The organism is Moheibacter lacus, from assembly GCF_014042165.1.
Taxonomy (GTDB): Bacteria; Bacteroidota; Bacteroidia; order Flavobacteriales; family Weeksellaceae; genus Moheibacter; species Moheibacter lacus.
Genome location: NZ_JACDZE010000005.1, coordinates 1 through 57,671 on the forward strand (window position 1 = coordinate 1; position 57,671 = coordinate 57,671).

Here is a 57,671-nt window from a genome sequence, read left to right on the forward strand (position 1 = left end):
CAATTCCTCCCCGATTTTCCTGTAAATATTATCGGCCGGTACCAGTCTTTCCAAACTCAGTTCATAAAACAATTTTGGCCTAAATTCTTTTCGTCCTTGCATGTACTAATTTACATAAAAATTATCACTCAAACAATTGACTTGAAGTGTTTTATATCAATTTTCAATCAATTTATTTGTGGGGTTTAATTCTTTGCCTATTTTTGATCAGGAGTTGTGCAACAGGGACAGCGGATTTGCTAAATCCCTACGGTTTTTTTGTATCTTCGATACACAAAACACCTTCGGGAATTCGCAAAGCCGGCGGGCCGTTAGTGGTAATTTTAATAGACACCTCTCAATGAGAAGAAAAACGATAATTTTAATAGGTTTCATTGGACTTAAATTCTTCCTGCAATACTTTCTATTTAGTAGTGACTATGAACTGCACCGAGACGAATATTTGCATCTTGACCAAGCAAATCACTTGGCTTGGGGTTATCTTTCGGTTCCACCCTTTACTTCTTGGACATCTTATTTTATTCAATTACTTGGCAATTCATTTTTTTGGATTAAGTTCCTTCCTGCGTTGTATGGGGCATTGACAATTTATGTTGTTTGGGAAGCCATAGAAGAATTAAATGGAAATCTGTTTGCATTGATTATAGGTGCAACTTGTGTTTTATTTTCTGCACTTTTGCGACTAAATACTTTGTACCAACCCAATTCTTTTGACGTATTAAGTTGGACTGTTTTATACTTTATATTGCTGAAATATATCAAAACGGATGATACAAAGTGGATGTATTTAGCAGCAATAGCATTTGCAATCGGCTTTTTAAATAAGTATAACATTGCTTTTCTATTAATCGGACTTGTACCTTCATTGTTGATTACTGAGCATAGGAAAATATTTTTAAAACCTACTTTATATTTTGCCATTTTAGTAGGCTTGGTTTTAATCTTGCCTAATCTTGTTTGGCAATACAATAATAATTTCCCAGTCTTTCACCATTTAAAAGAATTGACAGAAACTCAATTAGTAAATGTAAATAGATTTGATTTTTTGAAGAATCAGTTGCTCTTTTTTATGGGTTCACTAATAGTAATTTTTGCATCATTTTATGCTTTGCTTTTTTACAAGCCTTTCAACAAGTATAGACTATTCTTTTTCTCTATCCTCTTTACTTTAATAGCTTTTATTTATTTTAAGGCAAAAGACTATTATGCCATTGGTATTTACCCAATTTATATTGCTTTTGGTTCTGTTTATATTGCAGACATTTTAAAAGACGGTTGGAGAAAATATTTACAACCAGTTGCAATTGCTGTACCCATACTATTATTTATTCCAATTTATAATGTTGCGTTTCCGAATAAAAGCCCAGAATACATTGTTCAGCATTCAGAAAAATATAAAAAGTTGGGTTTGTTACGTTGGGAAGATGGCAAAGACCATTTAATACCACAGGATTTTGCAGATATGCTTGGTTGGAAAGAATTAGCCTTGAAAGTTGATAGCATATACTCAAAAATACCGAATAAAGAAAAGACACTAATTCTTTGCGACAACTATGGACAAGCAGGAGCAATAAATTATTATACACGACAAAAAATAAAGGCAGTTTCATTCAACGCTGACTATATAGAATGGTTTGACCTCACTAAAAGCTATTTGAACTTAATCAGAATTAAAGAAGTAAATCAAACAGATTCTGAACTTAAAGAAACATCTCCTTTTTTTCAAAATTCAATTTTTGCAGACTCAATAACTAACCAATATGCAAGAGAGTTTGGGACAGGAATATTTGTCTTTACAGGTGCAAAAATTGACATTAGACAAAGAATTAAAGATGAAATTGCCGAAAAGAAAAACTACCGCTAACACAAGGGTAGCCGTTGCACAACTCCATTTTTTTGATAAAATTCACAAAAAACCAAGAAAATCTGACCGATTTTAAAGCGCTCTAAGCGCAGCAAAATTCAAATTGATTTAGAATTCCCTCCATTTTTGACTATCTTAAATCCAAGCTTTTTCCCTTCTCAAAACAGCTTCAAGCAATTGCCACAATCTTCCCTTTGGGAAGGTTCAGGATTTGGGCTTGGGTTTTTACTTTTTTCACCTTGAACTTCAGAAGTTTCTTCAGATAAAAAAACGGATATCCAGACAATTACCGCAATATTGGAGCAAAGCCCGATCGCTGTTCAAACTGTTCAAATAACCCACCAATAAAATCTTGTAAAAAACCACCGGATCCAAACTCTGCTGGCCTTCTGTTCCATAATACTTTTTAGTCGAATCGTACAGAAATTGAAAATCCAATTCCTCCCCGATTTTCCTGTAAATATTATCGGCCGGTACCAGTCTTTCCAAACTCAGTTCATAAAACAATTTTGGCCTAAATTCTTTTCGTCCTTGCATGTACAAATTTACATAAAAATTATCACTCAAACAATTGATTTGAAGTGTTTTATATTAATTTTTAATCAATTTATTTGTGGGGTTTAATTCTTTGCCTATTTTTGATCAGGAGTTGTGCAACAGGGACAATGGCTATAAGTAATTGCTTGTTCTCGCCCACTTCTGAACCCCGAAGCTTCGGGGCTCGCGGATTTTCAGTTTGGTGTGTACTTGCAAAGTTAAGTGCTAAACCACGCAACTACTCATAGCCGAGACCGTTGCCCACAATTTGAAGAAACCTCGAAATCAATGAAAATAAGTCTATTAATTGGAATTTTATTTTGCTCAACAATATTCGCGTGCGGAAATAAAAACCAAGAACGATTTATTTTTTTTCTACACAACCGATTTTTAGAAACACACGATTTAAATGAATTACACCCTGAATTTGGACGAACTGAATATCGTAAAATTATAAACGAATTTAGAAGCAACGGATTTACAGTAATAAGCGAAAAAAGAAACGGAAACGTAAATGCGAGAGATTATGCGATTGAAGTAATCAACCAAATTGACAGCTTAATAAAACACGGAGCCGACCCCAATAAAATTACGGTAATCGGAACTTCAAAAGGTGGATATATTGCTCAGTACGTTTCAACTTTGGCGAATAATCCTAATTTAAATTTTATATTTATTGCCAGTTTTAGAAATTCTGATATTCAAAACATACCAGAAATTAATTATTGCGGGAATATCTTGACGATTTACGAAAAAACAGACCCATTTGGAGTTTCAGCTGTGGAACGAAAAGAAAATTCCACTTGCAAAATAGAGCACTTTAAGGAAATAGAACTCAATACGGGAATGGGACACGGATTTATATTCAAAGCCCTAAAGGAATGGATTGAACCGAGTATAAAGTGGGCGAATGGAAATTACAACGCGGAATAAAAAACTGTGGGCAACAACGGTAGCTGTTGCACAACTCCATTTTTTTGATAAAATTTACAAAAAACCAAGAAAATCTGACCGATTTTAAAGCGCTCTAAGCGCAGCAAAATTCAAATTGATTTAGAATTCCCTCCATTTTTGGCTATCTTAAATCCAAGCTTTTTCCCTTCTCAAAACAGCTTCAAGCAATTGACCCAATCTTCCCTTTGGGAAGGTTCAGGATTTAGGCTTGGGTTTTTACTTTTTTCACCTTGAACTTCAGAAGTTTCTTCAGATAAAACAAACGGATATCCAGACAATTACCGCAATATTGGAGCAAAGCCCGATCGCTGTTCAAATTGTTCAAATAACCCACCAGTAAAATCTTGTAAAAAACCACCGGATCCAAACTCTGCTGGCCTTCGCTACCGTAATAATTTTTAGTCGAATCGTACAGAAAGTGAAAATCCAATTCCTCCCCGATTTTCCTGTAAATATTATCGGCCGGTACCAGTCTTTCCAAACTCAGTTCATAAAACAATTTTGGCCTAAATTCTTTTCGTCCTTGCATATACTAATTTACATAAAAATCATCACTCAAACAATTGATTTGAAGTGTTTTATATCAATTTTCAATCAATTTATTTGTGGGTTTTAATTCTTTGGCTATTTTTGATCAGGAGTTGTGCAACAGGGACATTGTATAACCGCAATTATGGCGGATTCGACTACGTCCGAATCCACTCGGAATTGCTAACGTCAGTGCTTAACCGAAAAAAATCGCTAATTTAACCCGTAACTGACGGTTATACGGGACCGTTAGCTGAAACTCTTCCCAATGGCAGTTATAACAGGATACTTATTTAGTTGTAATAAATTAAAAAATGATAATTACTAAAATTGAACCTTTAGAAGAAAAACATAAGAAAGAGATTTTTGAAATCTATAAACTAGGAATAGAAACAAAAAATGCTACTTTCAATACAAAAGTTCCGACTTGGGAAGAATGGAATAATGGACATTTAAAACATTCTAGATTTGTTATCAAACTAAATGATAAAACTGTAGGTTGGATTGCTCTATCTCCTGTTTCAAATCGTTGCAATTATTCTGGTGTAGCTGAAGTTAGTGTATATATTCATCCTGATTTTAATGGAAAAAAATTGGCTTCTCAATTAATGAGAAAAATGATTTCAGAAAGTGAAAAAAATGGAATATGGACCTTACAATCGAGTATTTTTCCTGAAAACAAAGCTAGTTTAAAACTTCACAAAAATTTTGATTTCAGAATTGTTGGAACTCGTGAAAAAATATCGAAAATGGACGATAAATGGAGAGATACAATTTTACTTGAAAGAAGAACTAAAAAAAATATATGAAATGAGCTTCTGCTAACAACGGTAGCCGTTGCACAACTCCATTTTTTTGATAAAATTCTCCATAAACTGATATAACTTAACCTCTTTAATTCTTCGATAAGCTCATAAACCAGATTTAAAGGAGGTTTGTTTCTCTTTGGGTCTATATTTTGAATTTTAATGGGCTTAATTCATTGATATGAGGATCTTATTTTGCAGATTTAAAAGATGCTAGGACCTGGCAATCGCTTAAATTTCACTATTGAGCTAATGCATTTGCGATCGTCCCCGATTTTAGTTCGGTTTCTTCCCATTCCTTTTCAGGATTACTTTCAGCCGTGATGCCACCGCCTACGTAAATTTGGATTTGGTTTTGAAAAAATGCTGCAGAACGAAGATTAACAAAATAGGTTTTTGAATTTTCTCTTTCTATACCGATGTATCCTGAATAAAATCCCCGGTCATGGCCTTCATTTTTGAGGATAAAGTCAAATGCTTCCTTTTTTGGCAAACCACAAACCGCCGGAGTCGGATGCAAATTCTTCAACAATAAATTCAAATCAAAACTTTCTGAAATCTCCGCAGAAATATAAGATTTTAAATGTTGGAATTTACCGGCCTGAACAGTTTCCGGACCGGAAATTTTGAGATTTTTAAAATCCGAAAATTCATGGGCAATAAAATCTGTAACGAACTGCTGTTCCTCGATTTCTTTTTCGGTCCAATCCTTTTCCGGACGTTTCGTACCGGCAAGAGATACGGTTTGGACTTGATTGCCGGATTGTTGCAACAATAATTCTGGCGTTGCACCTATCCAAGTGTCTTCACCTGGTCGATTCCAAAAATACACCAAGGCTCGTGGATGTTGTTCCAATAAATTTTTAAAAGTTTGAAACAAATCAAATCCTTTATTTTCCATCATTTTTTTTCGGCTGATGACGATTTTTTGAATTGCCGAACCCTTAATTTCATCTATTGTTTTTTGAATCAATTGTTCATAATTTTCTTTTGAAATCGAATCTTCCCATTCCTGATGCTTAAGATCTAATTTCGAATCGAATTGAAATTCGCTTTGCAAAATCTGAATGGGATCTGCGTCAGAAATCGATTTTTCTATTGTAGAATCAAAAGCATGCAATAAAAATCGGTTTTTACCGGAATCGTCCTGAACGTTCAATTGGATGGTCGACTCATCCGGAAAACGGAACAAAACAAATGGAACATCATTTTGAATGGCAACTTGAAGTTTGTGGGAAAAACTGGGATTCATGTCTTTTTAAATTGAACTGAGATTTGTTCAATCGAACTAATTTTTGAATTAAACATAATCATTTGAAACGATAGAATTGGTCAAATGACAATAAGAAATCAGCTGTCCAGATTCATCTTTAATTTCGATTTTCACCACGTGAACGGTTCTCCCTTTTTTCACAAATTCAGCTCTGGCTGTGATGATTCCATCTCTTTTTGGGCGCAAATGATTGGACGTCATCTGCATTCCTACCGATTTAAATTTTTTATGATCAATCGAAGTAGCGGAAAGAACACTTCCTACCGTTTCAGCTAATGCGATGCTCGCACCACCATGTAAAATGCCATACGGCTGATGTACTTTTGAAGTCACCGGCATAGTAGCTTCCAGAAAATCTTCTCCTACATCTGAAAAACGAATTTCTAATGTTTCCATCAGCGTATTTTGGTTCATTTCGTTGAGTTTGTTCAATTTGGCTTGTTTGTCCATCAAAAAATTTTTGGATTATAGTTTTCGGGGAATTTCCCTTTAATGTCTTTGTAAAATGCTTCAATTTCGGTCAAAACTTCTTCTTGGGTTTTGTTTTCCAAATAAATGACTTTTCCTATTCCGGCGATTTTCTTTTCATAATCGCAATAAGCCAATAAAATCGGAACTCCTGCTCTATCTGCGATAAAATAAAATCCGGTTTTCCATTTTTCGGCCCAAGCGCGAGAGCCTTCAGGTGTGTTGAGCAAATATAAATTTTCATCGTTTCGAAGTAGATTGACCGCAAAATCAACTTTGTTCGACCTTTCAGATCGGTTGATCCCTATTCCGCCAACTGCTTTTATGAGGAACCCATACCAAGGTTTGGTCCAACTGTCTTTGATGAAAAATTTCATGGGAATGCCCATCGCCCAAAAAGAAAATACGGCATAAAAAAAATCCCAATTGGTCGTATGTGGCGCTGCCACCAAAACCGATTTTGAAATGGAATGAACGGGAACCGAAATGTCAAGTTTCCAGCCCATGATGCGTAAAAAGAATTTACCTAAAAATTGCTTCATGGCACAAAGATAAGGTTTCGACCAATAAAAAAGCCGGAATTAAACATCCGACTTTTCCTTGCACTTTCGTGAGTTCTTTCTTTTATCAATTGATGATTGAAATGATGAATTCAATTACCAGAGATGTTAATGTTAATAGAATCTGTACCATCAGAAATATTGATTTTATTTTTTTCTATAATTACTTTATCCTTACCGTCTATGATTTTCACACCATCTTTGGATACACTTACACCAGCACTATCAGCATCAAAATGCGTTTCTATATTTTCATCGTCTGAAAAATCTTCTACACAATTTTGACAGATGTATTGATTATCAACAAATTTATAAAATTTATTGGTTCCGTCTTTATAATCTCGGTCATTTTCCAATTCATCATGAAAAATCAGGTCGTCGACATTTTTTGAATGAATGGTTTTTCCTTTTGGCACATAAACGATCAAGGTCACCAATTGATCTCTGAATTTGGCATTGTCAGGAAGCGAAAGATAATTGTCAAAAACCAATTCTCCATTTGCATTCATGGTATAATTGTATTGGATCATTTCGGCATTTTCTCTTGCATTGTCCATATTTGATCCTTTTGAATAATTCATGATTTCGACATAAACCAAATCATTTGGAGAGGTTTTGATTTCGACATCGTCATAAATTTTTCTATGTAATTTTCCGTCAAACTGGACAAATCCGCCCATATCGTCATTGATCCCCCATTTGATTTTACGTTTGCCTACGTTTTTGTATTCTTCAAACGAAATCACCAAAGTATCTTGCGTTATGGAAAAGGATTTTTTATCGGCAAATTCTATGTCTCGGGTAAAGTTTTTGGCCAAACTTACGCCTAGAATGGAAGCTGCAATTAAAGCGATGAACCAAAGCGCCATCGAGCTCCAAACAAAGGTTTTGTTGACCTTAATGCGGTTTGAAATCAATCGAGCACCCAAAATAATCAACAATAAAGCCGGGATGATCATCAATATGAGCATCAGAGCTTTTGCACCCCAATCTTGCCAATCATAATCTACGATGTATCCAAATACCTGCATCGGAAGTTCGGCCGATGAAGTAATGAGAAGGGCGATGGCTCCGATGATCAGTCCGATTCCCGTACAAATCAACATAATACCTAAGAAGAACAGGATGATTTTCCCCAGTACATGGAATATTTTCCCAAGTGTGCCGGAGGCATCACGAGCCACTCCCTTCATTTCAGTAGCGGCTTGGCTGGCGTTTTTTTTTATGGTTTCAAAATCGCCGGCTTGACCGTACATCTCATATTTTTGTGTAGCTGTTTCAGCTTTTGGAAGGATGATCCATAGCACGATATAACTGATGATCGTCAAAGAAGCTCCGGAAATAAATACATCTGAAAAGAACAATACGATCCAAAGCACTCGTGTCACCCAGGTTTCGACACCTAAATAATGCGCCAAACCGGAAAGTACACCGGCGATGATTTTATCGTTTGGATCACGGTATAATTTTCTTTTTACTTTTTCACCGGAACCGGACTGTTTATAAGAAGAACCGGATGAAGAATAAGATGTAGGAGTTTCTTCATTGTCTTCATCTATATATTGTTCAGGTTTCCCCATCACACCGATGATATGATCAACATCCATTTCATTTACAACTTCTCTTACGCCCAACTTTTCTTTGAATAGTTCTGCAATTCGGATTTCTACATCCGAAATGATATCTTCAGTTCCTTCCATTCCGTGAAGCGAACGTCTGATGTCGTCCAAATAATTCTTTAATTTGAAGAAAGCACGGTCGTCCACGATAAATGAAAAACCGCCTAAACTGATTGAGATCGTCTTATCCATGTTGATTTGTATCTAAGGTTACTTTGTTTACTGCGTTTTGTAGTTGGTTCCAGGTTTCTGCTAATTCTTGCAAAAAATTCACTCCGTCTTCTGTCAAGGTATAATATTTCCTAGGAGGTCCGGAGGTTGATTCTTCCCAACGGTAATTGAGAAGATTCTCATTTTTTAATCGCGTCAATAAAGGATAAAGTGTGCCTTCCACCACGATCATCTCCGATTTTTTTAATTCATCGATGATATCGGACGCATAGGCATCTCCTCCTCTTTTGATGATGCTGAGAATGCAATACTCCAGTATCCCCTTTCTCATTTGCGTTTTTGTTTTTTCTATATCCATCTCGATATCTTTATATGTATTGCAAATATATAAACAAAATATAGTATTATGCAAAACAAAGTACTGGAAAATTTCAAATTGACGATATATGGATGATTTAACTAATTCTATTTCAGTGATTTAATTAATTATAAATTTTTGAAAAAATTTAATCCAATAAAAAAATCACCCCGAAATGAGGTGATTTATTAATCTATATTAAGCAATTTTTATCTAAAATCAGGATTGAAAGGATTGGCAAAATCATATCCCAAACTGAACAATATTCCGTTTCCGGCTTCTTTTGCAATATCCGAAAGTCCTACGTCATAAGCCATCCCAATGCGCAATCCTCCTATTTTCATTTTCATCACAGGGGAAATGGTCAATCCTTGAGAACCGTTTTTATCGATGTCTTGACGATAAGATACTCCCAGATCCAATCCCTGCTCCTGTTCTCCAAATGCAATATGCCCCATTAAATTCAAATCAAATTGACGTTCCGAATTCGAATTCAAATTCATCACGACTGAAGGTTCCAAACGAAATCCTTCTCCAAAATACACTTGGTATCCCAACATGAAATAATACCAAGTAGGCAAAGGTTCGATTCCATTGGCCACAGCTTGGTTATCCTGTAAAGGAATATCCAAAATGGACACACCTCCAAAAGCACCGGCATATTTAAAGGAAACACCCAGATTAAAATGATTGAGGTTATAGTTCGGGTCGTCTAGAACGGGATCAGAAGGATCTGCAACTACGATTTGATCCAAATCCAATCTTTGTTGGAAAAAGTTATAGGATAAACCAAATGAAAACAAATCTTCGGTTTCTCCATATCGATATTCGCGATCAGAATTAATCGGGATATGATAAGCGGCAGATAAATTTGCACCTCTTAAACTCGACAAACCATTTCGGTCATTGAATACATAGAAACCAAATGCCAAACGATCTACAACTGTGGTATGAACACTCAAAGTTTGGGTGTTTGGGCTTTCCGGTAAATCTGCCCATTGATTCCGGTAACTACCCGTAACGCTTAAAATCTCCGGATTGGCTCCCGCATAAGAAGGATTGATCAAATACCGGTCACTGACCAGGTAGTGCTTATAAAAAGGTAATCCTTCCTGACCCATTGCCTGAAAGGATAAAATGATCAATACTGCCGTAATTAATACTTTTCTCATGTGTGTTTCTATCTTTTCCTAACGCTATTATGCCCTTTATATTTTAAATCAACCCATTTCTCCATTATGGATGATCTTATATTTCTTTGTTTTAAACGTATCAAATATTTAGAATCCCGAATCTACAAAGATTTTCTTAAATCGGTCAAATTATTTAACACTAGTTTTGACCATAAAATCCAATCTCTATCTTCATTCCTTATTCATTTCTATTTTTTTAACCTGTTCTTTAAAAAGGGACTATCCATCTGACAGTCCCTCTATTTCAATTGATTAGTATTTCCTTTATTTATTCCGAACCGAAATATGTCCTACAAATTTTCGCTCCTGGAGAATTCCATCTGAAGGAATCTGAATGATGTACCAATAATCGCCTGAAGGAACATTGTTCCCTAAATATTTTCCATTCCATTCATAATTTCCCTCAAAATTGGTGTCCACAAATATTTTTCCATATCGGTCAAATATTTTCACTGTTGCACCCGGCGTCACTTCAATTCCACGAATGGTCCAGGTATCGTTTTTACCGTCACCGTTTGGTGAAATAAAATTCGGAACACTCAAAAGCGTTATATCGTATTTCTCGATCATACATCCGCTGGATCGCACCCAAATGGTGTAAGTTTCACCCGGAATCAGATTGTTAAACTGTGGACTGTTTTGCCAAAGGATACCATCCAGTGAATATTCCAACGGTCCCTCGCCTCCATTTGTAGCATCAACGATGACATAATTATCACCCATCTCTATTCCGTTGAATACTGGTTGGGTCGGTAAATTTACGGTCAAGGTTCTTTCTTCACTTCTACATCCATCCGCACTATAGGCAATGACGGTATGCGTACCAAATTGATTGATGGTTTGGATCGGACCAGTCAAAATGGTTCCGTCTTCCAATGTCCATTCAAAAGTTGCAGTTGGATCATCACTGGTTGCAGTGGCTTCAAAACTATCGTCTGCACAGAGAATCATGGAAGATTCAGATATTGATAAACTTGGGGTTGGTAATAATGTAAATTGAATTTCGGCCAAAACCGGACATTTTCCTGCCATTTCTAATCGTACATATACCGAATTATTTCCTTGAGGAGAAAATTCGTTTATATTCATAATAGGATTTGTTCCGTTTTCAGCATCGTTCAATGAATTATGATAACTAAAATCGACAGTTTCATTTGTAATTTCAATTTCAGAATCTTGTAAGTTGATTAAATGTTCTGCACAATACTCCAAAGGTCCTATCACAGGATTTATGAGATTAATGGATTCTCCTTGAACAAATCTTACTTCTACCGGTTCGGAACGACACTCATCAGTTGTCTCTGCAACTACCCATAAATCAAAAGGTAAAATATTAATTGGATAGTTATTCCATTGATTTTGAGGAATAGCATTTAAATCAGACTGTGCATCTGAGAGTGATGTAAAATACTGAAAACCTAAATCATTTGGATTTGCAATAAGTTGAGAATCCAATTCAGTCAAATTATATTCAAAAACACCATCAAAGTTAGGATCGCACAATTCAATTTCTAATCCGTTCATTAAAGTTGCTGTTTCTCCCGGATATAAATTCAAAATAGTTGTCTTAAAACAGTTTGTAGCAGAATTTTCAATTCTAACATAAATCGTAGTGGTTGAACCTACTGGGATCTGATAGCTTCCAGGATTTGGAATCGGATCCAAACCTAGATCAGCATCATTTTGGGAGGTATGGTAACTAAAATTGTAATTTGCAGGATCATCATCTACCCATTCAGGTCTATGTTGGGTTAAATCATAAGGAATATTTCCTGAAATTTCTGTCGAACAAAATGCTTGATTGTCTAAATCATTGACTACCGGATTAGAATTAAAAGTGATCATGACACTTCTAAAGTCTGGACAGCCATCTACCTCTACCCGTATAACTATCTCTGTTGGGGTATTTACCGGAATTGGATAATTATTAATATTCGTTATTGTATTTTCAGAATTTTGAGCGTCTGTCAGATTTGTATAATAAGAAAAGATATAATCAGCCGGATTGGAAATCAAAAGCGGATTAAATAAAGTCAAATCATATGGAATCGTTCCATCAACTTGATCCACACAATCGGTAACCTCATCCAAATCATTTAAAATAGGTCGTTCTACGATGACATAAGTAATAGAACGGACTCTATAACAATCATTTGAATCATACTTCACTCGGATATAAATCGTTTCGGTAGTTCCAGCATCAATCGGATGGTTTTCCGGATCTAAAATTGGATTTGTTCCTAATTCTGCTTCGTTTGGATCAGTATGGTAACTTATATCAAAAGGTCCGGGATCTGTTCCTATAAAATAAGCTTCATTATCAGTCAAATTAACTATTACTTCACCATCTCCATCTTCATCACAAATCGGATCTAATGTTAAATCATCACTCAATACAGGATTTGAATGAATGGAAATGTCAACTGTACCTACATTTGGACAACCTTGATTTTCTACTCGTATGTAAACTGTCACAGTGGAATTAATCGAAATAGGATAGGCATCTTCAGGATCAATCGGATCAAGTCCGTCATCTGCATCTTCTTGACTTGTATGATAGGTAATATCATAATCAGCAGGATTATTAACAATTTGACCATCAAAAACGGTTAAATCAAATAGGTGATCTCCAGAAACTTCATCTACACACATATCTACATTACTCATTGCATTTAATTCCGGACGTGTTAAAGTAGAAAAATGAATTTCACTGATTATATAACATCCGTTTGTTGGGTGTTCTAATCTGACATAGATAATATCATTGTTTCCAGCAGTTATTGGAAAATTTTCAGGATCTAGAATATTATTAGTTGGAACTGTGGCATCTAAAGCATTTTCATAATAAGTAATTGTAAAATCTTCGGGATTATTTGGAGGTAGAACCAATTGATTTACATAATCTGTCAAATCAATTATTACTTCACCATCACCATCTTCATCACAAATTGCATCTGGAGTTAAAGAAATGGTATTCAAACCAAAATCAAAAATTTCCAAATTAATTTCTCCTACGACATAACATCCATCTTCATTTCCAATCAAAGCCCCCGTCTCAACTCTTACATATATCGTTTGTGTACCTGATGAATATGAAGCTGGAGTATTGATGAAATTAGCATTTCCCGCATCGGCATCATCAGGATCTTCATAGTAAATAAAATTATAAATACTTGGGTCTGACACCAAAAAAGGCTCTGCCTCTCTCAAATCGAAAACTTCTTCCCCATCTCCTAAAATATCACATTTAGGATCAAGCGCTATTGGTGAAGTAACTTGGGGCAATCGATTAACAAAAAGTGTAACTTGAATCACCCGGAGAAATGTATTATTTTCTTCTACCCTCGCATATAAAATAGTACCGTTATCAAATCCATCTCCATCTGTATCATTAAAAGTAACTAAATAGGGAGAAATTTCAGTATTTGCATTTCCAGCTTGCGCATCTGTTTCATCTTCATAAAAATCAACTGTTTGATTGGGAGCACCATCTATAATATCATCTTCAATTAAATTTAAATCAAACAACTCTTGATTATCATTATCCAAATCACATTGACCATAATTTTCTCCCAAAATCGTACAATCCAACTCAGAGTCTCCACCAAAAGTCAAAGTGTAATCAGAAGATTGGCTAGACCATCTATCAACAGCAATTACCACTATATCACCGGGTTGCACATCCAAATGTCGAACCATTCCGTCAACCAAGCCCCCCCCTCCAGCGCCTTCGCAAAAATCGGTCTCATTTAACATCAACCCTGTATCATATTCGCCAGCTGCTGGTGCATCAAACGATCCTCTATCAGCTACTCCTAAATCATTACAATCCTCAGGATTCAACCAAACGGCAAAATCATAATCAATATTTACATCCGGTTCAATTACAAACGTAAAAGTAGTCCCCGACTGTATCTGAATCACATACCATGCTGTATTATTAGATTGCAGTGTTTGACAAGTTGTAACTATTGTTTCTCCAGGATTAGATGTTGGAGATCCTGCTTCTATATCTTCATTTGAACACAATGGTGTAATAAAATCACAATCTAATTGTCCAAAAGAAGAGCCAATAAATAATAAAAACAATAAAACAGTTGATATCCTTGAAGTAAAAGATAATTCCATAATTGTTCCCTCAATTTGTGTTAATTAATATTTGTAAAATTTAAATCTGCCTCATCAGATTTAGGTTAGTTTTCTTTTACAAACTCTCAAATATATATATTTTTTTAGATTTAATGATTATTTAACAAAGTCGGAAAATAAAAAATCCGATGAAATTCATCGGATTTTTTTGGTTTTTCTTTATCTTCTCGGCGGTCCGCCTGCATTTTCTGTTTCCAAATCGGTGTTGAAAACTTTGACTTTGTCTCCTTTTTTTAGACCCGATTTAATTTCTACAAAAACCCCATCTGAAATCCCGATTTCCAACATTTTTTTCTGGTAAACCGGTTGGTCGTATTTTTCCGTTCCCGGTTTTAAAATCTCCACAAATGCTTTTCCTTTATCGTCATATTGGATATGTGCCGATTCGAGTGCTACTACATTTTTGGCTTCTGAGAGCATTACTTCTGCGTTAGCACTGTAATTGGCACGTAAAAAAATATCTTCTTTCAGATTCACATCGGCCTTGATTTCAAATTGGACGATTCCACTGGTATCCACTCCGGAAGGAGAAATATAGTTTAGCACGCCTTCAAATTGTTCGTCAGGAAGCGCACCGATCGTGATGGTCATTTTCATTCCTTCTTTTAGTTTCCCTACATCGGCTTCGTCCACATTTCCCTCAAAAATCATCTGACTGACATCAGCCATCGTAGCGATAGTCGTTCCCACAGAGAAATTATTGATTTCCTGGACCGTATTTCCGATCTCCACCGGAATAGACAATATCATACCGGAAATCGTAGCCCGTATTTGAATGGTGGCATATTGCTCCAATCCCGGTGCTATGCCAGTTTGTGCAATTTTATAATCGCTTTGCGCTGCTTTTAAATTTTGCTGCGCCATCTGATAACTGGCCAATGCATTGTCGAAATCCTGTTTGGGCAAAACACCTTGATCATAAAGCGATTTGGTACGGTTAAATTGGATTTTTTCGTTGTTCAATGTAATCCTTGCCGAATTGATCTGTTGTTGGGCAGCATTTAAACTGCTTACATTTGGGATCACGCGCAATGTCGCTATTAATGCACCTTTCTCCACTGTCTCCCCTTCTTCTACATGGATTTCAGAAATGACACCGGAAATATTGGGTTTGATTTCGATGACTTCTCTCGGTTTTACGGCACCGGTAGCGACTGCTTTTGTCGAAATATCCTTTACCTGAACTTCCGTTGTTTCAAATTCCACATTTTCAGCTGTACTGGTTTTGTACATGTAGAAAATAGCTGCGACTACCGCAACAACGAACAAAATAATCAATAATATTTTTAAACCTTTTTTCATTTTCTCTTTATTTCGTTTTGCGATCCCGAAGTATCGGGACGAAATTCGCTTTTTTATTCTATACTCTAATTTCTCTCCTAACTCTACAACTCAACCACTCAAAAACCATCACTCGTCACGCAAAGCATCAATCGGTTTTATGGCAATGGCTCGCTGCGCAGGAATAAGTCCGGCTAACATGGCCATAACTATCATAATTAGTAAAGCAAATCCCAAAGTTGTTACATCAACCGATGCATTTATAAATGGAAAATCTCCGGCACCATTGGCGACAATAGAATTGACAATAAACAAAACCAAACTGGCGCCGACGATTCCGGAAAGACCGGCAATTAAAGTCAGGACGATGGATTCCAATAATATTTGGGAACGAATTTGATTGGGAACTGCGCCCAGAGCTCTTCTGATTCCAAATTCTTTGGTTCGTTCTGAAACCGTAATCAACAATATACTCGCAATAGCGATGACTCCTGAAAATAAGGTCAAAGCGCCTACGACTATTGCCAATAATTGCAATCCGTTCATGAACGAAAACATTTTATTTAAGTTTTCTCCCAAATTAAATCCGCCTATAGCTTGCGTATCGTCAGGATGCACCCTCTTTTTTTCTTTTAAATATTCTTTGATTTGTTTTTCAAATTGCACAATGTCCACATTGTCTTTGGCATTGATGATCACATAATTCACAACGCCTTGCCGATTGTAAACCCGCTGAAAAGTGGTAAATGGAATTTGGATTTCGTTATTCCTTCCGATGGCCATTGCACCTTGTTGATACATGCCCACGACTGTGTACATTCCACTTCCGATTTGGATCATTTCGCCCAATGGATTGACGCCATCCGGGAAGATTTCATCGCGAATATCGGTTCCGATTACTGCAACTTTTCGCCCATATTTGACATCATCATCATTCAGAAACCTACCTTGGATAATCGTTTTTTTGAACATTTCATTTTGAACCGGATAATCTCCATAAACGCCATAATTTCCATATTTCGTCCCAAATTTCACGGTTACACTTCCCTCCTGACTTCGCGGAGCGATCATTTTGATTTGAGGGAATTTTCCTTGAATGGCTTCTATATCTTCCATTTTCAATTCAAGTGTACGACCGCGTTGATAGCCTTCAAAAGGAATTGCAGTTTGCTGCATCCAAACAAATAAACTATTGGTCGCAGCGTTGGCAAATATTTTATCGAAACCATTTTGAACACCTCGGGAAGCGCCCAATAAAGCGACAAAAAGGAACATCCCCCAAGCCACACCGATCATGGTCAGCATCGTCCGCATTTTGTTTTTGCGAATTGCGGCATAAACTTCAGCCCAAGCATCTCTATCTAAAATTATCGGTTTCACTTTTATTAATTCAATTTTTTAATTGTTTAAAGGTTCAATCCCTTATCCACTTATCCACTTATCCACTTAACCCCTTATTTCTCGTCTCGTAAAGCATCGATCGGTTTAATTTTGGCCGCATACCTCGCCGGAAGAAATCCTGCCAAAAACCCGGCGACAAACAATATCAAACAAGCCATCACCAAGGATTCCGTACTTACGCCCGGATCATATATAAAATAATCGGCCAGTCCTTCGTTTATATTTTCTACCAAAAAGGTAGCCACCAAAATCCCGATGAGTCCAAACAACAACGTAATCATCACCGCTTCCTGCATAATCAACGTGATAATTTTATAAGGCGTTGCGCCCAAAGCTTTTCGGATCCCGATTTCCTTGGTTCTTTCTTTCACACTGAAAACCATGATGTTACCTATACTCACTACACCAGCAACCAAACTTCCACCACCGATGACAAAAACAATGATGGTCAGCACAAAGAAAAAAGCGTTGGTATCGCTCATTTGTTCTGAAGAATCCCAGATCCTGATTCCGTTTGGATCCGTTGGGCTTATGTCGTGTCGGGATTTTAAATCGCTTCGCAAATCTTCTGAAAATTCACCAATTTCCGCTGTAGAAACACCATCTTTGGGTGTGACGGTAATCGTCGGTAAATCCCGTGTTCCATAAATCGTTTGCAAAGTCGTAATCGGCACAAAAATCATCCGTTCTTCACGATCATCATTGGTTTTACTCGAAACAATTCCCACGATTTCATACATTCCCGACCCGATGTTGATGAATTCGCCGATGGCGTCTCTTCCCTTCATTAAATCCTCGATAACCATTCGCCCCACAACCACCGATTTGGTTTGTTTTTTTAAATCCTCTGATTTTAAAAATCTTCCTTTATCGATTTGGTAGTTGACCATATTGATATAATCCGCATTTACGCCTTTTACCGAATAACTTCCTGATTCTCCACCAAATTTTACGGAAAGTTGTTGGTCATATTCGCCGCTTATGTATTTGATTTTCTCCGAATAATTCTCCAAAATATAATCCAAATCATCATTCTCCAAAACGATGTTTCGCCCTTTTTGATAACCGGCATAGGTTTCGGAAGTTTGGGTACCGAAAATGTACATATTCATCGCTCCGGCTTGGAAAAATTCTTTTTGGAAACCGTTTTGCAATCCATTTCCCATCCCAAATAAAACGATGAATACAAATAATGCCAAGGAAATGGTAAATCCTGAAAGGATTGTCCTTAGTTTATTGCTTGCAATCGAAGCCCATATTTCTCGCCAACGGTCTATATCAAACATATTGATTTACGATTTACGAAGTTTGATTTACGATTTATGAAATTCACTAAATATTTACTTAATCATTCTCCTACTCTATTACGCTCAAACTCTGACTTGCTTCACGCGTTCATCACTCATGATCACACCGTCTTTCAGTCGCACAATTCTTTTGCACATGTGCGCGATATCATCCTCGTGTGTTACCATCAAAATGGTTTTTCCTTCGTCGTTGATTTCCTGAATCAGTCGCATGACTTCCTGTGAAGTTTTGGAATCGAGAGCTCCTGTTGGCTCGTCTGCCAACAACAATTTTGGTTTTGCGGCCAAAGCTCTGGCAATCGCAACTCTTTGTTTCTGCCCACCGGAAAGTTCGTTAGGCAAATGATGCGCCCAAGGCCCTAAACCTACTCGCTCCAAATAATTCATCGCCAATTCCGCTCGTTTACCACGACTAACTCCTTGATAATAAAGCGGTAAGGAAACATTTTCCAAAACGTTTTTGAAATTGATCAAATTATAGGATTGGAAAATGAAACCGAGGAATTTGTTTCGGTAATTGGCTGCTTTTTTTTCGGTCAATTTCTCGATGACGAATTCATCCAGTTCATACAAACCGGTGTCATGCGTATCGAGCATCCCGATGATGTTCAACAAAGTCGACTTTCCGGAACCTGAAGATCCCATGATTGCCACAAATTCGCCTTCTTCCACATCCAAATCGATACCTTTCAGAACATGAAGTGAATTGGCTCCCATTTTATAGGATTTATTTAAATCTCGGATTTTGATCATTTTTCTAAAACTATCATTGCATAAATATAACCGGAATAACCTGTCATCTCAAAATCAACCGTGATGACTTTGCATCCTTCAGCTACTTTTCGGTTCAACAATTCTTCCGTTTCTTTTCTCAAGTCTTCTGTGCTGTTGGAGCTAAAAGACTTCCGGATTCTATGCACTTCATAAGATTTCATTTCGATTGTTTCGTTTATAGGTAGGCGTTTCCTATAAAATGTTACGGATCATTTCAGATTTTTATATGGCTACGCCAAATCTTTATTGGGGATCCACATCGATCTCAATCCGAACAGAACGAAAAGCCTGAACTGTATACAGAGAAGCTATTCCCTTTTCGATCAGGTTTTTCACACTCTGAGGCGATGCGTTTTCCGGAATTTTGATCAAAACATTTTTGATGTACAAATTCCTGATCCGACTGATGGAAGGTTCTTCCGGCCCTAATAGATGTTTTTCGTCAAAATTGGGTTTTAACAAATTGACAAATGCTTCTGAAACCTTATCGACTTTTTCTTTTTTGGCGTGACGGAAAGTGATTTGAATCAAACGCAAAAAAGGCGGATACAAAAAAGATTTCCTCTCGTATAAAATATCTTTGGCAGTTTTCTCAAAATCATATCGGGTTACATTTTGAAGAATTTCATGGTCCGGATTATAGGTTTGGATCAAAACTTTCCCTTGTTCATTTCTTCTTCCGGCTCTACCAGCAACTTGCGTCAACAATTGAAATGCTTTTTCATGCGCCCTGAAATCAGGAAAATTCAACATAGAATCAGCTCGGATAACGCCCACCAAACCCACATTTGAAAAATCCAATCCTTTGGCAATCATCTGCGTTCCAACAATGATATCGATTTCTCGTTCCTCAAAAGCTTCCAACGTTTTTTCATAAGCAAACTTTCTGCGCATCGCATCGACATCCATTCGGGCAATTTTCAATTTCGGGAAGATTGATTCCAATTGCACTTCAATTTGCTCCGTCCCAATTCCTTTGGTATCCAATTCCAAACTCTGACAATTGGAACATTTACTCGGTTTGGCTTGTGAATGACCACAATAATGGCATTTCAACAAATTGGACATTTTATGTAGCGTAAGTGGAACGTCACAGTTAGGACAAAAAGGTGAATGCCCGCAAGACGTACATTCCACAACCGGCGCAAATCCTCTCCTGTTCTGGAAAATTAAAACTTGTTTTCCTTCTTTTATGGTTTCGATGATGGCTTCGCGAAGCAAATTTGAAATATCACCTGTGATTTCTTTTGACCGCATCGCAGCACGTAGATCGATGAGTTCTATCTTTGGCAATGGCACATCTGTAAAGCGTTTGGTCAATTGGACATGGCCATATTTTCCGGTTTGGGCATTTTGATAGGTTTCCAACGAAGGCGTTGCTGAACCAAGAATGACGTTGGCTTGGTAAAAATTCGCCAAAACCAATGCCATATCTCGTGCATGAAAATATGGTCTGGAATCGGTTTGTTTGTATGCCGTTTCTTGCTCTTCATCAACGATGATCAAACCTAAATTTTGAAAAGGCAGAAACAATGCAGAACGTGCTCCGATGATGATTTTGTATTCGTCATTCAGCGTTTTGTTCCATAATTCTACCCGCTCATTTTGATTGAATTTCGAATGGTAAATTCCGACTTTATCACCAAAATATTTGCGGATTCTTTGCACCATTTGAGACGATATCGAAATTTCCGGTAACAGAAACAAAGTCGTTTTATCTTCTTCTAAATTTTGTTCGATGAGTTTGATGTAAACCTCCGTTTTTCCACTTGAAGTCACACCGTGCAACAAAACGGTTTTCTTTTCTTCGAAATAATTTCCGATGGTCTTCAAAGCTTGATTTTGTTCAAAATTTAAAGCTTCTGAATCGATGGTTTTATTATCAATTTCATCAATTCTAGAGATTTCCAAATCATAAATTTCCACCATTCCTTTTTCTTCCATCGATCGAAACATCGCATGATTTCCACCAAATTTTTTGATGAATTTTGAAATTTTGATGGGTTTGGATGATTGAGATTCCTCGACGATGAGTTGCAACAAAGTTTCCCTTTGTTTGGCTGCATTTTTTAATTTCTCCAGTGAAGAATTGAAAAATTTTTCGTCCGATTTTAATTCGGGGTTGACTTTGATGAACAATTCAACTTTGGGCGTATATTTTTCTTTCAGGACTTCGTCGAGTTGGATGATGCCTTTTTCCCAAAGCGATTTGATGATTTTAATCGTCGATTTTTTATCCACCAATTTCGCGATTTCGCTCACTGCCAAAATTCCTTTTTTATCCAAAGCATTGACCACCATCCATTCAGATTCGGAGAGGTTTTCTTCGATTTGGGCAACCGTTCCGATGAATTTCACAAAAGTTTCACTCTCCCATTTCAGTGCGGTCGGAAAAGCATTTCGGTAAACATCGCCGAGCGAGCACATATAGTATTTTGCGATCCATTCCCAGAATTGAATTTGAATTTCCGTGATCAAAGGTTCTGTATCCAAAACCGAATCGATGAATTTGGTTTTGAACAATTCGGGTTTGTTTTGATGAAAAGAATGAACGATTCCGGTGTAAAGTTTATTGGTCCCAAATGGAACCGAAACCCTTTGTCCAACTTTTAGATAAGGTTGATCTTCAGGAGAAATTTCATAAGTGAAGGTTCCCGGCAAAGCTAGAGGTAAAATGATTTCTGCGAAATAATTTGCTGCCATAAACGAATGGGCAATTTAGCACAAATGGTGTAGTTTACAAACTGACTCAATTTAAATTAAGCCAAACTCAAACTTACTTTGCACGTTTTCTTCGCTCGATTTCTTTTTCGATCAAAGAAAGTTCTCTTCCCGTCTGTCCTGCGACTGAAGTATTTTCTTGTGCTCTGCGAATTAAATAGGGCATCACTTCTTTGATCGGTCCATAAGGCAAATATTTGGCGACGTTATATCCCATGCTCGCCAATTTAAAACTGATGTTGTCACTCATCCCAAACAATTGTCCAAACCAAATCTTATGGATCCCATTTTCCAAATTGTTTTTTTGCATCAATTCCGTCAATAATTCACTGCTCTTTTCGTTATGCGTTCCCGCAAAAAGTGAAATTCTATGGTGATGTTGAACGATGAATTCCAGTGCCAAATTATAATCCCGATCTGATGAAGCTTTGTCAGGCTGAATCGGTGATGGATAATTTTCCTCCTCCGCTCTTGCTCTTTCCTTTTCCATATAAGCACCGCGAACGACCTTAAATCCGATGAAATAATTTTCAGCCTCTGCTTTTTGATAGATTTTTTTGAGATAATTCAAACGATCATGACGATACATTTGCAGCGTATTGCAAACCACACAACGTTCTTTGTTGTATTTCTGCATCATTTCATCCACCAAATCATCGGCCGCATCTTGCATCCAACTCTCCTCTGCATCGACCATCATCGTGATGTCATTTTCAAATCCGGCTTTGCAAACTTCGTCAAAACGATTTCGGATGGCTTCCCATTTTTGTTTTTCATCCTCATTCATCGGAAGGTTTTTCCCGACTTTTTCATAAAGATCAATTCGTCCAAATCCCGTTGGTTTAAACACCACAAAAGGAATTTCTTTTGGATTTTCTTTTGCGATTTTAATCAGACGTAAAATTTCATCTTTCACACTGTCAAATTCCTTTTCTGATTCCTGTCCTTCCACCGAATAATCCATGATCGACCCGACGTTGTATTGCGACAGTTCTTTGGCTACTTTCAGACAGTCAGCCGTCGTCTCACCTCCTACAAATTGTTTGTAAATTGTATTTCGGATGATGGGTTTGACGAGTGGTAAATCGGTGATAAACGGAATTTTAAAGGTAAAAGTCCCCAATTTTGTCAACGTAGGATTGGCGATCAATTTAAAAAGAGTCAATCCTTTTTTTAAATCTTTGTCCGATTTAGATTCAAAAGCAGTTTGGGTATCGTCAAATAAAGGCATTTGTTTGCATGTTTTGGATGCGCAAATTTAACCAATGTTTTTTGAATGTTAAATTCTAAATTTTAAAATAATTTTCCGAAAAATTAAAACGGCATATCATCGTCTTCCTCTTCAAAATCTGAACTGAATTCGTCCAGAGAACCAAAAGAATCTTGCGGATTTCCAACAGGTAGATTGATGGAACTTCCGATTTCCATGCTGCCTGAATTCTCTTTGTTCATCGAGCTTTGGAACTCAAAATCCCCAAAATCTTCTTCCAAATCCATGAATTTGGCTTGTTCATTTACAAAACGAAGTCGGATGTTTTCAAGCGCACCGTTTCGGTGTTTGGCGATGATAAATTCGGCTTGACCTGCACAAGGCGTTCCATGTTCGTCATCCCAAGCGTCGAGTTTGTAATATTCGGGACGATAAATAAAGGAAACGATATCCGCATCCTGCTCGATCGCTCCCGATTCACGCAAATCCGAAAGTAAAGGCCTTTTATTTCCACCGCGGGTTTCAACAGATCGCGACAACTGCGACAACGCAATTACTGGAATGTTCAACTCTTTTGCGATGGCTTTTAGGTTTCGGGAAATGGTAGAAATTTCCTGTTCCCGATTTCCGGTAGATTTCCCGCCGCCCAACGTCATCAATTGCAAATAGTCAATGATGATCAATTTCACTTCATGCTGCGAAACCAATCGTCTGGCTTTTGCACGCAAATCAAAAATCGACAAAGCCGGCGTATCATCTATATACAAAGGTGCATCTTCCAGCGCTTTTACTTTGTTGTACAATTGTTTCCATTCGTGGTTTTCAAGCGTAGCTTTTCTCAATTTCTCAGAAGAAATACCCGTTTCACTCGAAATCATACGTGTTATCAACTGCACACTGGACATCTCCAAAGAAAAAATCGCCGTAGGAATTTTCATGTCTACCGACATATTTCGCGCCATGGAAAGGACAAATGCGGTTTTTCCCATCCCGGGACGAGCGGCCAGAATCACCAAATCCGATTCTTGCCAACCTGAAGTGATTTTATCGACTTGCGTAAATCCGGAAGGAACACCACTCATTCCTTCTTTTTCAGACATGGCTTTGATTTTATCGATCGCCTCACGAACCAAAGTATTGGAATCTGTAAAACTTCTTTTGATACCGCCTTCTGTGATTTCAAATAATTTGCTTTCGGAAAAATCGAGCAAATCAAATACATCAGTGGTTTCATCGTAAGATTTATCGATGATATTGGACGAAATCTCGATCAATTGCCTCAAAATGTATTTTTCAATCAACACACGCGAATGGTATTCAATATGCGCTGCGGATGAAACTTTTTGGGTCAATTGGACCAAATAATAATCACCTCCTACCAAATCCAGTTTTCCTTCATTTCGAAGTTCGTTGGCAACGGTCAACAGATCAATGGGTTGTGTATTATTGAATAATTTACGGATGGCAGCATAAATGGTTTGATGCTGAATCCGGTAAAACATTTCAGGTAAAAGCACGTCGATGATTTCATCGATTCCTTTTTTATCGATCATCATCGCACCGAGCACGGCTTCTTCTAAATCAATGGCTTGAGGTGGAAGTTTTCCACGATCTAAGTTAATGATTCTCTGACCTTTAGCTTGAAATGATTTTGTTGTGTCCAAATTTTCCATAGGACTTGCGAAGTTATGAATTTGAATTGCAATAGAACTCAATTTTAAGAAAATAAAGTTTTGAACAATCGAGAATTTGTTAAAGTTTCATCCTTTAACAGTTGTGGGCATAAATTTTGAAACATGACAAATATCATGATGAATTAAGATTGACACATTTGAATTCAAAAGCAATTAAAATGTTTCAAAAATTTCGGAATCGAAGCTTGTGTTTAACTTTTTACCTTTTAAAAATGAAAAAAAATCAACAATTGTCTTGGAATGATTATCTTTTTGAAAATCGCCACAAAGCTTATGGAGCATATGAATTAAGAACCGAAGAAGGAAATAACCTTTTGAAATCGCTACTATTGGTAGGTTTTTTCGTTGGAATTTTGGTTACAGTTTTATCTTTTACTGGTAAAGATACAACTGAAGAAGGAACAACAACCTATTGTCCTATTGATGTAAACGTAGATTTTACGGAAGAAATCGAACCACCAGTTTCCCCTCCTTCTGTTACGCCAAATGTAATTCCGGCGGCAACAGTCGAAAACAAAGACAGTGACATCATCCCGGAACCAAAGGAAAAACCGGAAGTAGAAAAACCATTGACGGAACAAAAAGACATCGGGAAACTCGTGATGCCGGAAGTTGGAAATGCCGGAAATGAAGGAAGCATCAAATCGACAGGAAACATTGGAAGCTCCGGTACGGGAGAGAATACAGGAACGAAAGAACCTGAAGTGATCAAAGAAGTCAAATCCACTTTTAGCCCACGAGAAGTAACTAAAATGGCTGTCTTTCCGGGTTGTGAAAAAGTTGGAAATTCTAAAAAAGCTTTGCAGGATTGTATGGCAGAAAAATTATCGGGAGAATTGGGAATTCAACTGGATGGTTTTGGAGAATTGGCCAAAAAGGAAAACATCCATCAAGCCAGTGCCAAATTGAATTTCATCGTGGATAAATCGGGAAAAATCATCGAAGTTAAAGCCATGAACGGCGGCAATCAAGCATTTGGTAAAGAAGCCCAACAAGCATTGAAAAGAATATCAGATCGTTTGGTGAAAAAAGGCAAATATTTGGAACCAGCAGAATTGGACGACGGAAGCAAAGTGAATATGTCTTTTACCATTCCAGTTCAATTCAATTTGAATTAATTAAATCAAAGAATTAAATTTCCTTGGGCATTCAACATATAACTCCTCCGGAGTTTAACCTTGAATAAATTATGAATAAAAAAGCTCTGTTGACCGCAGAGCTTTTTTATGCCACATTTCTGAAATCAAAATTCACAAAAACAAAAGGATGTTCTTCGGGATTTCGAGAAATGGTCATTTTACGGATGGATTTGTCTTGCACGATTTCAGTGGAAGCTAAAATCCAACTTTTCAGTTCTTCATCGGTTTTCAATTGGAGATCATCTGAAAGAAAAATCAAAGAATTTCCTTGAATATGGTCGTATACCCAAGCTTGGAATACACAATCCAAATCCCCAAATTTCAAATTGGAACTCAATAAAATTTTGGTGTCGTCATCCATCGGGATGTTTTTAAATTTATCATTCATATTGTAATTGTTTTTAAATTCAATTCAAATCTAACCATCAACTACGACAAAATATGTCGCTTAAAAATAGAAGTAAATTTTATTACCTTTGTCTCAATGATCAGAAATTACATCAACATCATCATGGGAATCCTCTATGCATTCATCGGAGGATTTGTCATCGCAAGAAACTGGTTCTTAATGGATTTAAGCCCGATTGCCGCAATATCATTGGGCGTATTATTTATCGCTTATGGGATTTTCAGAGTATACAGAGCTATCAAAGCCATTCGGTCAAATGAGGATTAAATTTACCCTACTTTTTATCATTTCTTTTTTCATTATCCAATGCAAAAGTGGAAAGGAAACTTCACATCAAGAAGGTGAATTGACGATTTACGTAGATCCGTCCAATCAAAGTTTGTTAGAAGCCTTGACCGATATTTATGAGATGAAATATCCAAAAGTCAAATTCAACTTTGTTTATCAATCTGAAAATAAAATCCTAAAAGCCTTGCAAGATACAGTTGCAAAGGCTGCATTTATCAACCAACCTTTAAGTGAACAACAAACCAAATACATCGCGCAAAAATCTGACATCACTCCCAGATCTACTTTACTGGCTTATGATGCCGTAATTTTTATCACTTCAATTGAAAATCCGATTGAATCCATTTCTTTGGATCAAATCAAAAATGGAATACTGGAAGGAAAGAACCAATTTATTTTTGATGATGGAAATTCCGGAAATTTCAATACGGTTAAAGATGTTTTAGAACTCGAGATTCCAGAAGGAAAATCCATTCAGGCAGAAGAAAATATAGACCAATTGATCGAATTTCTTCAAAAATCACCAAGTTCTATTGGGATCATCGGACTCAATGAAATCAGTGAAAAAGACAATCCGAGAGTCAAAGAAATCCTTTCCAAAGTTAAAACCCTTTCCGTTTTAGATGAAAAAGGGATTGCCCAAGCGCCTTCTGTTTCCAACATTCTCGCATCTAATTATCCATTTTCAAAAGGTGTTTATTTTATCTTAAGCGAATCAGGATTTGGAATAGGAAATGGATTTTCAAGATTTGCCGGATCCAACCAAGGACAACTCATCGTCAAACGTGAAGGACTTCAACCCAACTTTTTATACGATCGTGAAGTTCAGATCAATTTGGAAAATGTAGAATAAATCGATGTAAGATTTACGAAGTTCGATTTACGATTTAAAAAGTGTAGGAGTTCAACGAAAAAACATCCATCTTCCCTCTTCCATCATCCATCCTTTCCTTTATCTTTGCAGCGTTTTTGAAAAGGAATTATGATTACAGTCAATGATGTAGCGGTTCAATTTGGCGCTACGACTTTATTTAGTGGAGTAAGTTTTGTCATCAATGAAAACGACAAAATCGCACTGATGGGAAAAAACGGTGCCGGAAAATCAACACTTTTAAAAATCGTCGCAGGCATCAACAAACCGAGTTCTGGCAATATTTCTGCTCCGAAAGATGCCGTAATCGCTTATTTACCACAACATTTATTGACCGAAGACAATTGCACCGTGCGTGAAGAAGCTTCCAAAGCTTTTGAGGAATTTCTTTCCATGAAAAGAGAAATTGACGAGATCAATGAACAATTGACCACCCGAACGGATTATGAAAGCGATTCCTACATGAATCTGATCGAACGTGTGTCTGAATTGAGTGAGAAATTTTATTCGATAGAAGAAGTCAATTACGAATCGGAAGTTGAAAAAGTGCTGAAAGGAATGGGCTTTTCCCAAAATGATTTGGATAGACCGACGTCAGAATTTTCCGGCGGATGGCGCATGCGCATCGAATTGGCCAAAATATTATTGAGGAAACCCGATTTGATTTTGCTCGATGAGCCAACCAATCATTTGGACATCGAATCGATTCAATGGCTAGAAGATTTCTTAAAAAACCAAGCCAAAGCCGTGATGGTGATTTCGCATGACCGTGCTTTTGTAGACAATATCACCAACCGAACCATCGAAGTCACGATGGGAAGAATCTATGACTACAAAGCCAAATATTCTGATTATTTGATTCTCCGTCAAGAACGACGAGAACAACAACAAAAACACTACGAGGAGCAACAAAAAATGATTGCCGAAAACAAAGAATTCATCGAAAGATTCAAAGGTACCTATTCCAAAACTTTACAAGTCCAATCCCGTGTAAAAATGTTGGAAAAATTGGTCATCATCGAGGTAGATGAAGTGGACAATTCTGCTTTAAAATTGCGCTTCCCTCCTGCTCAAAGAACAGGCCAATATCCGGTTACCGTAAAAGATTTATCTAAAAATTACGATGATTTTGTAGTTTTCAAAAATGCCGAAATGGTCATCGAACGTGGGCAAAAAATCGCATTGGTCGGTAAAAATGGAGAAGGAAAATCCACGATGATCAAAGCGATCATGAACGAAATCGAATTTGACGGTCAAATCGAAATCGGACATAACGCCAAAATCGGTTATTTTGCACAAAATCAAGCTTCGTTGCTCGATGAAGATTTGACGATTTTTGAAACGGTAGACCGAATTGCGGAAGGCGACATCCGAACCCAAATCAAAAACATTCTCGGGGCATTTATGTTCAAAGGTGATGATATCGATAAAAAAGTAAAAGTACTGTCCGGTGGTGAAAAAACGCGTTTGGCGATGGTCAAATTATTGCTCGAACCTTATAATGTTTTAATTCTCGATGAGCCTACCAACCATCTCGACATGAAAACCAAAGACATCATCAAAGCTGCACTAAAGGAATTTGAAGGAACGGTAATTTTGGTTTCTCATGACCGTGATTTTTTGGACGGATTGGCTGAAAAGGTATTTGAATTTGGAAACAAAAGAGTCCGAGAACATTTTGAAGATATCAAAGGATTTTTGGCAACTAAAAAAATGGAGAGTTTGAAGGAGATTGAGGCGTAGATTTTAGTGATTAGTGAATGGTAATTAGATTATTAATGACTCAAATTGACTAATAAAATTTAATGTTTATTCTATGAACTTATAACTTTGAACCTTGAACCTTAAACTTTAAACCTTAAACTTTAAACCTTGAATTGAATTAGCCCGGATGGTAGTGAATATCCTTTTTACGGAGGCGCCAATTTTTGTCGGGTAAAAAGAGTGAAACGCAGTGGAACTCCTTTTTTCCCGTTACAAAAAGCGCGAAAACGGAAAAAGATAGAAACGGACAGCCGGATTGGCTCCAAAACTTTAAGATAGTTTTATCAAAAGGACTGCAAGCATTTTGGAAATATTCTATTTAGTTGGTTATCTTTGTCAGATGAATTTCTTGGTTCTATTACCTGCTTTTATCAGTTTTGAAGAAATCACCGTTATTTTGATTTTGTCCGTGCTTATTTTTGGTCCAAAAAAAATACCGGAAGTAGCGCGTGGATTGGGTGAGGGATTGCGTGCGATGCGGAAAGCAACGGATGACATCAAACAAGAATTGATGAAACCGGTAGACGATATCAATCCGGTAAAGGACATTCAAGACACCATTCAAAAATCAAAAGAACAATTGACCGATTCCATAACGGATAGTCTTCCCGATCCAAAAAAAGAAATAGAAACTAATCTGGACGATCTCACCGGTCCTATAAAACGCAAATAGTGCAGGAAATCATTCAGCTGGACAAAGAAGCTTTTATATACCTCAACACCCTTGGATCAACGACATGGGATTGGTTTTGGGTGTTTTTATCGGAAAGAACCTATTGGATCCCATTTTATTTGTTTCTCTTGTATTTATTGTTTCGAAATTTTGGTTGGAAAAAAACAGGTGTAGTTCTGGCTTTGACGCTTTTGATGGTTTTGTTTACCGATCAAATTACCAATCTTCTAAAAGATGGCTTCCAACGACCTCGACCATGCTTTACGCCTGAATTTGAAGGCATTATGCGGGGGGTAGGCTGTGAACGAAGAGGGCTTTATGGGTTTACTTCTGCACATGCGTCCAACCATATTGCGATCGCTTTATTCCTTGGATTGGTATTCCGAAATACGTATAAATGGATGCTTCCTTTTTTATTGATTTGGGCAGCATTGATTTCTTATAGTCGGATTTATCTCGGTGTACATTTTCCGCTGGATGTGATTTGTGGTGGAATGATCGGACTCATACTTGGTTTTGCGTATTATCGTTTTTATCTGTATTTGACGACGAAATACGCAGAGAAATTGGAAAAATAAATTGGCTTATTTCTTTTTCAATCTCTTCTTCAAAATCTTCAGTACATCCCGCAATTTAAATCCTCTTGCGTGTAATGCCATCAGATAATAAAAAAACACATCGGCCGCTTCTTCCAGAAAATTCGCATCACTTCCCTGTTCTGAAGCGATGACCATTTCTACAGATTCCTCTCCCATTTTTTTGGCAATTTGGGAAGTTCCGCGTTGGTAATAACGTTTGATTTTATTTTCGGGAGCATCCGGACGTTTTCCGTTTTCGATTTTTTCCTCCAACTTTTTCAAGTAAGGAAAATCTTTTGCAGTTTCAGTTTTTTTAGGTGTTTCCATCTATGATTTCTGAACCGTAAAAATATCAAAAAATTGGATTAAAAAAAATGGAATTTTTCTATTCTAATTCAAATCTCTTCTCTAATTCTTCGATCACTTCGCTTTTTATGAACCAAAACCCTTTCGTTTGAAGATACATCCATTTTCTCTTTGGATTCCCAACCAAATATTTTGAACGAATATTCATGTTTGTCGAGCAAATAATCATAAGGTCCTTTTGGTGAAATCAATTTGACCAAAACCGGAGCCATTTCGAGTGAAATAAATACACCCATTATAAATAAAGAAGCAATTCCTAAAATCTTATTGTTTTTGGTCAATTCATTCAAAGCCTGCATACGCGCTGCAAATCCGGTGTAGCCTTCTTCCGTTGGTTTGGCTGCGTCCAACTCCTTTTGTTTGTTCTGGCTTAGTAAATCAATTTCTTTGTCCAATTCCGCCAAGCGGGGTTGCATTTGCACCAAATAGGCATCCAATTCTTCTTTTTTTGCAGTTTTCAACTCTTCTTTCCGTTTGGCATTTGGGCCGTATCCGACTTTTCCGGTTGTGGTTTCGGTTGCGGTTCCGACGACTTCTTTTTCCAATTCGGTCGATGCTAAATTGTATTCGCCTCGCAAAGCATTAATTCGTGCATAAATTTCATTTCGTTCATTTGAAAAACTTCCAGCCAATTGGGTGTAACGTGCATTGACAGAATCCTGCAAAGCCGTTTTATTTCGGTTGATGATGACGTTCAATTGTTTATCGATTTCCTTTTCAAATATCCGCAATTCCAAAGGTTTTGAAATCACGATTCCCAAAAGTGCAGCCAAAATAATCCGTGGCGTCGCTGCAAAAAACTGCCGAAAAAAATTGCCCGATTTCCGCATGGAAGCGACGATGAATCGGTCGAGATTGAAGATCATCAATCCCCAAAGCAACCCAAATCCGATGGCTGCCCAATGGTTATCAAACACCGAATACAAAGCATATCCGGAAGATAATGCAGCTAAAATTGCGGTAAACAAAATCACACCACCGATTCCGACGTGTTTGTTGATTTCGGTAGGTGATTTTTCTAAGAGTTTGAGGTTACTCCCGGAGCAAATCAGCAAAAATTTTTCAAACCAATTCATAAGCAGGTACTTTGTTTAACCTAATAACGAAAAATTATGCCAAATGTTTTAGATTTTGTAAAAATAATTCTGAGGATTTGTGATTTTTGAACCTATTGATAGAAAATAAAACTTCAAAGGATCTACCACTTTATGATGAACTCGAATATAATTGTATTTTTAATGCACGGATTGCAAATCGGATAATTGGAAAGTATATGAAAAAAATTTATATTGTTGTATTCTATATATTTATTATGATTTCTTGTAAGAATCATTTTTCTTTAGAACGATACATTGATGACGGAGATATGGTACTTTGGGGGATTTCAGAATATCTGTATTATGATGAAATCCATGATGTTTTTAATGACTATTATTTCGGCTCTAATGGTATTTTTTTTGAAATCGAAAATGAATGTTCTGTCCCGATTGTTTATCAAGAAGGTTGGAAAAAAGAGGACTCAAAAGGCAAGTGGTATATTAATGAAGAATTAATGGAGATGACTATTGACTCCAAAAATGAATATCTAAATGGTACATATAAAATATGTGTTGATGAAAATGACAAAACATTAAGATTAAAATCAGATAGTGTTAAAATCATTTTAAAAAGACCCTATCCCAGTTCTTCACAAATTAAAAATAAATGGAAGTGTAAATAACTCGCTAACCCCCGATAGCGCGGATTTGCAATCCGTGCTTTTCTTATCTGCAATTCGGGTCAGATCAAAACTCAAAAACCCGTAACTTTCATCAAAAATGTCTACAAAGTACAAAGCATTAGAAATTGAAAAAGCTTATTTCTTGACTATAACAACAGTTGGCTGGGTGAATGTCTTTACAAGATTCGCACAAAAAGAAGTAATCATTTCTTCCTTGAAACATTGTCAAATGAACAAAGGTTTGACCCTGTTTTCATTTTGTTTGATGCACAGCCATTTGCATTTATTTTGTAGGGCAGATGGGAATTTTACTTTATCAGAAATCATGCGGGATTTTAAGAAATTCACTTCTAAAAAAATCATAGAAACAATTCTAGATGAGCCTGAAAGCAGAAGAAAGTGGATACTCGAGTATTTTCAGAAATCATGTGAACATTTGAAAAGACCCCAAACTTTTAAAGTTTGGCAGGATGGATATCATGCTGAGGAAATATTTTCCAATAAATGGATAAAAGAAAAAATCAACTACATCCACCAAAATCCTGTTGTGGAAAAAATCGTTACAGCACCTGAACACTATTATTATAGTTCAGCGAGAAATTATGCAGGTTTAGATGCACCGCTTGACATTGTCTTGGCTTTGGACGGTTGGGACAATCATCGTATTTGATTTTTAATCGTACTTTTAGAGCATGTTTAATAATGGGTTTAGTCACGGATTGCAAATCCGCGCCATCGGGAAGGCCATAAATCAAATGCCTACAGCTGCAACCCAAAACGCAGCTACGATTATGGTTAATACTCCCTACTCTATAGTAGAACAAGGTTTAAATCAACGATATGGTGGACAATAGTATGAAGTGGTGGAAGATTTTCTTTTCTATTTTTTTTGGTATAATATTTATATATTTTATTCTAGGAACATTTTTTCGATATGACACAAAAAAAAATCATGTCTTTTTTGTAGCAACGATAACAGAAATTGAGTACATAGGAAGAAGTGCAACTAGCCGGGTTAAATTCGAATACTACGATAATAAGAATATAGTAACAGGAGAAGATAGGTTCATAAATGACAGTACTGAATTCTACAAGTCTCAAATCGGCAAGCGATTCATAGTGAAAATGAATAATAAAGCGTGGATAAACCGCTTGTTTTTTACATATACTTTATATATTAATAAACCAATCCCAGATACCATCAAAGAAACCCCACCTCATGGTTGGAACGAATTGCCGGAATGGATAAATTAATATTATTTGATAGCACATTCTATGGAAATAACCCGATGGTGCGGATTTAGCTTCGCTCAGTTCGGCTTTGCTTGGGGTGAAACCCCGATAGCGCGGATTTGCAATCCGTGCTTTATCCTCAAAATAGAAATCTACATTTAAACAATTAAGTAAGATTCATGGGATTCGAAATTGAAAAACCTTTTTTCAATTAATTTAATCTGATATTTTTCACTAAGATTTCCATTTTCCTTACATTTGGGCATCAAAAAAAAATTATAGAAAATGAGCATCATTACACAAATTCATGCAAGACAAATTTTAGACTCTAGAGGAAATCCAACGATAGAAGTAGATGTCGTTACCGAATCCGGAATTCTGGGAAGAGCTGCGGTTCCATCTGGAGCTTCAACCGGCGAACACGAAGCAGTAGAACTTCGCGACGGCGGAAATGCCTTTCTGGGTAAAGGAGTCCAAAATGCAGTGAAAAATGTAAATGAAATCATTGCCAGAGAATTGGTTGGATACAGTGTTTTTGAACAGGTTTTGATCGACCAAACGATGATCGAATTGGACGGGACGGAAAACAAATCCAAACTAGGCGCCAATGCGATTCTCGGTGTCTCGCTTGCCGTTGCGCATGCTGCTGCAAACGAATTGAACATTCCGCTTTACCGATATGTAGGTGGAACCAACGCAAAAGTGCTTCCGGTTCCCATGATGAACATCATCAACGGTGGTTCGCATTCAGATGCTCCTATTGCTTTTCAAGAATTCATGATCATGCCGGTAGTTGCCGATTCTTTTTCTCAAGCACTCCAAAAGGGTGCAGAAGTATTTCATACCCTTAAAAAAATATTGCACGACCGTAATCTTTCCACAGCGGTTGGAGATGAAGGTGGGTTTGCGCCGACATTTGAAGGAACAGAAGATGCTCTGGATACGGTGATGAAAGCGATCGAAAAAGCCGGATACAAACCGGGAGAAGAAATCAAAATTGCACTGGACTGTGCTTCTTCTGAATTTTACGTTGACGGAAAATACGATTATACCAAATTTGAAGGAGACAAAGGTGCGGTTCGTTCATCTGCAGAACAAGTTCAGTATTTAAAAGAATTGGCAGAAAAATATCCGATTATTTCCATCGAAGACGGAATGGATGAAAACGATTGGGAAGGTTGGAAGATGTTGACCGAAGCGATCGGAGATAAAGTGCAGTTAGTGGGTGATGATTTGTTGGTGACCAATGTAAAAAAATTGAAAAAAGCGATTACAGAAGATACGGCGAATTCGATTTTGATTAAAGTAAACCAAATCGGAACCTTAACCGAAACCATCGATGCGGTTCAAATGGCTCATAATGCTGGTTATACGGCGGTGATGTCACATCGTTCCGGAGAAACAGAAGATACGACCATTGCAGATTTGGCGGTAGCACTAAACACCGGACAAATCAAAACCGGATCAGCTTCCCGTTCAGACCGTATGGCCAAATACAACCAATTGATCAGAATAGAAGAAATCCTAGGTGACACTGCGGTTTATCCGCAGTTTTCAGCATTTAAAGTGAATCAATAATTCGATAGCGAAAATTGATAAATCTCATTTTGAGAATTGAATGAGTTTATTGTATATTGCTGTCCAAACAAAAAAATAAAATGTCAGATAAAGCAAAATTTATTCATAACGGAAACGAATTGGAATTTGATGTACCACAAGGTACAATGGATGAAAAATATGTCGATTTTTCCAATTTCCGTTCTCAAACCGGGGGAATCATTACACTTGATCCCGGATACAAAAATACAGGTTCATGTAAAAGCGAAATCACTTATTTGGATGGTGAAGAAGGAGTCTTAATGTACAGAGGTTATCCTATCGAACAATTGGCTGAAAAATCCAATTTCACGGAAGTGATGTACCTTTTATTGAACGGAGAACTTCCACAAGCAGACCAATTGTCAAAATTTGAAAATGACATCAAGGACCATGATATGGTTTCAGAAGATATTACCAAAATTTTGGCGGCATTTCCTAGTTCTGCCCATCCTATGGGTGTACTATCTACATTGACCAGCTCTCTTACGGCTTTTAACCCAAAAGCAGTAAACGTAAAATCGGAAGCCGATATGTACCGTGCAGCTGTTACTTTACTTGGGAAATTCCCTGTTTTGGCCTCTTGGACATTACGTAAAATGAAAGGATGGCCTTTGAATTATTCGGACAATAAGTTGGGGTATGTAGAAAATTTCTACCAATTGATGTTCAAACAACCCAATAAAGATTTGGAAATGGATCCAATTGTGATTGATGCATTGGATAAATTATTGATTTTACATGCAGACCACGAGCAAAATTGTTCCACTTCAACCGTTCGATTGGTAGGATCAGCTCACACAGGATTATTCGCTTCTATTTCTTCAGGTGTTTCTGCGCTTTGGGGACCGCTTCACGGTGGCGCCAACCAAGCAGTAGTCGAAATGTTGGAATTGATCCAAGAAGATGGTGGGAATGTTCAGAAATGGGTAGACAAAGCAAAAGATAAAAACGATGATTTCCGTTTGATGGGCTTTGGACACAGAGTATACAAAAACTTTGACCCAAGAGCGAGAATCATCAAAAAAGCAGCTGACCAGATTTTGGATAAATTGGGTATTCAAGATGAAGCTTTGGAAATTGCTAAAAAATTGGAACAAGCAGCTTTGGAAGACGATTATTTCGTAAGCAGAAAATTGTATCCAAACGTAGATTTCTATTCCGGAATCATCTACAAAGCATTGGGTATCCCAACTGAAATGTTTACCGTGATGTTTGCAGTAGGTCGTTTACCAGGTTGGATCGCACAATGGATTGAAATGCGTAAAAACAATGAACCAATCGGTCGTCCGCGTCAAATTTACACAGGACCGGCCAAAAGAGATTATCTTGATATTTCAGCACGATAGTTCATTTTAAAATAATGTATAAGGCATTCCGAAAGGTTTGCCTTTTTTTGTTGCCCAAGTTTCCAATTCTGATGAAAAAATTTATGTAGATTTGTTATTCAAGCATAGTAAATCATGACCTTAGAAAAATTCAAATCATCACTAGACTTACCCATCATCGCTTCACCGATGTTTATCGTTTCCGGAACCAAATTGGTCACCGAATGTTGCAAAAACGGAATCGTCGGAACTTTTCCTGCTTTAAACGGTCGGACTTCAGCTGATTTTGAAAATATGCTGAATGAAATTCAGACCGAATTAAAAGAATTCGAAGAAACAACCGGTAAAAAACCAGCTCCGTTTGGGGTGAATTTAATTGTCAATAAAACCAATCCTCGCCTCCTACCCGATTTGGAAATCTGTATCAAACATCAAGTTCCACTGATTATCACTTCACTCGGAGCTGTAAAAGAAATCGTCGATGCTGTGCATGGTTATGGAGGATTGATATTTCATGATGTGGTAAAAAAACGGCATGCCGAAAAAGCAGCTGAAGCCGGTGTTGATGGAATCATTTGTGTTTCCGCCGGAGCCGGTGGACATGCCGGAACAGCACATCCTTTTGCATTGATCAATGAAATCAAATCTTTTTTTAAGGGCGCGATCATCATGGCGGGAAGTATCAATACAGGAAATGAGGTTTTGGCAGCAGAAATAGCCGGAGCTGATTTTGCTTATATGGGAACAAGATTTATCGCTACGAGAGAATGTTTGGCTTCTGATGCTTATAAAGAAATGATTGTCAACTCCGGAATCGATGATGTCCTTTATACTGATGGTGTTTCTGGTGTGAATGCCAATTTTTTAAAGAAAAGCATCGAAAATGCGGGAATAGATCTTTCAGAAAAAAAAGAAGAGGATTTCTCCAAATTGAGCGGCGAACACGCCAAAGCTTGGAAAGACATTTGGTCGGCGGGCCATGGTGTTGCAGAAATTAAAGATGTTCCTTCTGTTTCAGAATTGGTTGATCGACTGAAATCGGAATATAAATTGGCAGTAAAAAAAGCATCAGAAATTCAGGAACGAATCTCATTTTAATATGAAATCAACAAAGGACTTAATTGATCTAATCGAACTTCAATCTATTTCCGAAACTCAATTTGAAGGAAGAAGTGAAACCGTCGGAAGCCGAACAGTTTTTGGTGGTCAAGTTTTGGCTCAAGCCTTAAATGCAGCAAGAAGGACAGTTCCTCATGAAAGGGTTTGTCATTCATTGCATGGCTATTTTATTTTACCGGGAGATTTGGAAAAAACCATTAAGTTTAAAGTCCTAAAAGTTCGGGATGGTGGAAGTTTTACGACAAGATATGTGACGGCTGAGCAGGATGGAAATTCCATTTTTGTGTTGGCTTGTTCGTTTCAAAAGGAAGAGGAAGGCTATGAATTCCAGACCAAAATGCCGGAAGTTCAATCCCCTGAATCTTTGCTGAGTTGGGAGGAAATTTATGAACAAACAAAAGATTTCATGCCGGAGAATTTTACGCGATTTCTGGGTTTACCTCGTCCGGTCATTTTCAAACAAACCGTCATCAACAATCCCTTGGATCCGACAGATTTACCTCCTTTACAAAATGTTTGGTTCAAATTCAAAGAAGTTCCGGAAGATTTATCACTTCCTCATTTTCAGGAAATTTTGGCCTACGTTTCTGACTACAACATTTTAATTTCGGCGCTTCAACCACATGCTTCAAAAGCGCATTTCGGCAATACGCAATTGGCGAGTTTGGATCATGCCATGTGGTTTCATCGAACGCCCGATGATTTTTCAGATTGGTTTCTCTATCATATCGAAGTCCCAAGTACTTCGAATGCAAGAGGTTTGACCAGTGGCAAAATTTTCAGTCGGGATGGGAAATTAATTGCAACAGTTTCACAGGAAGGTTTGATGCGAAAGATGAATCCGAAATAAGTTTTCCGCAACCTAAAAATTGAGTTTCCTAAATTTGATTAAATTTGGGTAAACTTAATCCTAAATGCAAATTTCTTTTCTACAAATTTTGATGTTACTGGGTGCATTTCAAGGTTTTATCTTTAGTGGTTTTGCATTTTTTTCCAATAAATTTAAAAGTCGAAGCAATTTGTTTTTAGGACTGTTGATCCTGACATTCTCCTATAACATCCTTCAGAATTTTTTAATTATTTCCGGAATATTAAATCAATTTAACTATTTCGAAACTTTTCATATTCCTTTATCTTCCGTATTTCTGGTTTTATTCTATTTATATGTGTTGTATTTTCTTCATCCCAATCTAAAAAACAGAAAATCGCATTTTCTATTATTTGTTCCTTTTTTGATTGCGCTGCTGGAATCAATTTTAGAAAAGATTGGATTTGCGACAAAACTGTTTGATCAAAGGGATATTATTTATTTTAATTATTTCAGAATAGGATTTGAAATTTTCAATGTCATTTTTTCACTCATCCTCATTCTGGCGAGTTTTCGATTGATTCAAAATTATGAGCGAAATAGAATAGTCAAATCAAACAAACATCCCAAAATGGTAGTTAGATGGTTAAAAACCATCAGCTTCATTTTATTGGTATTGTGTCTTTATTGGCCAATTCCATTGTATTTCGAAATCAACCATGATTTGGAAACCTCAGAACTATACTTTTATCCATTATGGTTAGGTTTAGCTGTAACCATTTATACATTGGGACACATCGGATTGTATCAATATGGTGTCGTTCAGGAACAAAAAAGCATCAGAAATTATTCCAACAACCAAACAATTGCGATACATGTTGAAGTTGAAAATTCAAAAAATGAAAATGTTGAAGCATTTGAAAATTACATAAAAATTGAGAAAAATTACCAAAATCCTGACCTTTCCTTAGAATTAGTTGCTGATGAATTGGGGATCAATAAAAGTTATCTTTCAAGAATTATCAACAACGAAATAGGAAAAAGTTTTACAGATTATGTCAACGAAATGCGGGTAGAAGAAGCCAAAATCTATCTGGCCAATCCTGATTTTAAAAATTATACATTGTTGGCAATCGGTCTGGAAGCTGGATTTAATTCTAAATCAGTTTTCAATGCGGCTTTTAAAAAATTTACGGGAATGACTCCTTCCGAATACCGGAATTCAATTAAATAAAAACGAGCCAATTGAGTTGGCTCGCCTAAGGTAGGTCAGTACAGAATATTTAAGCAGAGAGGATTCTATTTTTTGATCAATTTTTTATGTTCAATTGTTTTCCCAGATTGAATTCTTGCGATGTAAACTCCTTTTGGTAAATCGCTTAAATTGATTTGAACTTCGTTCGCATTAAAGTTTTGCTTGAAATAAACCCTTCCATCCATTCCTATAATTTCTACGGAATCAATGGTTTGGCTCATCGAAATATTTAGAAGATTTTGAACCGGATTTGGATATATAGAAACATAGGTCCATTCATTTTCTTCTATTCCTAATGAATCTTGACTCAATTTCTGAACGAAAACATCCCATTCCCCGACTGAAGTATGCATATCAGTTTCTGAACTCGGGTTAAAATCTAAAGTCCCTGCAAAATAACCTGTTGTATAAATATTATTTTCTCCATCTATATCGATACCCAAACTTGTCTCTCTTTCAGTGCCACCAAATGCTTGCGCCCAGATAAATTCTCCGGCAGGATTTAATTTTTGAATAAAAATATCTCGATCACCGACAGCAGTATAACTTGCAGTTCCTGCTCCCGGATCAAAATCTGAAGTTCCGCTAAAAAAACCTGTCGTATAAACATTGCCTGAATTGTCAATGGCTACGGAATGTCCACCGTCGGCACAAAATTCACAATCTCCTCCAAAGCTTTTTGCCCATTGGAAATTTCCTGAAGCATCCAATTTCAGGATAAAAACATCATTATTCCCATTTGAAGTGAGTGTAAAAACCTCATCACTAGGATCATAATCACCTGGAAAATCAAATGAACCTGTCGTATAGACATTTCCTGATGCATCCACTGTACTCACCGGTGGATGGTAGTTATAAGCACCTCCAAATGCTTTTGCCCAAATAAAATTTCCGGAATTGTCCATTTTTTGAACATAATTTCCATAACCAAATACACTAGTAAGTGATACCGTTCCTGCACCCGGATCAAAGTCAGCTTCACCTGTCATCATACCTGTAGTATATATATTTTCTTCCGAATCAAGATTGATCGACATCCCCCAGTTTGCTTCACCATAAAAAGATTTTGCCCAAACATAGTTACCCGAGCTGTCTAGCTTAAGAATAAAGGTATTTGCCGTAGTTTCCCCCGTCGTTGAAAGCAAAGCGATTCCAGTCCCAGGGTCAAAATCTACTGTATCATAAAATACTCCTGTTGTATAAACACTTCCAGAATTGTCTACCTTGATTCCATATCCTACATCCTGACCAGAGGCTCCAATTGATTTAGCCCATAGAAAATTTCCGTTAGTATCTAATTTTAAAATAAATATATCCCAACTCCCTTCTGAACTGAGGTTTGAAACTCCTACTCCAGGATCAAAATCTACAGTTTCTTGAAAAAATCCTGTAACATAAACATTCCCAGATGGATCAATATCAATAGAATAAGAACTATCTGTTGAAGTTCCACCAAATGCTTTTCCCCAAAGGAAATTTCCATCGGCATCCAGTTTCTGAATAAAAACATCTCTCATGCCTAATGATGTTTGATTCTCCATACCAGAACCAGGATCCAAATCTATGGTTTCATAAAAAGCTCCAGTTGTATAAACATTTCCTGAAATATCCACTGCTATTGCATTTCCATTATCCGATATAGTTCCGCCAAAAGTGTGAGCCCATTCAAAATCTTGCGCATTTAAATACATTCCTATGGACAAAATCCATAAAGAAATACTGAGTATTCGTTTTCTCATTTTTAATTAGGTTTAGGTTATTCTTTGATAAACTTTTTATGTTCAACCGTATTTCCTGATTTAATACGAAGGATATATACGCCTTTTGGTAAATTACTGATGTTGATCTGTGCTTGTTTGGAAGTAACGTTTTGTTGGCTGAAGACTCTTCCGTCCATTCCTAAGACATTTACAGAATCAATTGGTTTATCAAATGCTACATTAATTGTATTTTTTGCAGGATTTGGATAAACGGAAAGAATTGAATTCTCCCTATCATCAAGACCCAATTCGGTATTAATTCCAAAAATCGTTTCGTAGGAATTCCCGCCAAAAGTTGCCGTTATCGTATACACACCGTCTATCCAGGTATTATCCGTTGCAAATTCCCAAAATCCATACGATGTCGGATAAAAATCTCCCCAATCACACACCCAATCCCAACTGTACATGATGTCGCCATTTGGATTTTTAAATTCGATATGTGTAGTATCTCCATGATTGATATCTCTGAAAAATAATTTCAAATAGAGCATATCACCCGGGATGAAATTGATTTTTTCATAAGTATTTTCAACGACCGGACAGTCTACATCCTGCGTTGCAACCGAATGCGTAGAAATCGTATTGATTCGTGGAACGGCATAAGCCTCTTGTACCTGCCACCAACTGTTATCATTCATGGAATTACAATCTCCGGTATAAGGATCGATGACATTGTTTTCGCTATCCCGCACTTCGAAATGCAAATGCGGAATGGTGCTGCTTCCTGAACTTCCGGCTACGCCTAAATATTCGCCAGCCACAACCGTTTCACCGATTTCCTTTTCATTCAGCGTATTTTTTTTGAAATGCATATAAATGGTTTGAGAACCGTCTGCATGTTCTATCACAAATCCATTCCAATTTGGATTCCCATTATTCAAACAGTTTTGATCGAAATGTCCATCTCTTTTGTTCACGATAATTCCATCAGCTGCGGCGACCACTTCCATGACATTTTCATCCATTCTTTTCCATGGATAAGGCCAAAGAATATAATCCGTTCCCTGATGATTTCCCGTTGCCCAGTCATAGGTACGATCACCACAATTATAATCCAATAACTGGTTGTTAGGCGTTAAATTCTGGTCAACTTGATTTTGTAACGTATGGTAACCATATTCGTCAAGTCCGGATTTTGGTTGATAAGGATCTACAAACATCACAGTTCCACCGCCTAAATTTGAAAAAGCATCAGGGTTATTTTGTAAAATGATGGCTTTGTTCTGAGCGATTTCGACTTCCATCTGAAATCGAGCTTGATCGGTTAAACATTCTGAATTTTCAAATTCTACCGAAACAAATTTGGACGACTGAATCGAAACACCCGGAGTCGAAAAAATTACTTGATTTGAAATGTCATGGAAACGTTCTTGAACTTGCGCGCTCATAAAAATGGGAACGCACAAAAAATGGAGTACTAATCTTTTCATGGTATAAATTTTAAAGTTGAAACAAATCTAATTATCCATGATTTTTTGAAGTACCAAATCTTGACAATGTCAAAAATCAGCACGAATAAAATTCATAAAATGCTGATTTACAACAATGTGATTAATAAAAAAACGACACAAATCAAGGTGTCGTTTTTCATTATTCAGTTAAATGATTGAAATTCTAATTCATTCTTTTAGAAAAAATCACTCGATTTTCATCGAATTTTTTAAATAATAAGCTTCCAAAATTTCAGCCATCGGATAGTCAAACCAATCGGTTTGTTTTTTGATTTTTTGATTTTGATCTAATTCTAAACAAATCACAAATCGAGTTCCTTCCACTTGTTTTCCGTTATAAGCATAAGGCATGGTCGTTCCGATAGCGATGATGGTAGAATCATTGCTCAGGATTTCATCTACTGCGATGGTTGCTTCGCTACCATATTGAAAACCTGTATCATTCCAACCATAAAATTCTTCATAAAGAAATTTAGGATCATCTGTTTCTGATTCAAATCCTACATTTTCATATTTGAATTGGTCAGCATAAAAAGACAGCATTTTATCCACTTCTTTTCTTTTTGAATAGGTTTCAAAAAAGCGTTCGCCTATCTGTTGGGTTTTGTTTTCTTTGGAACAAGAAACTATAAACAAAACTGTGATTATCAGCAAAATACGATTCATTTAGTCGGGGATTCTTTTTAAATATTGTTCTGGTTCGATATAAGTCAAACTATCTTTTCCGGTCATCGCCACCCAGGTATCATTATCAGACCAACCATAAAATTTGATGGCAACTGTTCCACTTTTTGGTTCCAATTCTATGATGGTTCCATCATCAACTTTGGACCAATTTCCATGAGCTCTTTTTCCGTTTTCTGAAGTTTCAAATGTATCTCCGTTTAATTTCAGTTCTGTTTCTTTTCCATTTATTTTCCCCTTAAATGTTCCTTCATAACTGATTTCTTCAGAATTAACAAGGGAAGTTTCTTCCATGGATTCGATGGTTTCTTGACTCAATTCGCCATCGGCTAATTTTTCTTTTTCCCCACATGAAACCATTAAAATTCCGGCAATCAATGGGATTAAAATTCTATTCATAAAATTGTCTTTAACTTTCAACGATGTATTTAGTATGTTATTTTTTTACAAAATTTTCGACATCTGATTTCGAAACCGGATTGGCACCCAAAATGAGCAATCTTTCCACGACATTTCTTAATTCTCTGATGTTTCCGGTCCAATCATATTTCTCCAAGGTTTTGACCGCATCTGCCGAAAAAGACTTTTGTGCCATACCTGTGGCATCTGCGATTTGAACCGCAAAATGATTGACCAATTCTGAAATATCTTCTTTCCGGTCATTTAATCCCGGAACTTCTATCACGATTACGGCTAATCGATGGTACAAATCTTCCCTAAATTTCCCTTCCGCAATTTCTTTTCGCAAGTCTTTGTTGGTCGCTGCCAATACACGCACATCTACTTTTATTTCCCGGTCTGCTCCTACTCTGGAGATTTTTCCTTCTTGTAATGCACGTAAAACTTTTGCTTGAGCTGAAAGGCTCATATCCCCAATTTCATCCAAAAAAATCGTTCCTCCATTGGCCAATTCAAATTTACCTTCTTTGTCTTTATGTGCACCGGTAAATGATCCCTTCACATGACCAAACAACTCACTTTCAATTAATTCCGATGGAATCGCCGCACAGTTCACTTCTATCAAAGGCATTTTATTGCGCGAACTTTTTTCATGGATATGATGCGCCACCAATTCTTTTCCCGAACCATTTGGGCCGGTGATCAAAATACGGGCTTCCGTGTCCGCAACTTTATCGATGATCTCTCTGATGGTATTCAATGCAGAAGAATCGCCGACCATTTCATATTGTTTGGCTACTTTTCGTTTCAGAGCTTTGTTTTCAGTAGTAAGTTCTTTGTTTTTGGTTAGCAATACTTTTTTGTCCAAAGCATTTCTGACTGTACTCAAAAAACGATTCAAATCCGGTGGTTTGGAAATATAATCAAAAGCGCCTTTCTTGATGCAATCAACTGCTGTCTCTATATCTCCATGACCCGAAATCATCAAAAATGATAAATCAGGATTGTTTTCAAGCGCTTCAACCAAAACCTGTACGCCATCTTTTTTTGGCATTTTTATATCACTGATAATCAGATCATAATCCGTCTCATTGATTTTATTCAATCCATCCATTCCATCTTCTGCTACCTCAACTTCGTAAGATTTGTCCTCATCAAGCAGAATGTTCTTTATCACATTTCGAATGGCTGCTTCATCTTCAATTATCAATATTTTGGGCATAATTTTTTAAAATTTGAATCCCAAATATAATGGCAAATTGTGAAATGATGAAATGCCTTTCTTATTTCTTGAAAATAAAATAAACAGCCAGCACCAAAAAAGCAAAACCAATTAAATGATTGGTTCGGAAACTTTCATTTTTAAATACTAAAAGGGTAAAAAAAGAAAAAACGATAAGGGTGATGACCTCCTGAATTACTTTCAGCTGCCAAAGGGTAAACGGGCCGCCATTTCCTACAAATCCTATTTTATTGGCCGGTATCATCGCCATGTATTCAAAAAGCGCAATCATCCAGCTGAGAAAGATAATTTTCATAAGACTCATATTGGAAAACCAGTCATATTCTTTGAATTTCAGATGACCGTACCAGGCAAAAGTCATAAAAACATTGGAAACAATCAATAAACCGATGGTGTAAAACGCTTTCATTTAGACGAATTGGATTCGGCAAATATATTTCAGAATTTCTTCTGAATTGAAAAAATTTAAGGGGAAAATATGGGGATAAGTTAAAAAAAGAAATCCGCAAACTCTTTAATATTAAGCGCTTACGGATTAAAAGTGATCGCGATAGGATTATTGCATGATCCTATGTTTCTCCTTAGTCTAAATGCAAAACACAAAATCAAAGATTTTGCTTTTTTCGTTCATTCTTCTCCTCGCTGAAATAAATTTCGCTCGTCGAATTCTAAACAAAAAAACGCTCACAGTAACCTGCGAGCGTTTTGCATCCTTAAGTGATCGCGATAGGATTCGAACCTATGACCGTCTGCTTAGAAGGCAGATGCTCTATCCAGCTGAGCTACGCGACCCTAGTTGCGTTGGGAAGCTGCCTGTCCGCCGTAGTGAAACGAAGGAGAAGGCTATGCAACCTACTGTCTTAAAAATTAAAATCTCAAAATTTCTTCACCTAAGTTACTTGAAATTTTGAGATTTAAAAAGTCGGGGTGGCAGGATTCGAACCTGCGACCTCCTGGTCCCAAACCAGGCGCGATGACCGGGCTACGCTACACCCCGAGTATTTCAAGTTGCGGAGAGACAGGGACTCGAACCCTGGCGACACTTTCGCGTCGACAGATTAGCAATCTGCTCCATTACCACTCTGGCACCTCTCCTCCTGTCTTCCTACTTTAACGTTAATCAGTTAACGAAAGCGGATGCAAAAGTAAATCCTTAGTTTCAATTTTGCAAATTCTTTTTGGTTTATTTTCATTTTTTTCTTCAATTTCTTTTTAACTATTTTTGTTTCAGCAAACTATTTAATCCAAAAAAGTGAAAAATCTATCATTCCTCATTGTCCTCACATTTTTTATTATCACCTCTTGTGCTTCTCAACCTCCAAAAATCATCAAAGAAGTGGTCAGAGATACCGTCGTCATCAATAAGATTACGGAACGATATGAATCTGCAAGAATTGCAAAATTGGACAATTATAAAATTTCGACTTCCCACTACCCTGCCAAAGGTCAAGACGAACGCATTAGGTTTTTAGTGATGCACTACACAGCTTTGGATAACGAAAAATCTTTAAATGTTCTGACCCAACAAGAAGTTAGTTCCCATTATTTAGTTCCTAATGACCGTACGGACTCTATTTTTGTACTCGTTGATGAAACCAAGCGCTCTTGGCATGCCGGTGCCAGTTACTGGAAAAATGTAAACAACATCAACTTTTCTTCTATCGGAATTGAAATCGTCAATTTCGGGTACTCGACCGCCGATCCAGTTTCTGGAGATCCCGATTTGGCTTTTACACAAAGAAACTTTTATGATTTTCCAAAAAATCAAATCGATAAAGTAGCTGAATTGGCCAAAGACATCATCGACCGATATAATATAGAACCGGTAAATGTTTTGGCGCATTCAGATGTTGCCCCACAGCGCAAACATGATCCAGGCCCAAAATTTCCTTGGAAAGAATTGTATACCAAACACCAAATAGGCGCTTGGTATGAAGATGCACAAAAAAATATATTTTTAGGTCAATTCCCTTATGCAGAAAAGGATTCTACTTCCTTTATCCTATCCGTTCAACAAGATTTTGAAAAATACGGATATGAAATTCAAAAAACCGGAATCTGGGATACCCAAACCCAAAAAGTCATCACGGCTTTCCAATATCATTTCCGTCCGGAACGTTATGATGGGATTTTGGATGCCGAAACCTGGGCGATTTTAAAAGCTTTGATACTGAAATACAGAAGTTAAAGGATGAAACTATTTTTAGCCATTCTGATTTTGGGTTTTGGGTCAAATTCATTTGGACAAAAATTTGAAAAAATATCAGAAACCGAAAAACAATTGATTGGATCGAATTCGACCGAAATGATGCGGGTTTATAACAGAAATTCCCCAACTGATTCCATCACATTAAAAGCCATTTCCCATCCGATTAAACCCAAAAACAAATGGACCCAAGTTTTAGCTGAACGCATGCTTCTCTCTGTAAAAAATGAAGGTGGAGTAGGCATCGCAGCACCTCAAGTCGGCATCAACAGAAGGATGGTTTGGGTTCAAAGATTTGACAAACCGGAAAAACCATTTGAATTGTTCATCAATCCTGAAATCATTTGGCAATCTGTATTGATGCAAAAAGGACCAGAAGGTGATTTGTCATTTGATGAAAGAGGTTTGGTGATGCGTCATTACGCTATTCAAGTTCGTTATCAAAATTTAATTGGTGAAACTTTAACTGAGATGATGGAAGGATTTACGGCGGTAATTTTCCAACATGAAAGGGATCATTTGGATGGTATTTTATTGACAGATCGAATCAAAGAACAAGAAAACATGAATTTTGAACCATCTTCTGTTAGGTCTAATTTATATTATCTTAAAAACTAATCGGGAAAGTTTGAAAAAACTTAGTTTTGCAAATCAAACCAAACAAAAGTGAACAAGCAATTTATCCTTTTCTTATTTTTGATTTTAAGTACATTCTCATTTGGACAAATTATCAAATACGATACTTTACGCGAAACCCAATACGCGGCGTTGCCTTATTACAGCTATGGTAAAGGTTTGGGATTGACTTCTCCTGATAGCATTTTCCAATTGAACATACGTTTCCGTATGCAAAACAGAGCTACATTTTATGAAGATGAATTTGGAGATGAATCGATCGATGCACAAATCAGAAGATTGCGTCTTCGTTTCGATGGTTATGTGGGAAATCCGAAATTCATGTATTCCATCCAGCTTTCTTTTGCACCGGAAGATGTAGGTGAATTGGAAGATGGTGGCAACATCAACATCATCCGAGATGCAGTTGTAGTCTATAAACCAAATGAACATTGGGATTTCAGTTTTGGACAAACCAAATTACCGGGAAACCGACAACGACTCAATTCTTCTGGAGGATTACAATTGACCGATCGAACGATCAACAATGCAAAGTTTAACATCGACCGAGATTTCGGTTTACAGATTCACAATACGAATGAATTTGAAGATAAATTGTCCTATAATTTCCGTGGATCTATTTCCATGGGTGAAGGAAGAAATTGGACGGACAATAATGACACCGGTCTAGCGCTTACCGGTAAAGCGGAGCTCTATCCATTTGGGTCATTTAAAAAAACTGGTGCTTATTTTGAAGGAGATTTGATGCGGGAAACCAAACCGAAATTGATGCTTTCTGCCGCTTATAGCCAAAACAATCAAGCCAAAAGAGAAAGAGGACAATTGGGCAAGGAATTGTTTGCTTCCAGAACCATGCGTTCCGTTTTTGGGGATTTGATTTTTAAATATGACGGTTGGGCGTTTATGTCTGCTTTTATGACCAGAATGGCAGATGATCCGGTTACGGTCAATCCTGAAGATGCAAATGACATCCGCTATGTGTTTGTCGGAAAAGGAGTTGATTTCCAAGGGAGTTATTTGTTCAAAAATAATTTTGAGGTCATCGGCAGGTATTCTAACCAATGGGTGGATGATGAAATCCGAAATTTCGAGCCCAATACACAACAATTCAGTTTGGGCCTTACCAAATACATTTGGGAGCATGCTTTCAAACTTCAAGCAGAAGCAACTTACGAAACGCACGATTACTTTTTGGATGAAAACACCAACAATTGGTATGTTCGTTTTCAGGTAGAAATTGGGATATAGAAATACAAATTATCAAGTAAATTTAAACCTCCAAATATTTCTTGGAGGTTTCTTTATATGAACCTCAGAGAATTATTAAAACGGTATAAATGCGTGAGGGATAGTAGCGGCATCCTTTTGCGAAATGCAATGAAGCAAAAGATACAGCGGATAGCCAGTTCCCGTTGCGAGAATATTTAAAATCAATAATCGAATTTTCATACAACGGGGCACGCCAAAAAGAACATTAAAAACCCAAAATATGCCAAGCTGTCATAAGTTCCTGACAAAATTTTCTAATTCTTCCATTGGCATAGTCATTGCCTATTTAGAAGAAAATCAAACTTTAATTAGAAAATAAAAAAATAGAAAATGAGTAAAATAATTGGAATTGACTTAGGAACAACAAACTCCTGTGTAGCAGTGATGGAAGGTAGCGACCCAACCGTTATTCCAAACGCAGAAGGTAAAAGAACGACTCCTTCTATCGTTGCCTTTGTAGAAGGTGGCGAGAGAAAAGTAGGAGATGCGGCAAAAAGACAAGCCGTAACCAATCCGCAAAAAACGATTTATTCGATCAAACGTTTCATGGGAACTAAATTCTCTGAAGATGCAAAAGAGATTGAAAACGTTCCTTATACCGTAGTAAAAGGAGACAATGATACGCCACGCGTAGAAATTGATGGAAGAACCTATACGCCACAAGAAATTTCGGCGATGATTCTTCAAAAAATGAAGAAAACAGCTGAAGATTATTTGGGACAAGAAGTAACCCGTGCGGTCATCACCGTTCCGGCTTACTTTAACGACGCCCAACGTCAAGCGACCAAAGAAGCAGGTGAAATCGCAGGACTAAAAGTAGAAAGAATCATCAATGAACCTACGGCAGCTGCACTTGCTTATGGTTTGGACAAAGGAACAGGCGATAAAAAAATCGCTGTTTATGACTTAGGAGGTGGTACATTTGATATTTCCATTTTGGAATTAGGTGACGGAGTTTTTGAAGTATTGTCCACAAATGGTGATACCCATTTGGGTGGGGATGATTTTGACAATGTGATCATCAATTGGTTAGCAAGCGAATTCAACGCTGAAGAGTCTGTCGATTTGAAAAAAGATCCGATGGCATTACAACGTTTGAAAGAAGCAGCTGAAAAAGCCAAAATCGAATTGTCTTCTTCTTCTCAAACCGAAATCAATTTGCCGTATATCACAGCAACGGCTTCGGGACCGAAACACTTGGTAAAAACTTTAACAAGAGCCAAATTTGAACAGTTGAGCGATGATTTGATCCGTCGTTCTATGGAGCCTTGTAAAAAAGCATTGAACGATGCAGGCCTTTCAGCTTCCGATATAGACGAAGTAATTCTGGTAGGTGGTTCAACCCGAATCCCAAAAATTCAGGAGGAAGTCGAAAAATTCTTCGGAAAAGCGCCTTCAAAAGGTGTTAACCCGGACGAAGTAGTTGCCATCGGTGCTGCAATTCAAGGTGGGGTTTTGACTGGAGATGTGAAAGACGTATTGTTGCTAGACGTAACACCATTGTCTTTAGGAATCGAAACTTTGGGTGGTGTTTTCACTAAGTTGATTGACGCCAACACGACGATTCCAACCAAAAAGTCTGAAACTTTCTCTACGGCTGCGGACAATCAGCCTGCTGTAACATTGAGAGTTGGACAAGGAGAAAGATCCATGTTTAACGACAACAAAGAAATCGGTCGATTTGATTTGACTGACATCCCGCCTGCTCCGCGAGGTGTTCCACAGATCGAAGTCACCTTTGACATCGATGCAAACGGTATCCTAAATGTGTCTGCAAAAGACAAAGGAACCGGAAAAGAACAATCGATCAAAATCGAAGCTTCTTCAGGACTAAGCGATGCGGACATCGAGCGCATGAAAAAAGAAGCACAAGAAAATGCTGCAAAAGACGCCGAAGCCAAAGAGAAAATCGAGAAAATCAATGGTGCTGATGCCTTAATCTTCCAAACGGAAAAACAATTGAAAGAGTTTGGGGATAAGATTCCGGCCGATAAAAAAGCGCCGATTGAATCTGCATTGGAAGACTTGAAAGCGGCTCATGCGACACAAGAAGTTGCACAAATCGATCCGGCAGTTGAAAAACTAAATGAGGTTTGGGCAGCGGCTTCTCAGGAAATTTATGCAGCGATGAATGAACAACAAGGAGGTGCAAATCCGGGCGCAAACACTGAGTCTACAAACGAAACAGCCGATGCAGATGATCAAGTGGAAGATGTAGATTTTGAAGAAGTGAAATAATAAATTAGAATTTTCCATAGTAAAACCTTGGCAGAAATGTCAAGGTTTTTTTTATTCCAATTATCTATTTAGATTTTAACCAAATAAGATCGTTCAGATTTTTAGTTGATAAGATGTAATTTATTCTTTCAAAAAAGAAGAGATAATTCAAATTATTGTTATACATTCGCTGGAACTAAACTAATCTAATCTATTTTAAAATTGAAGGCCTATTTAAAAGCTACTTCAAAAAAACATACCGTACCTATAACCTATTCATTTCCAATTCGGATATTGTTTTTTTGCACTTTTTTATTTTTTCTTCCTCCCTGTATAAATGCTCAGGCGAATGGGGAGAAAAGTTTGGCTATCCAGAATAGTGAGGAACCCACATCCATTTCCGATACGCTGTCTATCCCATCTCCTGAATTTCAGAAAAATAAACCTGAAATAATTCACATAAAGGGAAATACCAAAATTTACATCGCAGAAAACACGACAACTACTCTGTCAAAAATCAATAGTGAATTTATCATTATCCAGAAAGTTGAGGAACCTCAAGTAGAAAAAACATCTCCGAAAAAAGAAAAAAGACCCCAGAAAATTGCCCAAATAAAAGAAACAAAAACCGAGGAGAAAATAACGAAAAAAAGCCCATCGAACTATCTTTCATTTCCGTTCAACGAAAGCCAAAGTTATGGTCAAGGTTATTTTCCCGGTGTTGCTTCTGCCAATCCTTTTTCATGGACAAAAAAACAAAATTCGGCCGTTGATTTGGTGAAACATGATTTCTATCCTATTCTTATAAATAGTTCCGGAATCATTTCCTATTCACGCGAAATCAAATCGGTCTTTTCTGAAAATCAACCCTATATTTCCAGACCACCTCCTGCCCGGCTATCATAAGTTTTATCAATTCAGATAAAAATGGAAAGCCATCTCATTTAAGATATTTCGATACTTATTTCAACTGTTTTTTTTCAGTAATTAAGAACCCGCCTTTTCTTATTTCTTTCCCGTTTTTCCAAAAATTGCTAAATCAATTTCCATTAAGTTGCACAAGTTGCGATTTATACAAAATAGCCTGACAGGCAAATTTATACCTAACTAAAATTATCATATGAAAAACATTAAACAGATTTTTGCTGATTTATTCAGCACCTCTTTACTATTACTTTTGACCTTATTATGCAGCGTTCCGTTATTGGCAGATGGTTCCAAAGATCTTTACCCATCCGGAGCCCCAGGAGTCCGGGCGTATTTACGCTCATCTACCGCTGCAACTGAAAACTGGCCTTTCCCTACGGAAGGAACGCACTATGTATATGCAAAAGCAGGAGAAAGAATTACCCTTGCCTCCAGCGTACAAAACTTATCGGGAAATCCCAGAATTCGCTTAATTTCTCCAAGCGGAACAACTGTAGTTAACAATACCAATACCGGAAGAATCACCAACCGTACGGCAGAATTAGCAGGTCCCCAACTATTTGGACAAACCGGAGGGAATCGGTATACGCCTATTTATTATACAGTTCCCGTAGGTGGAGATGGGATTTACCGTGTTGAATTTGTTGGCAGAACAACAGCTACACCCAGTACCACCTATAATGCAAACGATAATTGGTCCCAGGGAAGTGACGGTATAGTGGCTTGGGATGTTTCCGTTATCAATACTGCAAATACAGGATTCATAAAAGGCCGTGTTTATGCTAACGTTTTGAATTTCACCAATGGAACAAACCAAGCGAACTCGAGCGGGTTCTATGGACGTATGTATACACGCACCAAAGATGGTTATACCTATCGGGTAAACAACAATGGGAACAACGGTCTTTATTTCACCTTTTTTGTCAATAACAATGGTTTCTTAGATGAAACTACACAGGAACCTATATACAAAAGTTTAAATGGTTCAACTTCCACCTTTTTAGATGGAAAAGTACATGACCCGAGAATTGCCGACACTTCCATAAACATCACACATAAAATCTTCTATACATTACCGTCTACTGACTTACCTACATCTTCAAGCGGTGCGGTTCCCGGTGGAACAACTTGGTTGAGTAATCCGGTGACGGTTCCAACGGTGTCAAATGTTGTCGTAACAGGAGTTGAAGGTACTCCGGGGCAAGTAAGTAATAAAGGCGGATATATAGAGTTTGATGCAGATGTACAGGGAAATTACAATATCGTGATTGAAAGCACTCCTTCCAATCCTACTTTTGCCACAAGAGTAATTACCGGTTCGTCAACAGCCGGTCATAATACCATCTATTGGGATGGAGAAGACGGCAACGGAAACGAATCTCCGGTAGGAACATTCCCTGTCAATATAACCGTACAATTACAAGGAGCGGAAGTGCATTTCCCCTATATAGATATGGAGTACAACCGATTCGGAACAATTTTAGAATTATTGAATCATAACAATCTGAACGTTGTTGTATCAGACATTGTATATTGGGATGACAGAGATATAGCCAATGTTACGAACGGCTCCAATCCATCTCCTAAAAATAATTCCCATCTACCCCCTGCAAACAGTACCGGAATCAGCAGTACTAGTAATGGTCATAAATGGGGAGTAGGTGGTTCAGGTGTTTCCGGTCAGTTTGGAGATGAAAAAGCTATAGACACCTGGACATTTATAAAAGGAGAGGAAGTTACCATCCAAGCAGAAGTAATCGTAAAAATTGCCGATTTATTGATCTCAAGTCTTTCAGCAGATGAATCGATTATTTATGAAGGAAGCGAATTATTGTACACTGTCGGTGTAAAAAATGACGGGCCAAGCGATGTTGAAGATGCCGGATTTTTCTTTACGGTTCCGGAAGGATTTACACCTGTATCCTATGTGTTTCAGACAAATTCCTGTGGAATCGAAAGCACAGCTTTGACCTTTAACCCGACCACAAACACCTATACGTCAAAATTGGATTTACCTTCCGGTTGTGAAATCACCTATTTGATTACAATTGAAGCAACCAATTTGGTAACTCCGGGAGCACAAGAAGTGGAAGCGGCAATATTACGTCCAAACGACGTAACCGACCCTGATGCCACCAATTCAGATATCACAATTCCACCTACAGATCCTCATTTTGAATGCGACAACAACGGTCAAGGAGGCAATTGTAATAACATAATGATTCATAATAACGTGACATTTGACAGCCCCTGTGTCAAACCGGGTCTTGCCGGAACACCAAGCGGTTATTCAAAAACCGGAATATTGACCAAAGGAAAACCTTCCGTAGCCAACTGGCCGAATGTTGTACCAAACGGCTATTTGGTTCTAGATGCAGCCCAAAAAGGAATGGTCATTACCCATATGAACACTTTGCAAAGAGACGCGCTGACACCTGTAGAAGGTATGATTATTTACAATACAGAGTTAAAATGCGTCCAACTTTACAGAGGAAGCACCCCTGGAGTTGACACCGCAAGAACCGGTTGGAATTGTATTGACAAAGGATGTAACGAATAATTAAAAAATAAATTAAAATGAATACAACATATTTTAAAATAATTGCCCTTTTAGGACTTTTAGCAGTAAACTTCGGATTTTCACAAATAGCCATCGGAAAACCAACTGTCGCCAATTCCAGCGTATTACTGGATTTTGGAACAGATGGCAAAGGAATTATTTTACCTTCGGTAGATACAGCCCCTGGAGCAGTAGGCGGAACTTTTATCTTTAATACGACAGAAAATACCGTTCAGGTTTGGGAAGGTAAAAACACAGGCGGAACAGGTGGATGGACAAATCTAACCGTCCAGGGAGATGCAGTATCCCATTCTTTTATCAATGCAGGATCTGATACGGGTGATGGTGTAATTATCGGTGCCAGTTCCTCTTCAAAACCGGGTGTTTTGGTTTTGGAATCAACCGATAAAGCCATGGTTCTGCCTCTAATCGCCAGTCCTCACCTGAACATGGTCGGAGCAATTGCCGGTACGATGGTTTATGATACCGATGCCGATATGATTGCAATCTATGACGGTGCAAACTGGAATTATTGGAAATAATCAAGCAGGATTATTGAACATAAAAAACCGTCTCAATTTGATATTGAGACGGTTTTTATATTCTAATTACTACGTGAAAATCTACCTAAATTGAGCGCAACTGTTTCCGTCAATATTTGATTTGAATTTTCTTTATTTTTTCATCGAAACAATTTAACTGGCTTTTGCGAATATGGTTTCGTTTGATCCGGATCTCTTTCTCAGCATTTCGAAATGTCCATTCGCCATCATAAGTAAATACCTGTCGGATGTCCGCAATGTCAATTTTTTTCCTATCAAAAATACGGATAGAAGAAATATGGTCTTCAGTAATTTCACAATATCCTTTTCCATTTCGCCAAACCACTTCCATTAGCGCTTCTACCCATAGCAAAATCGTCGCAATCCAAAACACTTCACCCACCCAAAGGGCTATATAAAGAAATACCAAAGAAGGAATAAATCGAACCAGAAAAATGGAAAATAATTTTTTACGGGAATAATGGAAAAGCATTTGATTCATTCTTAAAAATTAAAAAATCCTGAAAACCAAATGGTAATCAGGATTTTAAGTACCCCAGGCGGGACTTGAACCCGCACGGACTAATGTCCACAGGATTTTAAGTCCTGCGTGTCTACCAATTCCACCACCAGGGCATGGTAATTTTCTATTTCAAATAAATAGAGCGAGAAACGGGACTCGAACCCGCGACCCCGACCTTGGCAAGGTCGTGCTCTACCAGCTGAGCTATTCTCGCAATTGGGACGCAAATATAAACATTCCCTTTTATCTTTTACAAATAATTTTTACTTTTTTGCAGCAGCTTTCTCTACTCCCGTAGGCATCAATAGGTTAATGGATTCGGAAATTTGCTTTTTCAACATTTTGCGGTGTACAATCATGTCCAAAAATCCTTTTTCCAATAAAAATTCAGAGGTTTGGAATCCTTCCGGTAAGTCTCTACCGATGGTTTCTTTGATGACCCTTGGTCCTGCAAACCCAATTAAAGCTCTGGGTTCTGCAATCACCAAATCTCCAACTGATGCAAATGATGCCGTTACACCTCCATAAGTTGGATTGGTCAAAACAGAAATATAAGGAAGTTTTGCATCGGCCATTTTGGTAAGCATCGCTTCTACTTTTGCCATTTGCATAAGTGAAATCGCTGCTTCCATCATACGAGCACCACCTGATTGGGAAATCAAAATATAAGGTAAATTGTTTTTTAAACAATAAGCCATCGCTCGGACGATTTTTTCCCCCATCGCAGAACCTAGTGATCCGCCGATGAATTTAAAATCCATCGCACTGACCACGACATCCCTTCCATTCATTTTCCCGGTCGCAGAGCGGAGTGCATCTGTTAGTCCCGTTTTCTTTTTCACATCTTTCAGACGGTCTTTGTATTTCTGAGAGTCGCTCCAACTCAATGGGTCTTTGCTCTCTACTTTCGCATCCAGTTCTTTGAATTTACCATCATCAAAAAGGATTTCAAAATATTCTTGACTCCCTATTTGAACATGAAAATCATCATCCGGACTCACATACATATTGGCTCTTAACTCCTCTGTATCGATGATTTTACCACTTGGAGACTTGTACCAAAGTCCTTTGGGAACATCTTTTTTCTGTTCCGTCGTGATATTTTTTTTCGTTCGTCTAAACCACGCCATTTTTTTCTTACCTTGGTTTTCGTTATCGTATATGTTTTCTAAATTATCCAAGTCGATTGATATTATTTAAATCTTCACAAGCTTGAATCAACCTGTCTTTAAATGA

The 57,671-nt window shown here is 37.3% G+C and carries 52 protein-coding genes, 5 tRNA genes and 1 pseudogene (1 of these 58 running past the window's edge); 24 read left to right on the forward strand and 34 right to left on the reverse strand.

Annotated features, from left to right (window positions below):
* The first annotated feature begins 340 nt into the window (after positions 1 to 340).
* On the forward strand, positions 341 to 1,864 hold the full coding sequence (locus HU137_RS12260) for a glycosyltransferase family 39 protein (RefSeq protein WP_182044153.1): 1,524 nt from the start codon (positions 341 to 343) through the stop codon (positions 1,862 to 1,864).
* Between the two features lie 258 nt (positions 1,865 to 2,122).
* Here HU137_RS12260 and HU137_RS12265 read toward each other — a convergent pair whose 3' ends face one another.
* Positions 2,123 to 2,431, reverse strand: coding sequence for a transposase (locus HU137_RS12265; RefSeq protein WP_182044154.1), 309 nt, complete (start codon positions 2,429 to 2,431; stop codon positions 2,123 to 2,125).
* Between the two features lie 258 nt (positions 2,432 to 2,689).
* On the opposite strand from HU137_RS12265, the gene HU137_RS12270 reads away from it, so the two are divergent.
* Positions 2,690 to 3,334, forward strand: coding sequence for an alpha/beta hydrolase (locus HU137_RS12270; protein WP_182044155.1), 645 nt, complete (start codon positions 2,690 to 2,692; stop codon positions 3,332 to 3,334).
* 277 nt (positions 3,335 to 3,611) lie between these two features.
* Here the strand turns inward: HU137_RS12270 and HU137_RS12275 are convergent.
* Positions 3,612 to 3,884, reverse strand: a pseudogene (locus HU137_RS12275) (transposase); the annotation flags it as partial.
* A gap of 313 nt (positions 3,885 to 4,197) precedes the next feature.
* On the opposite strand from HU137_RS12275, the gene HU137_RS12280 reads away from it, so the two are divergent.
* On the forward strand, positions 4,198 to 4,692 hold the full coding sequence (locus tag HU137_RS12280; RefSeq protein WP_182044156.1) for a GNAT family N-acetyltransferase: 495 nt from the start codon (positions 4,198 to 4,200) through the stop codon (positions 4,690 to 4,692).
* 238 nt (positions 4,693 to 4,930) lie between these two features.
* On the opposite strand, the gene HU137_RS12285 is transcribed toward HU137_RS12280, so the two are convergent.
* The 15 genes from HU137_RS12285 to dnaB form a co-directional block, all read right to left on the reverse strand.
* A complete protein-coding gene (locus tag HU137_RS12285; RefSeq protein WP_182044157.1) occupies positions 4,931 to 5,941 on the reverse strand; it encodes an isochorismate synthase in 1,011 nt (336 codons plus the stop codon).
* Positions 5,942 to 5,989: 48 nt separating this feature from the next.
* Complete coding sequence (locus tag HU137_RS12290) at positions 5,990 to 6,412, reverse strand: PaaI family thioesterase (RefSeq protein WP_182044158.1); 423 nt, start codon at positions 6,410 to 6,412, stop codon at positions 5,990 to 5,992.
* Entirely contained in the window at positions 6,412 to 6,972 is a 561-nt protein-coding gene (locus HU137_RS12295) for a 1-acyl-sn-glycerol-3-phosphate acyltransferase (RefSeq protein WP_182044159.1), read from the reverse strand. Before HU137_RS12295 ends, HU137_RS12290 begins: the two co-directional genes overlap by 1 nt.
* A gap of 110 nt (positions 6,973 to 7,082) precedes the next feature.
* Positions 7,083 to 8,801, reverse strand: a complete 1,719-nt coding sequence (locus HU137_RS12300) for a PspC domain-containing protein (RefSeq protein WP_182044160.1) — start codon at positions 8,799 to 8,801, stop codon at positions 7,083 to 7,085.
* Positions 8,794 to 9,138: a PadR family transcriptional regulator gene (locus HU137_RS12305; RefSeq protein WP_182044161.1), complete on the reverse strand. Its 345-nt coding sequence runs from the start codon at positions 9,136 to 9,138 to the stop codon at positions 8,794 to 8,796. The genes HU137_RS12300 and HU137_RS12305 overlap by 8 nt, the downstream gene beginning before the upstream one ends.
* A gap of 209 nt (positions 9,139 to 9,347) precedes the next feature.
* On the reverse strand, positions 9,348 to 10,310 hold the full coding sequence (locus HU137_RS12310) for a PorP/SprF family type IX secretion system membrane protein (protein ID WP_182044162.1): 963 nt from the start codon (positions 10,308 to 10,310) through the stop codon (positions 9,348 to 9,350).
* A gap of 285 nt (positions 10,311 to 10,595) precedes the next feature.
* On the reverse strand, positions 10,596 to 14,459 hold the full coding sequence (locus tag HU137_RS12315; protein ID WP_182044163.1) for a T9SS type B sorting domain-containing protein: 3,864 nt from the start codon (positions 14,457 to 14,459) through the stop codon (positions 10,596 to 10,598).
* Positions 14,460 to 14,639: 180 nt separating this feature from the next.
* Positions 14,640 to 15,782, reverse strand: a complete 1,143-nt coding sequence (locus HU137_RS12320) for an efflux RND transporter periplasmic adaptor subunit (RefSeq protein WP_182044164.1) — start codon at positions 15,780 to 15,782, stop codon at positions 14,640 to 14,642.
* 108 nt (positions 15,783 to 15,890) lie between these two features.
* Positions 15,891 to 17,141 (reverse strand): ABC transporter permease, encoded by a 1,251-nt coding sequence (locus HU137_RS12325; protein ID WP_182044165.1) that lies wholly within the window; start codon positions 17,139 to 17,141, stop codon positions 15,891 to 15,893.
* A 74-nt stretch (positions 17,142 to 17,215) separates the two neighbouring features.
* The gene (locus HU137_RS12330) at positions 17,216 to 18,448 is read right to left on the reverse strand and encodes an ABC transporter permease (protein ID WP_182044166.1); all 1,233 of its coding nucleotides are present in this window, start codon (positions 18,446 to 18,448) and stop codon (positions 17,216 to 17,218) included.
* Between the two features lie 84 nt (positions 18,449 to 18,532).
* Complete coding sequence (locus tag HU137_RS12335) at positions 18,533 to 19,222, reverse strand: ABC transporter ATP-binding protein (protein ID WP_182044167.1); 690 nt, start codon at positions 19,220 to 19,222, stop codon at positions 18,533 to 18,535.
* Positions 19,219 to 19,404 (reverse strand): hypothetical protein, encoded by a 186-nt coding sequence (locus tag HU137_RS12340; RefSeq protein ID WP_182044168.1) that lies wholly within the window; start codon positions 19,402 to 19,404, stop codon positions 19,219 to 19,221. Before HU137_RS12340 ends, HU137_RS12335 begins: the two co-directional genes overlap by 4 nt.
* An 82-nt stretch (positions 19,405 to 19,486) precedes the next feature.
* Positions 19,487 to 21,946 carry a replication restart helicase PriA gene (priA, locus tag HU137_RS12345; protein ID WP_182044169.1) on the reverse strand — a complete coding sequence of 820 codons (2,460 nt, stop codon included), beginning with the start codon at positions 21,944 to 21,946 and terminating at the stop codon, positions 19,487 to 19,489.
* 73 nt (positions 21,947 to 22,019) lie between these two features.
* Positions 22,020 to 23,195 (reverse strand): proline dehydrogenase family protein, encoded by a 1,176-nt coding sequence (locus HU137_RS12350; RefSeq protein WP_182044170.1) that lies wholly within the window; start codon positions 23,193 to 23,195, stop codon positions 22,020 to 22,022.
* Positions 23,196 to 23,278: 83 nt separating this feature from the next.
* Entirely contained in the window at positions 23,279 to 24,847 is a 1,569-nt protein-coding gene (dnaB, locus tag HU137_RS12355) for a replicative DNA helicase (protein ID WP_182044250.1), read from the reverse strand.
* A gap of 233 nt (positions 24,848 to 25,080) precedes the next feature.
* Here dnaB and HU137_RS12360 point away from each other — a divergent pair, with 233 nt between their 5' ends.
* A complete protein-coding gene (locus tag HU137_RS12360) occupies positions 25,081 to 25,986 on the forward strand; it encodes an energy transducer TonB (RefSeq protein WP_182044171.1) in 906 nt (301 codons plus the stop codon).
* Positions 25,987 to 26,092: 106 nt separating this feature from the next.
* On the opposite strand, the gene HU137_RS12365 is transcribed toward HU137_RS12360, so the two are convergent.
* Positions 26,093 to 26,395 (reverse strand): hypothetical protein, encoded by a 303-nt coding sequence (locus HU137_RS12365; protein ID WP_182044172.1) that lies wholly within the window; start codon positions 26,393 to 26,395, stop codon positions 26,093 to 26,095.
* Positions 26,396 to 26,491: 96 nt separating this feature from the next.
* Between HU137_RS12365 and HU137_RS12370 the strand changes: the two genes are divergently transcribed.
* From HU137_RS12370 to HU137_RS12390, 5 genes are all read left to right on the forward strand, one after another.
* Complete coding sequence (locus HU137_RS12370) at positions 26,492 to 26,683, forward strand: C4-dicarboxylate ABC transporter (RefSeq protein ID WP_182044173.1); 192 nt, start codon at positions 26,492 to 26,494, stop codon at positions 26,681 to 26,683.
* Complete coding sequence (locus tag HU137_RS12375) at positions 26,673 to 27,557, forward strand: PstS family phosphate ABC transporter substrate-binding protein (protein WP_182044174.1); 885 nt, start codon at positions 26,673 to 26,675, stop codon at positions 27,555 to 27,557. The genes HU137_RS12370 and HU137_RS12375 overlap by 11 nt, the downstream gene beginning before the upstream one ends.
* A gap of 129 nt (positions 27,558 to 27,686) precedes the next feature.
* Positions 27,687 to 29,318, forward strand: a complete 1,632-nt coding sequence (locus tag HU137_RS12380) for an ABC-F family ATP-binding cassette domain-containing protein (RefSeq protein WP_182044175.1) — start codon at positions 27,687 to 27,689, stop codon at positions 29,316 to 29,318.
* 361 nt (positions 29,319 to 29,679) lie between these two features.
* Positions 29,680 to 30,012, forward strand: a complete 333-nt coding sequence (locus HU137_RS12385; protein ID WP_182044176.1) for a Sec-independent protein translocase subunit TatA/TatB — start codon at positions 29,680 to 29,682, stop codon at positions 30,010 to 30,012.
* On the forward strand, positions 30,012 to 30,590 hold the full coding sequence (locus HU137_RS12390) for a phosphatase PAP2 family protein (RefSeq protein ID WP_220457235.1): 579 nt from the start codon (positions 30,012 to 30,014) through the stop codon (positions 30,588 to 30,590). The genes HU137_RS12385 and HU137_RS12390 overlap by 1 nt, the downstream gene beginning before the upstream one ends.
* 6 nt (positions 30,591 to 30,596) lie before the next feature.
* Here HU137_RS12390 and hisE read toward each other — a convergent pair whose 3' ends face one another.
* Together hisE and HU137_RS12400 are read right to left on the reverse strand one after the other, a co-directional pair.
* Positions 30,597 to 30,917 carry a phosphoribosyl-ATP diphosphatase gene (gene hisE, locus HU137_RS12395; protein ID WP_182044177.1) on the reverse strand — a complete coding sequence of 107 codons (321 nt, stop codon included), beginning with the start codon at positions 30,915 to 30,917 and terminating at the stop codon, positions 30,597 to 30,599.
* 68 nt (positions 30,918 to 30,985) lie between these two features.
* Entirely contained in the window at positions 30,986 to 32,032 is a 1,047-nt protein-coding gene (locus HU137_RS12400; RefSeq protein WP_182044178.1) for a DUF4407 domain-containing protein, read from the reverse strand.
* Between the two features lie 197 nt (positions 32,033 to 32,229).
* Here HU137_RS12400 and HU137_RS12405 point away from each other — a divergent pair, with 197 nt between their 5' ends.
* From HU137_RS12405 to HU137_RS12440, 8 genes are all read left to right on the forward strand, one after another.
* Complete coding sequence (locus tag HU137_RS12405; protein ID WP_182044179.1) at positions 32,230 to 32,676, forward strand: hypothetical protein; 447 nt, start codon at positions 32,230 to 32,232, stop codon at positions 32,674 to 32,676.
* A gap of 97 nt (positions 32,677 to 32,773) precedes the next feature.
* Positions 32,774 to 33,346 carry an REP-associated tyrosine transposase gene (locus HU137_RS12410; protein WP_182044180.1) on the forward strand — a complete coding sequence of 191 codons (573 nt, stop codon included), beginning with the start codon at positions 32,774 to 32,776 and terminating at the stop codon, positions 33,344 to 33,346.
* A 22-nt stretch (positions 33,347 to 33,368) separates the two neighbouring features.
* Positions 33,369 to 33,530, forward strand: coding sequence for a hypothetical protein (locus HU137_RS12415; RefSeq protein ID WP_182044181.1), 162 nt, complete (start codon positions 33,369 to 33,371; stop codon positions 33,528 to 33,530).
* Positions 33,531 to 34,194: 664 nt separating this feature from the next.
* Positions 34,195 to 35,487 (forward strand): phosphopyruvate hydratase, encoded by a 1,293-nt coding sequence (eno, locus tag HU137_RS12420; RefSeq protein WP_182044182.1) that lies wholly within the window; start codon positions 34,195 to 34,197, stop codon positions 35,485 to 35,487.
* Between the two features lie 80 nt (positions 35,488 to 35,567).
* Positions 35,568 to 36,854, forward strand: a complete 1,287-nt coding sequence (locus tag HU137_RS12425) for a citrate synthase (RefSeq protein WP_182044183.1) — start codon at positions 35,568 to 35,570, stop codon at positions 36,852 to 36,854.
* A gap of 114 nt (positions 36,855 to 36,968) precedes the next feature.
* Positions 36,969 to 37,931: an NAD(P)H-dependent flavin oxidoreductase gene (locus HU137_RS12430; protein ID WP_182044184.1), complete on the forward strand. Its 963-nt coding sequence runs from the start codon at positions 36,969 to 36,971 to the stop codon at positions 37,929 to 37,931.
* A gap of 1 nt (position 37,932) precedes the next feature.
* Positions 37,933 to 38,802 (forward strand): acyl-CoA thioesterase, encoded by an 870-nt coding sequence (locus HU137_RS12435; RefSeq protein WP_182044185.1) that lies wholly within the window; start codon positions 37,933 to 37,935, stop codon positions 38,800 to 38,802.
* Positions 38,803 to 38,866: 64 nt separating this feature from the next.
* Complete coding sequence (locus HU137_RS12440) at positions 38,867 to 39,994, forward strand: helix-turn-helix domain-containing protein (RefSeq protein ID WP_182044186.1); 1,128 nt, start codon at positions 38,867 to 38,869, stop codon at positions 39,992 to 39,994.
* Positions 39,995 to 40,059: 65 nt separating this feature from the next.
* On the opposite strand, the gene HU137_RS12445 is transcribed toward HU137_RS12440, so the two are convergent.
* The 9 genes from HU137_RS12445 to HU137_RS12485 all read right to left on the reverse strand — a co-directional run bounded on the left by HU137_RS12445 (position 40,060) and on the right by HU137_RS12485 (position 46,650).
* Positions 40,060 to 41,754 (reverse strand): SBBP repeat-containing protein, encoded by a 1,695-nt coding sequence (locus tag HU137_RS12445; protein ID WP_182044187.1) that lies wholly within the window; start codon positions 41,752 to 41,754, stop codon positions 40,060 to 40,062.
* Between the two features lie 17 nt (positions 41,755 to 41,771).
* Positions 41,772 to 43,208, reverse strand: a complete 1,437-nt coding sequence (locus tag HU137_RS12450; RefSeq protein ID WP_182044188.1) for a T9SS type A sorting domain-containing protein — start codon at positions 43,206 to 43,208, stop codon at positions 41,772 to 41,774.
* A 207-nt stretch (positions 43,209 to 43,415) separates the two neighbouring features.
* Positions 43,416 to 43,883, reverse strand: a complete 468-nt coding sequence (locus tag HU137_RS12455; protein WP_182044189.1) for a hypothetical protein — start codon at positions 43,881 to 43,883, stop codon at positions 43,416 to 43,418.
* A gap of 12 nt (positions 43,884 to 43,895) precedes the next feature.
* The gene (locus HU137_RS12460; protein ID WP_182044190.1) at positions 43,896 to 44,312 is read right to left on the reverse strand and encodes a hypothetical protein; all 417 of its coding nucleotides are present in this window, start codon (positions 44,310 to 44,312) and stop codon (positions 43,896 to 43,898) included.
* A gap of 37 nt (positions 44,313 to 44,349) precedes the next feature.
* Positions 44,350 to 45,534 (reverse strand): sigma-54-dependent transcriptional regulator, encoded by a 1,185-nt coding sequence (locus HU137_RS12465; protein ID WP_182044191.1) that lies wholly within the window; start codon positions 45,532 to 45,534, stop codon positions 44,350 to 44,352.
* A 61-nt stretch (positions 45,535 to 45,595) separates the two neighbouring features.
* Complete coding sequence (locus HU137_RS12470; protein WP_182044192.1) at positions 45,596 to 45,964, reverse strand: DMT family protein; 369 nt, start codon at positions 45,962 to 45,964, stop codon at positions 45,596 to 45,598.
* 309 nt (positions 45,965 to 46,273) lie between these two features.
* Positions 46,274 to 46,347 (reverse strand) — tRNA-Arg (locus tag HU137_RS12475).
* Between the two features lie 130 nt (positions 46,348 to 46,477).
* Positions 46,478 to 46,552, reverse strand: a tRNA-Pro gene (locus HU137_RS12480).
* A 14-nt stretch (positions 46,553 to 46,566) separates the two neighbouring features.
* A tRNA-Ser gene (locus tag HU137_RS12485) sits at positions 46,567 to 46,650 on the reverse strand.
* 157 nt (positions 46,651 to 46,807) lie between these two features.
* Here HU137_RS12485 and HU137_RS12490 point away from each other — a divergent pair.
* From HU137_RS12490 to HU137_RS12520, 7 genes are all read left to right on the forward strand, one after another.
* Positions 46,808 to 47,743, forward strand: coding sequence for an N-acetylmuramoyl-L-alanine amidase (locus HU137_RS12490; RefSeq protein WP_182044193.1), 936 nt, complete (start codon positions 46,808 to 46,810; stop codon positions 47,741 to 47,743).
* Positions 47,744 to 47,746: 3 nt separating this feature from the next.
* Complete coding sequence (gene def, locus HU137_RS12495; RefSeq protein ID WP_182044194.1) at positions 47,747 to 48,379, forward strand: peptide deformylase; 633 nt, start codon at positions 47,747 to 47,749, stop codon at positions 48,377 to 48,379.
* A gap of 48 nt (positions 48,380 to 48,427) precedes the next feature.
* On the forward strand, positions 48,428 to 49,645 hold the full coding sequence (locus HU137_RS12500) for a porin (protein WP_182044195.1): 1,218 nt from the start codon (positions 48,428 to 48,430) through the stop codon (positions 49,643 to 49,645).
* A gap of 351 nt (positions 49,646 to 49,996) precedes the next feature.
* On the forward strand, positions 49,997 to 51,904 hold the full coding sequence (dnaK, locus tag HU137_RS12505; RefSeq protein WP_182044196.1) for a molecular chaperone DnaK: 1,908 nt from the start codon (positions 49,997 to 49,999) through the stop codon (positions 51,902 to 51,904).
* Between the two features lie 342 nt (positions 51,905 to 52,246).
* Positions 52,247 to 52,789 carry a hypothetical protein gene (locus HU137_RS12510; protein ID WP_182044197.1) on the forward strand — a complete coding sequence of 181 codons (543 nt, stop codon included), beginning with the start codon at positions 52,247 to 52,249 and terminating at the stop codon, positions 52,787 to 52,789.
* Between the two features lie 214 nt (positions 52,790 to 53,003).
* Positions 53,004 to 55,370, forward strand: coding sequence for a DUF11 domain-containing protein (locus HU137_RS12515; protein WP_182044198.1), 2,367 nt, complete (start codon positions 53,004 to 53,006; stop codon positions 55,368 to 55,370).
* Positions 55,371 to 55,387: 17 nt separating this feature from the next.
* The gene (locus HU137_RS12520) at positions 55,388 to 55,912 is read left to right on the forward strand and encodes a hypothetical protein (protein ID WP_182044199.1); all 525 of its coding nucleotides are present in this window, start codon (positions 55,388 to 55,390) and stop codon (positions 55,910 to 55,912) included.
* Positions 55,913 to 56,021: 109 nt separating this feature from the next.
* On the opposite strand, the gene HU137_RS12525 is transcribed toward HU137_RS12520, so the two are convergent.
* The 5 genes from HU137_RS12525 to fbaA all read right to left on the reverse strand — a co-directional run.
* Positions 56,022 to 56,414: a hypothetical protein gene (locus HU137_RS12525; protein ID WP_182044200.1), complete on the reverse strand. Its 393-nt coding sequence runs from the start codon at positions 56,412 to 56,414 to the stop codon at positions 56,022 to 56,024.
* Positions 56,415 to 56,464: 50 nt separating this feature from the next.
* Positions 56,465 to 56,548 (reverse strand) — tRNA-Leu (locus HU137_RS12530).
* Between the two features lie 28 nt (positions 56,549 to 56,576).
* Positions 56,577 to 56,649, reverse strand: a tRNA-Gly gene (locus HU137_RS12535).
* 49 nt (positions 56,650 to 56,698) lie between these two features.
* Complete coding sequence (gene accD, locus HU137_RS12540; protein ID WP_182044201.1) at positions 56,699 to 57,565, reverse strand: acetyl-CoA carboxylase, carboxyltransferase subunit beta; 867 nt, start codon at positions 57,563 to 57,565, stop codon at positions 56,699 to 56,701.
* Positions 57,566 to 57,608: 43 nt separating this feature from the next.
* On the reverse strand, positions 57,609 to 57,671 hold the end of the coding sequence (gene fbaA / locus HU137_RS12545) for a class II fructose-bisphosphate aldolase (protein WP_182044202.1). The gene runs 1,008 nt beyond the window's last position; the window shows 63 of its 1,071 coding nt (coding positions 1,009-1,071); its start codon lies beyond the right edge, outside the window; its stop codon occupies positions 57,609 to 57,611.

Bases quoted from the DNA above. Each gene is read 5' to 3' on its own strand.
- HU137_RS12440 (WP_182044186.1), top strand. From the start codon at position 38,867: ATGCAAATTTCTTTTCTACAAATTTTGATGTTACTGGGTGCATTTCAA.
- HU137_RS12310 (WP_182044162.1), bottom strand. From the start codon at position 10,310: ATGAGAAAAGTATTAATTACGGCAGTATTGATCATTTTATCCTTTCAG.
- HU137_RS12370 (WP_182044173.1), top strand. From the start codon at position 26,492: ATGATCAGAAATTACATCAACATCATCATGGGAATCCTCTATGCATTC.
- HU137_RS12435 (WP_182044185.1), top strand. From the start codon at position 37,933: ATGAAATCAACAAAGGACTTAATTGATCTAATCGAACTTCAATCTATT.
- HU137_RS12465 (WP_182044191.1), bottom strand. From the start codon at position 45,534: ATGCCCAAAATATTGATAATTGAAGATGAAGCAGCCATTCGAAATGTG.
- HU137_RS12350 (WP_182044170.1), bottom strand. From the start codon at position 23,195: ATGCCTTTATTTGACGATACCCAAACTGCTTTTGAATCTAAATCGGAC.
- HU137_RS12445 (WP_182044187.1), bottom strand. From the start codon at position 41,754: ATGAGAAAACGAATACTCAGTATTTCTTTATGGATTTTGTCCATAGGA.
- HU137_RS12515 (WP_182044198.1), top strand. From the start codon at position 53,004: ATGAAAAACATTAAACAGATTTTTGCTGATTTATTCAGCACCTCTTTA.
- HU137_RS12400 (WP_182044178.1), bottom strand. From the start codon at position 32,032: ATGAATTGGTTTGAAAAATTTTTGCTGATTTGCTCCGGGAGTAACCTC.
- HU137_RS12365 (WP_182044172.1), bottom strand. From the start codon at position 26,395: ATGAATGATAAATTTAAAAACATCCCGATGGATGACGACACCAAAATT.
- HU137_RS12470 (WP_182044192.1), bottom strand. From the start codon at position 45,964: ATGAAAGCGTTTTACACCATCGGTTTATTGATTGTTTCCAATGTTTTT.
- eno (WP_182044182.1), top strand. From the start codon at position 34,195: ATGAGCATCATTACACAAATTCATGCAAGACAAATTTTAGACTCTAGA.
- def (WP_182044194.1), top strand. From the start codon at position 47,747: ATGAAACTATTTTTAGCCATTCTGATTTTGGGTTTTGGGTCAAATTCA.
- HU137_RS12425 (WP_182044183.1), top strand. From the start codon at position 35,568: ATGTCAGATAAAGCAAAATTTATTCATAACGGAAACGAATTGGAATTT.
- dnaB (WP_182044250.1), bottom strand. From the start codon at position 24,847: ATGGAAAATTTGGACACAACAAAATCATTTCAAGCTAAAGGTCAGAGA.
- HU137_RS12305 (WP_182044161.1), bottom strand. From the start codon at position 9,138: ATGGATATAGAAAAAACAAAAACGCAAATGAGAAAGGGGATACTGGAG.
- HU137_RS12315 (WP_182044163.1), bottom strand. From the start codon at position 14,459: ATGGAATTATCTTTTACTTCAAGGATATCAACTGTTTTATTGTTTTTA.
- accD (WP_182044201.1), bottom strand. From the start codon at position 57,565: ATGGCGTGGTTTAGACGAACGAAAAAAAATATCACGACGGAACAGAAA.
- HU137_RS12520 (WP_182044199.1), top strand. From the start codon at position 55,388: ATGAATACAACATATTTTAAAATAATTGCCCTTTTAGGACTTTTAGCA.
- HU137_RS12450 (WP_182044188.1), bottom strand. From the start codon at position 43,208: ATGAAAAGATTAGTACTCCATTTTTTGTGCGTTCCCATTTTTATGAGC.
- HU137_RS12460 (WP_182044190.1), bottom strand. From the start codon at position 44,312: ATGAATAGAATTTTAATCCCATTGATTGCCGGAATTTTAATGGTTTCA.
- HU137_RS12385 (WP_182044176.1), top strand. From the start codon at position 29,680: ATGAATTTCTTGGTTCTATTACCTGCTTTTATCAGTTTTGAAGAAATC.
- HU137_RS12380 (WP_182044175.1), top strand. From the start codon at position 27,687: ATGATTACAGTCAATGATGTAGCGGTTCAATTTGGCGCTACGACTTTA.
- HU137_RS12300 (WP_182044160.1), bottom strand. From the start codon at position 8,801: ATGGATAAGACGATCTCAATCAGTTTAGGCGGTTTTTCATTTATCGTG.
- hisE (WP_182044177.1), bottom strand. From the start codon at position 30,917: ATGGAAACACCTAAAAAAACTGAAACTGCAAAAGATTTTCCTTACTTG.
- HU137_RS12330 (WP_182044166.1), bottom strand. From the start codon at position 18,448: ATGTTTGATATAGACCGTTGGCGAGAAATATGGGCTTCGATTGCAAGC.
- HU137_RS12525 (WP_182044200.1), bottom strand. From the start codon at position 56,414: ATGAATCAAATGCTTTTCCATTATTCCCGTAAAAAATTATTTTCCATT.
- HU137_RS12410 (WP_182044180.1), top strand. From the start codon at position 32,774: ATGTCTACAAAGTACAAAGCATTAGAAATTGAAAAAGCTTATTTCTTG.
- HU137_RS12260 (WP_182044153.1), top strand. From the start codon at position 341: ATGAGAAGAAAAACGATAATTTTAATAGGTTTCATTGGACTTAAATTC.
- HU137_RS12430 (WP_182044184.1), top strand. From the start codon at position 36,969: ATGACCTTAGAAAAATTCAAATCATCACTAGACTTACCCATCATCGCT.
- HU137_RS12320 (WP_182044164.1), bottom strand. From the start codon at position 15,782: ATGAAAAAAGGTTTAAAAATATTATTGATTATTTTGTTCGTTGTTGCG.
- HU137_RS12415 (WP_182044181.1), top strand. From the start codon at position 33,369: ATGTTTAATAATGGGTTTAGTCACGGATTGCAAATCCGCGCCATCGGG.
- HU137_RS12335 (WP_182044167.1), bottom strand. From the start codon at position 19,222: ATGATCAAAATCCGAGATTTAAATAAATCCTATAAAATGGGAGCCAAT.
- HU137_RS12295 (WP_182044159.1), bottom strand. From the start codon at position 6,972: ATGAAGCAATTTTTAGGTAAATTCTTTTTACGCATCATGGGCTGGAAA.
- HU137_RS12375 (WP_182044174.1), top strand. From the start codon at position 26,673: ATGAGGATTAAATTTACCCTACTTTTTATCATTTCTTTTTTCATTATC.
- HU137_RS12405 (WP_182044179.1), top strand. From the start codon at position 32,230: ATGAAAAAAATTTATATTGTTGTATTCTATATATTTATTATGATTTCT.
- priA (WP_182044169.1), bottom strand. From the start codon at position 21,946: ATGGCAGCAAATTATTTCGCAGAAATCATTTTACCTCTAGCTTTGCCG.
- HU137_RS12290 (WP_182044158.1), bottom strand. From the start codon at position 6,412: ATGGACAAACAAGCCAAATTGAACAAACTCAACGAAATGAACCAAAAT.
- dnaK (WP_182044196.1), top strand. From the start codon at position 49,997: ATGAGTAAAATAATTGGAATTGACTTAGGAACAACAAACTCCTGTGTA.
- HU137_RS12270 (WP_182044155.1), top strand. From the start codon at position 2,690: ATGAAAATAAGTCTATTAATTGGAATTTTATTTTGCTCAACAATATTC.
- HU137_RS12285 (WP_182044157.1), bottom strand. From the start codon at position 5,941: ATGAATCCCAGTTTTTCCCACAAACTTCAAGTTGCCATTCAAAATGAT.
- HU137_RS12280 (WP_182044156.1), top strand. From the start codon at position 4,198: ATGATAATTACTAAAATTGAACCTTTAGAAGAAAAACATAAGAAAGAG.
- HU137_RS12360 (WP_182044171.1), top strand. From the start codon at position 25,081: ATGAAAAAAAATCAACAATTGTCTTGGAATGATTATCTTTTTGAAAAT.
- HU137_RS12340 (WP_182044168.1), bottom strand. From the start codon at position 19,404: ATGAAATCTTATGAAGTGCATAGAATCCGGAAGTCTTTTAGCTCCAAC.